A 46,233-nucleotide genomic window follows, 5' to 3' on the forward strand; every position below is an offset into this window, starting at 1 on the left:
CATCCCGCCCGCACCGCCTGCGCCCACATACTTCTGAACCTCGCGATGAGGGCGGCACTCGAGGTGGCGGACATCTTCCGCACTGCGGCCCTCAGTACCGGCAGGCCCACGCCGACGGGCTCAGTCGTGTGCAACGGCGCGCGATGAGCGCAATCGAGCTGTGCCGCACCGCGGCGCTCGGTGGCCATGTCGAGCAGTGCGATGCCTGCGGCCATCAGCGCATCGCGTTCAACTCGTGCCGGCACCGCGCTTGCCCGAAGTGCCAGTCGCTTGCCCGTGCCCAGTGGCTTGAAGACCGGCAGGCCGAACTACTTCCCGAGGTCGAATATTTCCACGTCGTCTTCACCGTCCCTGAGTCCATCGCAGCGCTCGCCTACCAGAACAAGAAGGCGCTCTACGATATCCTGTTTCGCGCCAGCGCCGAGACGCTGCGCACGATCGCCGCCGATCCGAAACACCTGGGTGCCGAGATCGGCTTCATCTCGGGGACGTGCGGATGATGCTGCAGGTTCTGCCCCCAGGTGTGCAGGACTTTGGTAGTGGAAAGTCCTCGTCGCTCCATTCCCGCCTGAGCGTCACGCGGTACAGGAAGCGCAGTGCGCCCACAGCCAGTTGCACGCTGCTCGGGGCAAGCATGCGTTCGTTGGTCAGGTAGATTTGCCAGGCGCGGATCTCTTCGGGGCCGAGGAGTTCAGGCGAGCGGCGGAAGTGTCTGGCGAAACTGGAAACCTGCTGCAGATAAGATTTCTGCGTGTTGTCTGCGAGATTCCGGATCTGCATGTCGTGCATGCATGCGTTCGCGAAGCGGTGTCATGGCGGAACTCCGGGAAGCAGTGAATGGAAAGCCCGTTGGGCCTATCCATGTTGCTCCCGGGTCTCCATACCCCTTCTTCTCGCCAGTCCCACCTTCAGGTCGCCTGCGACGTACCGCCAGGCAACAACGTTCGCCTACCTCCTACTACCGCGTCAGCGGTTTAGTACAATGACGCCTATGTCGTTCACGATATAGGCGTCATACAACCGCAATGCACTTGTTGCAGGCGGGCGTTCCGTTCAATCGCCTTGTGGCTCGGTCACGAGAGCCCGATCACGACACACCGCTACGTCGAAGCTGACCTCGCGATGAAGGAGAAAGCTCTCGGTCGACTGGAAGCGCCTGACGCCAAGATTCGCCAGTATCACGCACCGGACTCGTTGATTCGATTCTTGCGGACGCTGTAACTATGCGTAGGCTTCGCCAGCCCCAATCGCACCACTCAAGGGGCTGGCTGCCACCATGATGATCATCTGCACATAGTTGTGACCTGAGCATAGAGGTCGGCAAGAGCCACTGAGCAACCCGGGGACAACAAACGAGAAGTGCGCAAAACGGCGCTCGCACCACAGTCCGGCTAGTTCGCGCTTCTCGTCATGGCAGTCCAGCTATTTCCGATTCCAAGACCGCGAAGCGGCAACGGAATCAGAGGTTAAGTCATTGATTTTTCTGGAAACGCAGTACAGCGAATTCTGGTTCCTCACAGTTGGGGTCCGGAATTAGCTGCTGCAATCCCTGCCAACGCTTGGTCAGAACCTAACTCACGGCTTCAGAACGCAAGGCGGATGACACACGCAGGTCCGCGGGCGAGCGCACCATCCATCCACGAGACGACTCGACCTGAGGTCCTTCGACATATCGGTCCCGCCCATCTCGAGGGCAATCTGCGGGGCACTTTCGAGTTTCCCATCGCGCGCGCTTCGACTCATCTTCGCAGTGGCGTACGGTGTAGCGGTTTTTGCTTTGAAAGTGGCTCAGAGAGCCGTGCCAGAGAACTGAGAACTGATACCTCTGGGTCCGCAATAGTCACATCGGCAACATGCACCTCTGACCGCCGAGCGCTTGCCGTCATCCGCTTGTCGGCTCCGACTCGGCTTTTCGGAGGCTGACCGCCCTATGGCTCTGCCTCACGGAAGTCATACTGCCTATTGTATTGGCAACTCTCGGGTGGGGACGGCTTGCGGGAGCAAACACTAACTAAGCAGCACCAACCTATCGCCCCTCCACTATCCAGGCCCACCCTCTTCGCTCCCGATCCTTCGCCTGCCACGCGCGAATGATTTCATCGTCCTTCAACGTGAGTCCGATGTCGTCCAAGCCGTGCAACAGCCCCTCCCGACGCATCGCCGCGAGCTCGAATGGGATGGCCGAACCGTCGGGAGCGATAATCCTCAACGCCTCAAGGTCCACGCGCACAGGCGCGCCATGCGCGCATTGAGCTGCTAATGCCTCAATCTTCTCCGGCGGCAATGCGACTGGCAACAGCCCGTTCTGAAAGCAGTTGTTATAGAAGATGTCGCCATAGCTTGGCGCGATCACGCATCGCACGCCCATCCCCTTTAACGCGACTACCGCGCCTTCACGCGACGATCCACAACCAAAGTTGCGTCCGGCCAGCAGCACGGGGGCGCCACGGAACACCGGATCGTTCAGGATGCAGCTGGGGTCCTCGCTGCCGTCGGATCGATAGCGCAACGCCTCAAACGCATAGTGGCCCAGTGCACCCGGCGGTTGCTCTGTCAGACGTTCAATGCGAATGATCACATCGGTATCGACATTCGCGCGCATCAGCGGAATGGCTGCACCAATGACTGTCGTGAATGGCTGCATGGTCAGTTAAGTCTCCTTACATCGGTGATCTGGCCAGTCACGGCGGCAGCTGCCGCCATGGCGGGGCTTGCGAGGTGCGTGCGCGCCCCCGGACCTTGCCTGCCGACAAAATTGCGGTTAGACGTTGAAACCGAACGCTTGCCGGGTGGAACCTGTTCGCCATTGGCTGCAACGCACATACTGCAGCCCGGCTCGCGCCAGTGGAAACCGGCAGCTTCGAACACTGCGCGCAATCCCTCTGCCTCCGCCTCGCGCTTCACGTTCTCCGAACCCGGCACCACCCAGGCGGTGACGCCCGGAACCACACGGCGACCCCGGACAACGGCCGCCGCCGCACGCAAATCAGACAGCCGGGAATTGGCACAAGAGCCGATGAAAACCCAGTCCACCGGCGTGCCGGCAATCGGCGCGCCCGGCTCAAGGCCCATGTAGTCGAGAGCGGCAGCGACGGCGTCGCGCCGTGCGGGATCGGCTTCGTCCTCGACTCGTGGTGTCACACCGTCAACCGAAATCGCCTGCTCCGGACTGGTACCCCAAGTAATGGTTGGTACCACTGCCGACGCATCTATCCGCTCCTCGCGATCGAACACTGCGTCAGCATCGGTAGCAAGCGCCAGCCAGTCGGCTGCGGCCCGCTCGAATAGCTCGTCGGTGGGCGCGAACGGTCTGCCCCGCACCCAGTCCACGACCTTCTGGTCGGGCGCGATCAGCCCAAAGCGAGCACCCAGTTCGACGCAAAGATTGCAGACTGTCAATCGCCCTTCGATGTCGAGGGAACGGATAGCCGGGCCAGCAAATTCGATAGCGTAGCCAACGCCTGCGGCGGCGCCAAGCTTGCCGATCACATGCAGAATCAAGTCCTTGGCGGTGACCCCCGTTCCAAGTTCCCCCTCGCAGAGGATTCGCATGCGCTTGGGTTTTTGCTGACGTAGCGTCTGCGTGGCCAGAGCATGGGTGCTTTCGGAAGTGCCGACGCCGAACGCCATCGCTCCAATGCCGCCATTGGTACAAGTGTGGCTGTCACCGCAAATCACCGTCAGTCCAGGGAGTACGATACCAAGCTCGGGGCCCATCACGTGCACGATGCCCTGACCAGGCTCGCCCAGATCGAACATCCGGATGCCTGCCTTCGCCGAACCCTGGCGTAACCCCTGCCACAGGCGCCCGCCGAGCGGATATGTATTGCCGTCGCGCCCCGGGCGACTGGACACCGCGTGATCAGGCGTGGAGAACACCAGCTTCGCATCATGCAGCGGCAAACCGCGCGCGGCCACGTCGCGCAACGCTGGCGGACCGGACAGATCGTGCAGAAGATGGCGATCGATGTGTAGCAGCGCCCAGCCGTCGCCAAGATCACGCACCACGTGCGCGTCCCAAAGTTTATCGACCAGCGTGCGCGCCATCATTGTGCGTCCGCCTCTGTGGCTCTCGCGCCGGCATTGAAACGCTGGCGCAAATTGTCCCACTCCTCTGCGCCGAAGCGGCGAAATGTATGTGCCACACTGGCGCTAACGTTGGGCGCCATGTGCGTGGCCTTGAGGGAGGCAAGTGCGGCGTCACCCGCCTCGATGGCGGCCTTCAGCATCAGGCCTGGCAAGATCGCCAGCTTGTAGCCCATCTGTTCGGCTTCGCGCAAATCAAAGATCGGCGTGCGACCACCCGGTACGACGTTCAGCAGACAGGGACCGCCAACGTCTCGTGGCACCCGGGCCACCTCGTCGAGCGTCTGCGTGGCCTCGACGAATGCCATGTCGGCACCCGCTTGCAACGCGGCCTTAGCGCGCGAAATCGCCTCGTCCAGCCCAATCATAGCGCGGGCATCCGTGCGGGCGATGATGACAAAATCCGGCGTACGACGTGCCTGCACTGCGGCACGGATCTTCGACACAAACTCCTCTCGCGACACTACCTCCTTGCCATCTAGGTGGCCGCATCGCTTCGGCGCGACCTGGTCCTCGATATGAATCGCGGCCACGCCGCGCGCCTCGTACTCTTGCACTGTGCGCGTGACGTTCAACTCGTTGCCGTAACCGGTATCAGCGTCGGCGATCAGCGGGATCGAGATCGAACGCGCCATCACCGCCGCGTTGTCAACCATCTCCCCCATTGTCAGCAGGCCGAAGTCAGGAAAACCACGCGCAGCCGATGTGCCCGCGCCGGTCATGTAACAGGCGCCAAAGCCGGCCTGCTCGATCAAGCGCGCGCCAATCGCATCGTAGGCACCGGGGGCGACCAGCATGCCGGGTGCGGCAAGCCGCCGGCGCAGAGATTGAGTGGGGGTCATCATCGCTCCTCTGAAGTCATCTTCGGGACGAACGTGATGGAACATCCGAACGCCCACGACACTGTTTATGTGTTTATATTCTAAATACAACTTCGGGCGTGAGTCAAAGACCTTGTTGAACGCATCGGTTCAACAGGCCTTAAGAGATGTGTACCCTTCACCCGAAAGTAGGGGAAACGGGAGGTTAGCGGCCAGGCCCCGACCAGGGCGCCGAACCGCGACTCAAAAAGGTAGACAAACGCGGCGCTACCGCTGCCTTAGATGCGCCCCGCTGGGACGGCTCAGCGGTCGTGCACGATTCGTCCAGTCACCAGCGTGTTGACGCTCTCGCCCTGGAAGTCCATAAGAATGCGGCTGCGCTCAGGACTCAAGTAGATGCTGATATGCAGCACGGGCACATTAGCTTGATCGTGCATGAGCCGCACCAGCTTCAGCAGCGGCGCGCCTACCTCGACGCCCAAGAGCTTCGCCAGCACGGGGTCGGCTAGTTGCGCGGTAATCTCCTGGACGACGCTGCCGAACGTGACGCCCTGATTCATCAGCAATTCATACAGCGCATGCTTCTTCAGCGAAGCGGCCGACACGCCTGTGCCCATTGCTGCCGGGATCCATGCGTCAGTCAGCATCACCGGGAGTCGATCGGCGCATCGCAGCCGCAGCGCATGCACGGCGCGCTCGTCCGCGGCCAGTAGCAATTGCGCGGCGATATCAGGCGGTGCCTCGGCCTGGCTGACCTCTATCACCTTGACCTGCGTTTCCTGCGCGGCCTTGCGAAGGCTTTCGACCAAACTCAGGCTAGGCGCTTGCCGGCCAGAAACCTGCATCTTGACGAAGGTACCAAGGCCATGCCTTCGCTCGACCAAGCCTTGTGAGGCCAGATCCGTCAGGGCACGACGCACGGTGATGCGCGAGACGCCGTAGCGCTCGCAGATGGCCTCTTCCGTAGGCAGCACACCCGTCCCTGCGTAGACGCCGCGCGCGATCTCGTCGCGCAGCACGTTGAAAATCTGCCGATGGAGCGAGGTGCCGGCAGCGCGGCGCACCTGGGGGGTATTGCGAACTTTGATCGACATGGCAATAAGAAAGGCGACGTGACGAGGATAGCACAGGCCGGACGCTACAGATTTTCACGCACTTGACCACGTCGCATAGTTGTTATTATTCTATAAACACATTACAACATCAATACATCAATGTCGGCAAGCGCGGGACTTTGCGCCCGCGGAGGAGACAACATGCGACAACAATTCGGACGGCGGCTGGCATGGCCGGTTGGCACCGTACTGGGCTTCGTAGCGGTCACGGGCATGGCCGCCCCGGCCACGCAGTGGAAGCCCGAGCGGCCCGTGACGCTGGTGGTACCCTACGCCGCGGGAGGTGGAACTGACGCCACGGCGCGCGCGGTCTCCCGGCAGCTCGGCGTCATTTGGGGACAACCCGTGGTGGTCGAGAATCTGCCCGGCGCCGATGGGTTAATCGGCACGCGCAAAGTGATGGAAGCTCGCCCCGATGGCTACACGCTGCTTCTGCAGGTACCTGCTATCACAATTACCAGCCATCTTCCCGGCTTGAAGGGCATCGATCCGCTGGCGAAGCTGCAGCCGATCACCGCCATCTCGCAATCGCCGGCCGCGATCGTCGCTAGCGCCAAGCTTCCCGTGTCCACGCTGGCCGAGTTGGTGCGCTATTGCAAGGCGGCTGCGCAGCCATGCTCGCTGGGCAGCGGCGAAAGCCTTGCACGGGTATCCGGCAAGCAGCTGGCTGCCGAAGCGGGAATCTCCAACCTGATCGTTGTCAACTACCGGGGCACCGGACCAATCGTAACCGACTTAATCGCCAACAACGTCAATATGTCGTTCACCGGCATCACCGCGGCGCTACCGCATTACAAGGCCGGTACGCTAAAAATCTTGGCGACGCAAGGCCGCACCCGTGCCGCCGCGTTGCCGGACGTGCCGACCACCGCCGAAGCGGGGTTCCCGCAATTCCAGTCGGTAACGTGGTTCGGCCTGTTCGCGCCCAAGGGCACGCCGATTGCCATCGCGGAAGAATTGGTGGCCGCGCTCCGCGAAGGAATCAAGGACCCAGAGGTGCGCAGGACTATCGCCGCCGCCGGCGCAGAGCCTGTAGTCAGTTCGCCTGCCGAGTTCGCCGCCCAAGTCAAGCACGATAGGGACAGGCTGGATGAGCTGATCAGGAAGTATCCGTTGGAGTGATGCTTCACGGACTGGTGCGCTGCCTCACCCGCCTCCTCTATCGCCGCGTGGGAACGAGGAATCGAGAATTTATGCATTAACCACCATTAATTTTGTCCAAATCCCCATCGACCCCTACCATGCATCCCGACCAACTCACCATCCCATGCGTGCTGATGCGCGGCGGCACCAGCAAAGCACTGTTTTTTCATGCCAACGACCTACCCGGGCCTGGCCCGGAGCGCGACGCCCTGCTCAAGCGCGCGATGGGGACGCCAGATGTGCTGCAGATCGACGGCATGGGCGGATCCCGACTGGTGACATCCAAGGTGGCGATCATCAGCCGTTCATCCCGTCCCGATGCCGACGTCGACTACACCTTCGCCCAGGCAGACGTCGAGCGCGATCGCATCGGCTACGACGGCAACTGTGGCAACATCTCCTCCGCAGTCGGACCGTTCGCGATCGATGAAGGCCTGATCGACGCAGTCGAGCCGGTTACCACGGTGCGCATCTATAACACCAACACCGACAAGCTGCTGATTGCGAGGGTGCAGGTCGCGGGCGGCAAGGCGCGCGTGATGGGCGACTGCGCGATCGCCGGCGTGCCGGGCACGGGCGCGGAGATCCTGATGGACTACGCGGGCACGGTCGGCGCAAAGACCGGCCGGCTACTGCCTACGGGCAACGTGGTCGATCGCATGACGCTGTCGGACGGCCGCACGGTCGAGGCGACGCTCTGCGACGTCGCCAATCCCTGCGTATTCGTCGCCGCTGCCTCGCTCGGCCTCACTGGCAGCGAGTTGCCCCCGGAAATTTCGGCCAACGGCGCGCTGATCGAAACCATCGGCGAGATCCAGTCCCGTGCCGGCGAGATGCTGGGCCTGTGGCCGCGCTGGCAGGACGTGAAGCTGCCAGGCCTGCCGCTCTTCGTGATGGTGGCGCCGCCCGCCGACTTTACCGACATGGCTAACGCCGGCCAACGGGCCGAACAGATGGATCTGCGTGCGCGGCTGGTATTCCTCGGCAAATGTCATGACAGCATGGCCGGCACCGGCTCGATGTGCACGGCGGCGGCATCGCGCATCCCGAACTCTATCGTGCATCGGGCGCTCGGCGCGCAGGTTGCGGGCGGTGGCGAGTTGCGTATCGGCCATCCCCTCGGCGTGATGCCGGTCCGCGTCGAAGCGAACGTTGGCGCACGCCCCGAAGACATGTCCTTCGCCGTGCTGGGGCTGGCACGCACAGCTCGCCGCCTGATGTCCGGGGAAATCTATGTTCGGCGCGACTACTTAGCCCAGGAACGCTAACGACCCGCGGCAACACCTTGGCCTCGGCAACGCACCGGGTGCCATTTCCAGGAGACACGATGACACCCAACCCTTGGCGACGCCGCCTGCTGGCGCAACTGGCCGGCACCAGCGCGGGCCTGTTGCTTTCCCCTTACACCGCGCGAGCAAATAACACGGGTCCGATCCGTCTCGTGGTCGGCTATCCGGCCGGACAGACTGTCGACATCATTGCCCGAAATTATGCCGCAGCGCTGACGACGTTGCTCAGACAATCCGTCTATGTCGAGAACCGTCCCGGCGCAAACGGCATCATGGGCGCACAAGAAGTCAAGCGCAGCAGTCCTGACGGCCGCACTCTGCTGTTCGGCACGCTGGGCCAGCTTGCGATCAATCCTGGCCTCTACAAGAAGTTGCCATACGATCCGTTGAAGGATTTTGCGCCGGTATCCCTTGTCAGCATCGGCCCGCTGCTGTTGGTGGCCAACCCTTCGTTCCCCGCCAACAACCTGCGGGAACTGATCCGCTACGCCAAACAGCATCCCGACCAGGTCCACTATGCCTCCGGCGGCAACGGCATCACCGCTCACCTCGCGATGGAGATCCTGCAAGCGCGTGCAGGCATCCAGCTACGGCACGTGCCTTACAAGGGTTCGCCCGCCGCCTTGAATGACCTGATGGCGGGGCAGATATCTCTCGCGTTTGACGCATTGCCATCCGCTATGCCGCACGTCCAGGCGGGCAAGCTAAAGGCGCTTGGCATCAGCGGCGCGCAGCGAAGTCCGCAGTTGCCTGCGGTCGCCACACTGTCCGAGCAGGGGATGAAGGACTTCGAGATCTACTCGTGGGTTGGCATTCTGGTCCCGGCTGGCACCAAGCCCGAAGTGGTATCGGAGCTGAACGTTGCAATTCGCGGCGCGGCGTCTTCGCCGCAAATCCAGGATTCCCTGCGCGCAACCGGTTCGCAGCCCGTCCTCGAATCTCCCGCGTACTTCGCCAACTTCCTAAGCAAGGAGAGAACGCGCTGGGCACGCGCGGTGATCGATGCAGGCGCGCAAATCGATTGATCCGTCGTCTTTCGACGTACCCTTTGGTGGTCGCGCGCAACCCATATTCTCTATCGTTTTTCATTCTCATCCGGAGGCAGCATGACGCTTACCCCCAGCGAAATCGTCGCGGCTCGCGCGCATGATGGCGCGACTGCCGAGCTTGCAGCGCTTGCCGCCACGACAGCAGGCAGCGCGATTCCCGAGCCCGTGCGCGCGTGCGTGCGTGACTGTCTGGTTGATTTCGTCGGCCACACCGCATTCTCCGCGCAATTCGCTGAAAGTAGTCCCGCTTTCATCGCCGGTACACGGGACCTCGACATGCAAGGCGGCGGCTTCACCGTCGTCGGGTTAAGAGATACCTTCACGCGCCAGCAGGCCACGCTGCTCAACGGCGCATTCGCTCACACCATGGACTTCGACGACACCAACGGCGCAGGTGTGCTTCACCCCGGCGCTCCGGTGATACCAGCCGCGTTGGCCGAAGCCGAGCAACGCGACGTTGACGGCCAGGCGCTGCTCGACGCCATTGTCATTGGCTATGAAGTCGCTTGTCGGATCGGCGCCGCACTAAACACAAGCGCTTACGAACGGGGCTTTCATAATACCTCGGTGGCTGGCATCTTCGGCGCGGTGGCGGCCGCGGGCAGGCTGCGCGGCATGGATGCCGCGACCATCGAGGCAGCCTTCGGCATCGCAGGCAGCCTCGCCTCGGGTTCGATGCAATACCTCGAGAACGGCGCGTGGAACAAGCGGCTGCATCCAGGCTTCGCGGCTCACAATGCCATGCTGGCACTCAGCTATGCACATGCCGGCGTGATCGCCGCTACAGAGCCAATCGCCGGCCGCTTCGGCCTGCTGGCAGGCTACACCAACGCAGCACGGCCCGAACAGCTGATCAACGGTCTCGGTACCCAGTGGCTTGCGGGGCAAACCGCGCTGAAGCCTTACCCGTCGTGCCGACTGACCCACGCGGCCATTGACGCGGCGTTGTCGCTGCGCGAGCGCTTTGTCCGGGATGCGCTGTCCAACGCGCGCTTGTACGTGACCATCTCGCCAACGGCACACAAAATTGTTGGCGAGGCGCTGGAGGCCAAGCTCGCGCCACGAAACATCGTCGACGCGCAATTCAGTCTCTACTTCCAGGTTGCATGCGCATGGCTGGATGGCGGCATCGAATGGCAGAGTTATGAGCGCCGGCTCGGCACAACCGAAATTGCGACGATGGCGCACCGCATCTCGGTAACGGTGGACCCCGACCTGGCCCCAGGCGGCTGCCGCCTGCGCGCCGAGGCGGACGGGGGCGGCCGGCACGATATCGAAGTGCTGGTGCCGTCAGGCGAGCCCTCCACCCCTCTGTCGCAGGCTGGTGTTCGGAGCAAATTCCTGTCATTGGCGACACCCGTCTATGGCTCGACGTACGCCACCGAGATTGCCAATCGACTCCAGCGCATAGAGCGCGAAAGCTCGGCCGCCGCAGCAATTGCGTCGTTGCGCGCCCCGTCTGAATCACACTGACCGGAGACATATCGACATGAACAGAACGCTACCCCTGCTCGCATCCTTCGCGCTGATGGCCCTTCCCATGCTGTCGCACGGGAAGACCGATACCTATCCCACGCGCCCCATCCGCGTGGTAGTGCCCTTCAGCTCCGCCAGCAGCGCAGACAATCTGGCACGCGCCTTGAGCGAGAAGCTGTCCGAAAAACTGAAGCAACCGCTCGTGATCGACAACCGCGTGGGAGCCGGCGGAACGCTCGGCGTTTCGGCAGTCGCCAAGGCGCCGCCGGACGGCTATACGCTGCTATTGACCACATCTTCCCCGTTGGTAATCAGTCCGCTGATCGACCGTTCGGTGCAGTACAACGTCGAAAAAGACCTGGCTCCAGTGGCGATGCTGTCCACGGGGCCCTTGCTCCTCGTGTCCAGCCCGAACCTGCCCGCCCGCAATGTGCAGGAGCTGATCGCGCTGTTGAAGAAAGAGCCGGGCAAGTACAGCTATGCGTCCAACGGCAATGGCAGCTACTCGCACATGGCGATGGAACTGTTCGCGCGGATGGCAGGCGTTGATCTTGTCCACATTCCTTACAAAGGACCCGCGCAGGCTGAAGCGGATGTCATTGGCGGACAGGTGACGCTGATGTTTGATGCAGTGGGAACGGCCACCAGCATGATAAGAGCCGGCAGGCTGCGGTCCTACGGCACTAGCTCGGCGCAACCCGATCCGCTGACGCCAGACCAGACGCCGCTCGCCGCACAGGGCGGAGCAGCTTTGAAAGGCTTCGACGTGTTCGGCTGGTCAGGCCTGCTGGCGCCGGCCGGGACACCGCCATCTGTGATCGCGACATTGCAGACGGCAGTGGGCGAGGTATTGGCCGACGCGGCGTTCCGTCAGCTGATGGCCGGACGGAACACGACCCTGGTTAAACCGCAGGCCTCACGCGAGATGGCCAAGCAGATTCGAGGGGATCGGGCCAAGTGGGAGCAGCTGGTGAAGAGCGCGGGGATCAAACTGGAGTGATGACAGGAGCGGTGCGCGGACCTTTTCCCAACGGGGGGCTTAACGGGGAAAGGGGAAAGGGCGTCTTCCACGCCATCGGCCATCCTGTCGCCACGGCACATCGTGCGTGATCTGTCCCGCTCGCAAGGTATTGACGCTCTCGATCACACCATCCATCAGTATCCGGCTGGGCTGCGGCGATATATGAATCGTCAAATGCGGCACAGGCGCGCGCTCCACGTCATGGAGAAGCCGCCCGAGTTGCAGCCGCCGCAACCCCGCTTCGACGCCCAGCATTTCGGAAGTGTGGAATGGCCGGCACCGCAGAAATTTCCTGCACGCGTCCGAAGCGCGCGCCCTGCGTCATCAGGATCTCGTACAGCGTCTGCGTGCGTAGCCTTTCCCGCGTGATGTCCTCCGCATAGCGCTCGGGATCCAGGCATCCGAAACCATCACCAAGCGTTCGTCGGTCGAACACAGCCGCACTGCATGTAGCGCACCCTCCCTGGGCGCCCGCTGCAATTTGTAGCGATCACTGTCGGCGGCTCGGCGCCTCGCAAAGTTCCAGCACCGTGGCACGCGTGGGCTGTCTCTGCTTCGTAGCGCATCGACGAATTCGAGCGTTGCTGCCGCCGTCCGCTGCGGCGGCAGGTCCAGCCGCACTAACGTTCCCCGGCCCTGCTTCTTCTCCACCCGCCAGGGGCTTGCAGATTGCTGACCGCACGGCGAACTGTGAAGCGCGACACCTTGAAGACCACTCGAGACGTGCTTCGTTCGGCATGCTGGCATCGGCCGGATAACTGCCACGCAGGATCGGCTCGGGTAAATACCACAACCAGTTGCTGATGTAGCGCCAAACCGGACTTTACGGGCCGATCCGTCTGCGAACGCTTGATGTGTTCACGCGGAAGTCAAAAAATTTCTCGTCATGTCACTATGTCGTTATATACTTAGAACAACAAGACGGGACATCCGTGCTGATTTTACGGCCCACAATTTCTCCCCTGCACCTCCATGACAAGCAAACCTTCCCCTCGACAGACTCTGCGCCGCGTGCTGGCCGGCAATGAACTGCTAGCCGCCCCCGGAGGCTATGACGGCATCACCGCCCGCATGATCGAACAGGCCGGCTTCGATGCTCTCTACATGACCGGGGCCGGTGTCTCGGCGTCTCGCGGTTTCCCCGATTTCGGGCTGCTGACGTTGACCGAAATGGCGCAAGCCGCCGGCGTGGTGGCGCAATCGGTGTCGATCCCAGTGATTGCCGACGCGGACACCGGCTACGGCAACGAGTTGAACGTCACGCGCACCATCCGAGAGTATGAGCGAGCCGGCGTCGCCGGCCTGCACATCGAGGATCAGGTCGCGCCGAAGCGCTGCGGCCATCTGGACGGCAAGGAGATCGTGTCGCGCGAGGATTTCGAAGCAAAGATCCGTGCGGCGGTGGCCGCGCGCACGGATCCGGACTTTGTGATCATTGCTCGCACCGACGCGCGCGCGGTGGTCGGTCTGGACGAAGCCATCTCGCGCGCCAACGCGGCGCTGCGCGCAGGCGCCGACATGGCATTCGTCGAAGCTGCACAGAGCATGGAGGAGCTCGCCGAAATCCCGCGCCGCGTGAAAGGCCCGTGCCTGCTGAACATCGTGCGCGGCGGCAAGACGCCGGATCTGTCACTGGACGTTGCGCAGCAGCTCGGCTACAAGCTGGCGATCCTGCCAAGCCTGCTGATCGGCTCAGTGGTCGATGCCTGCGACCGGACGCTGCGTGGCCTGCAAGAGACCCGCAAGCCACCGGTGTCGGCCAACGCGACGCCAGTAGCCGAGCGCTTCCGCCGCTTCGGCGCCGATGAGTGGAATGCGCTGCGCACCCGCTTCCGCGCCGACACTGGGGAGGCTAAGTCGTGAGCCAGGCCACTTCCACGGCCCCAGCGACGCTGTTCGACAAGATCTGGGATGCCCATGTAATCGAGCAGCTTGGCGATGGTTGGGCGCTGCTGCATATCGATCGCCAGCTTCTGCATGATATGTCCGGGTCGCGCAGCTTCCATGAGCTGAACGAGAGGGCGCTGGAGGCCGCGCAGCCGCAACTGAGCTTCGCCACCCCTGATCACACCGTCTCCAGTGCGCCGGGGCGCACCAGTTCCACGTCGCCACTGTGCACACGGCTGGAACAGGGCGCGCGTCAGCACCGCATCAGGTTCTTCGGCCTTGGCGAGAAGGGACAGGGCATCGTCCACGTGATGGGTCCCGAGCTGGGCATTGTGCTCCCGGGCAGTACCGTCATCTGCGGCGACAGCCATACCTGCACCAACGGTGCGCTAGGTGCGGTGGCCTTCGGTGTGGGCACTTCCGAGCTGACCCATGCACTCGCCACGCAAACGCTGATGCAGCGCAAGCCGCGCAATATGCGGCTGCGCTTCACCGGCACGCTGGCACCCCGCGTATCGGCCAAAGATATGATCTTGCATGCGATCGCCACGCTGGGAGCCGCTGCAGGGACCGGTTATGCGATCGAGTATGATGGGCCGGCGGTCTCCGCACTGTCTGTTGAGGCGCGGATGACCCTTTGCAATCTGTCGATCGAGATGGGGGCGCGCGTGGGCATGGTCGCGCCGGACGAAAAGGTCTTCAGCTGGCTGGCAGGACGGCGGTTTGCCCCAGCCGGAGCGCTGTTCGGCGAGGCAGTAGCGCATTGGCGCACGCTGTGCTCCGATGACGAAGCCTGCTTCGATCGCGAAGAAACGTTCGACATTGGCAGACTCGCGCCGCAACTAACGTGGGGCACCAGCCCGGAACACTGCATTGCCGTCGATGGCAATGTGCCTCGCGATGACGAGGCGCCCGACGACGCCCGCCGCGCGGCATGGCGCGATGCACGCGCGTACATGGACCTCGCGCCCGGTGCGCGCCTCTTGGGCCAGCGCGTCGATCGCGTGTTTATCGGCTCATGCGCCAATTCCAGGCTGGAAGACCTGCGCACCGCCGCGGCGCTGCTCGGTTCGGCACGCGTGGCGCCGCACGTTGAGGCATGGGTTGTCCCGGGCTCGGAAGACGTCAGCCGCGCCGCCCGCGCCGAAGGCCTCGACAAGCGTTTCCGCGACGCCGGCTTCCTATGGCGCGAGCCCGGCTGCAGCATGTGCGTTGCCGCCAATGGCGACACCGCGGAACCGGGCCAGCGCGTGGTTTCAACGTCGAACCGCAACTTCGTCGGCCGGCAGGGCCCGGGCGTGCGCACGCATCTGGCCAGCCCCGCCACGGCCGTCGCAAGCGCCCTAGCCGGTGAGCTGGCCGATCCGCGTCAACTCTGACCACGAGCGACAGATGACACCCTTCACCGCTCTGACGGGCACAGCGATTCCGCTGATGCTCGACAATATCGACACCGATACCATCATTCGGATCGAACGACTGTCAACAGCTGGCCGCGGCCAGCTCGGCGCCTATGCGATGGAGATGCTGCGGCTGCGGGCAGATGGCAGCGAGGCGCCAGACTGCGTGCTTAACCTGCCGCCGTTCCGCGGCGCACCCATCTTGCTGGCCGGACGCAACTTCGGCTGCGGTTCCTCGCGCGAAGGCGCAGTGTGGGCGCTGGCGGACAGTGGCGTGCGCTGTGTGATCGCCGAGAGCTTCGGGGACATCTTCCACGCCAACTGCTTCCAGAATGGATTGCTGCCGATCGTGCTACCGCGCGACGCGCTGGCATCGCTTGCCCGACAGGCCGTAACAGGCACCGTCGTCGGCGTGGATCTGCATACTTGCAGGATCACGGTGTCGGAAAGCAAGCCAATACCCTTCACCATCGACGCTCACAGGCGCGCCGCGCTGCTCGCGGGCCTGGACGACTTGAGCCTGACGTTGTCCAAACGCGCCAACATTGCGGCCTGGCAGATGCTTGATCGCGCGGCACGACCCTGGATCTGGGCACCGGTGGCACTAAACGACGTGTTAGGTTGACCCGTGTCAGTCGCCCCGGCTCCTCATTCTCCCTGACACCCCACGAATGCCCGACTGACAAGGCCCGCCCGGCGTGAAGCCGCTGGCCTAACGACGGAAACACTACATGACCATGTCCGTACCACACGACGACGGTCTCGACAGCGACAAAGAACAACTCGCCATTCCGTGCACGCTGATGCGCGGCGGCACGAGCAAGGGCCTGTACTTCCGCGCCGACGACCTGCCCGCGCCTGGCCCGGCCCGCGACGCCGCACTGAAGGCGCTGATGGGCAGCGAGGATCTGTTGCAGATCGACGGACTCGGCGGCTCGCGGCTTGTGACCGCGAAGTTTGCCATTGTCGGCCGCTCGAGCCGTTCCGATGCCGACATCGACTACACCTACGGCATCGTACCGCCCGGTCGCGGCATCGTCGTCTACACCAGCAACTGCGGCAACATTTCGGCCGGCGTGGGGCCATTTGCGATCGACGTGGGGCTTGTGCCACCCCGCGGCCCCATTACCGAGGTCCGCATCTTCAACACAAACACCTCGAAGATGCTGATCGCCCATGTGCCGGTCAGCGGCCAGCGCGCCCGTGTGCAAGGCACTTTCGCGATTCCAGGCGTGCCCGGCACCGGCGCCGAGATCTTCATGGACTATCGTGCCACCACCGGGGCCAAGACCGGTCGCGTGCTGCCCACGGGCAATACCGTCGATCGCATCGCGCTGGAGGATGGCCGCGAGATCGCCGTCACGCTGGGCGACGTGGCAAATCCCTGCATGTTTGTGCGCGCCCAGGACTTGGGAAGGCGCGGCACCGAACTGCCGAACGAGATCAACGCAGACGAGTCCTTGCTCGCCATGCTGCGCGAGCTGCGAGGCAAGGCGGCGCAGCAACTTGGCTTGTGCGCCCACTGGCGAGACGCGGAGGCCGCGTCGCCCGCGCTGCCTCTGGCCGTGATGGTGGCGCCGTCCGCCGAGTACATCGACGCGCAGGGCCGCGCGGTCGACGCGGATCAGTTGGATCTGCAGGCGCGACTTATCTTCTACAACAAGTGTCACGAAAGCATGGCTGGCACCGGTTCGATGTGCACTGCAGCGATGTCTCGCATAGTCGGCACGCTAGTGCATGAGGCGGCATACAGAGGCGATCCAGGAGGCGAACACAGCGCCGCCACGTGGGCCAACGATACCCTGCGCATCGGTCATCCGCTCGGTGTGATGAAAGTGGTCGTGCGCGGCCGCCACAACGCGGGCAATGGCCCAGACCGGCTCGGCTATGAGCGCCTCGGCTTCAGCCGCACCGCACGGCGACTGATGCAAGGTATCGCTTTTGTGCCCCGCCCTGCCCTTGATATCTGATCTACCGCTGTGTCCCCCAAAAATCGTCATGACCGCCTCTGATCTCTCTGTGCCGCGCCGGCGGCTGCTGCAAGCCGCCGCCCTGTTGGCCTTTACCACCGCGCGCGGCGCCCACTCGCAGCCAGACAAGGCGGCATTCCCGCGTCGGCCAGTACGCATCGTGGTCGGCTATCCCGCTGGCCAGACAGTCAGCGGCAAGATCAAGGTGCTCGCAGTATCAAGCAAGGCGCGTTACAGGGCGCTTCCCAACGTACCCAGGGTGGCGGAACAGGGCGTGCCAGACTTTGAGGTTGCCAGCTGGAGCGCGCTAATGGCACCCGCCGGCACGCCGCCCGCGGTCGTCGAGAAGATCAACGCGGACATGATCACGGCCAGCCGGACCGAGGCGGCTATCACGGCGGTCCGTGCCGGCGGTAGTGAAACGGGAGACCTCTCGACCGTGCAATGCCGCGATTTCCTGAGACGCGAGACGGCCATGTGGGCCGAGGCGGCAAAGCGCGCGGAAGTGACTCCGGAATGATGTGGCATCTGGCACGCTGATGGCGCGCGATCCAGGGCCTAGGGAGCCGGACCTCTCCCCGACCCGCGTGCCCCCATGGCTCGCCACATTGGCGAGGAGCGATCGTCCCTGAAGTCAGATCCGAGCCTCCCTTGTCGATCATCCCCGAACATCCTTGACCAAAATCATGCAATCCAATCCCAGCGCCGCACAGCGCATCGCGGCCTTCGCCGCCTCCTTTCAGGCAAACTTCCTCGACCAGGCCGACCGCAATTTGTGCGCCCGTTCTCTGGCCGACACTTTCGCCGTCGCTGTGGCTGGCCGCAACGAGCATGCCCCGCAGGCGGCGTTGCGCTATCTCGAGAATGCTCAGCTGTTGCTGGCGTCGGGCACCCGCGCCACCAGTGCCACGCTATGGGGCCGCACGGAACGCGCCTCGCCCGAGATCGCGGCGTGGTGGAACGGTATCGCTGGCCACGTGCTCGACTACGACGACGTGACCGTGCCGATGCGCGGTCATCCCAGCGTGGTGCTGTGGCCGGCGCTTCTGGCTCTGGCAGAAGCGCGCGCGTTGCCGCCCGCGCGGCTCGCACCAGCCTTCGCAGTCGGGATGGAGGTAATCTGCAAGTTGTCGCGCGGCATGGCGCTGAACCACTACGCGGCCGGCTGGCACGCCACTGCCAGCATCGGCGCGATCGGCACCACGGTGGCCTGCGCGTACCTGCTCGGGCTCGCGCCGGCGCGCATCGTGCATGCGATCGGACTGGCGGTCGCGCAGACGGCCGGATCACGCGAGAACGTCGGCACAGAGGCGAAATCGTTCCAGGCCGGCCATGCCAATGCCGTGGCGGTGCGCGCGGCCTGCCTCGCCGAGTCCGGCTTCGAAGCCGGCGCACATGCCCTCGACGGCCCGCATGGCTTCGTGCGGCTATACGCGGGCGGAGATGTCGGCGAAGGCAACATCGCCGAGTGGCTGGCATCGCTTGGCCAGGCTCCGCTCGAAATGCGCCGCAGCGGCCTCGACGTCAAGCAGTACCCCATGTGCTATGCCACGCACCGGGCGCTGGACGCCGTGTTGGCACTGCGCCGGGCAAACGGTCTGCGTCTGGAGGACGTGGTACGTGTCAACGTACTGACAAGCCACGGCGCACTGGTGCCGCTGGTCCATCCCCGACCGCGCACCGGGCTCGAAGGGAAATTCAGCATGGCCTATGCAATGGCGGCTGCGCTACAGGACGGTGCCGTGCGCCTGACCAGCTTCCTCGACAGCTCGGTGCAGCGCCCGGAGATTCAAGCGTTCCTGCCTCGGGTACATGCCACAGAGGCCGCTGGTCCCAGCGCTCCGCGCTGGGCAGAAGTCACGCTCCAGATGCATGACGGCCGCCATCTCAATGCGCACGTGCAGACCTTGCACGGCTCTACGCAGCAGCCGCTGACCGACGCCGAGCTTATCGCCAAGCTCGACGACTGCCTGCGCTGGGGCAACCAAGCCAACGACTGCACCAACACTCCTCGAGGCGCCGAGTTACTCGCTACATGCCTGCAGCTATCCGACGCGCCAGCGAGAGAGCTGGTGGCGCGCCTGCAACGGGCGATCCAATAACCGGCTTGCACACCAGGCGGAACAGATTTCATAAACCATTCAAGCGGAGACCGTATGACCCACCCCATTCAACATTGCCCCCGCGTAGCGCATGCGCCTTATCCCATCCAATCCAAGCGCCGCCGCCGGCTCCATGTCGCCGCCCTGGGCGCCGTCGCAATGACGCTGCTGTGCGGCTGGATGCCTGCCCAAGCAACATGGCCAGAGCGGCCGATCAAACTCGTCACGGGCTTTACGGCAGGGGGCGGCGCTGATGGCGTTGCGCGCGCAGTCGCTGAAGCCATGACGAAAATGCTGGGCCAGCCAGTCGTCGTCGAGAACCGCCCGGGTGCAGGCACTACGGTCGCCGCCGGGGTGACTGCCCGGGCCCCTGCCGACGGTTACACGCTAATGCTGCTGACCACCACCAATACGATCTCTCCTGCGATGTATAAGAAGCTGTCGTATCGGGCTGACAAGGACTTCACCTTAATCGGTTCGGTTGCACGCGGCCCGATGCTAATCGGTGTGTCAAAGGCGTCTGGCATCCAATCCCTGCAGCAGCTGATCGCGCTTGCGCGAAAGGATCCCGGCAAGCTGAACTATGGCGCTGGCGGCGTGGGCACAACCCCCCATCTTGCCGCGCTCGTGCTGCAACGCGAAGCGGGCATCAATCTGACGCACATTCCTTACAAGGGCGGCAGCGAAACGGGGGCGGCGCTGATCGGCGGCCAGATCGAGGTGCAATTTGGCACGCCGCCCGCGATGGCGCCGCTTGCCTCGCGCACCAATGTGCTCGCCGTGACCACCGCGCAGCGGACAGCGCTGATGCCGAACGTCCCGGCGGTCGCGGAGACCGTGAAAGGCTATGACGTGGCCAGCTGGTATGGCATCGGCGGCCCCGCGGGATTGCCTGCCGAAGTGGTAACGAAGATCTCGGGCGCATTGCGGGCGGTACTGAGGGACGAACAGCTGCGCAAGCAACTGGCGACGCTAGGCCTGGAGCCGTATTCGACCAGCCCGGTCGAAACGCAACACTTGTACATGAGCGAGCTGCGGCGTTGGAGTGACATCATTCACAAGGAAAAACTGCGCGCAGAAGACTAACCGGAGGCACTTGACATCCAAGCGACACACCATGCGAGGTTCATGGACAGTGACGGCATCGCGCGTGCTTCACTCTCCATGCCAGACAAGTATCTGGAGGCCTAGCATGGGCTCGCTGCTGCAGACAAGAGTCGCAACCCCGTACAACGGCTCAATTCTGCTGCCACGACGAACGGGACAAGCCGTTCGAGGACCCCGTGAAGGCTAGTCATCCGATCTATACCGATTGAGGCTGCCGCTCCCACATGGCGGTGCTGCGTCACCCGCAAATGCCACACCGCTACGCGCTCCCCGGATGTCGGACCCCCCCAAGGTCCGTACCTTTCCACGCCGCGTGTCCCAGCACCGTCCGGTGAGCCAGCAACGCCGGTGGATGGCTTCGATGGCAGTAGGCTGTGATGGCCATCGCAGGCATGCGCCGCCCGTCTTATCCGTTTGGTAGCGCCGCGACCGACAAAAATTCTGGTTTACCCCCCGTTCACCAAGGACGCCCTTGTTGGTATATTGTTATACACACATACACTGATGAACACTTACGCGCTACGCCGCTCTTGACTCAGGTTTCTTCTTCTTTCTCGTTATTGGGGATCACACCATGACAGCAGCATCGATTACGCCTTCCCCCGACTACATCCGCGGCAGCCGTGCTGCCTGGACCGTAAGCGACATCACCGCTGACACAAGCTGGATCTATCCATTATCTGAGGCTGAAGGTCAGGAACTCCTGGCGGCCACGCGTGCCGGTTTCCAGCCCGGGAAATCGTTGTTCGACTATCGCAAAACCGATTTCCCGCTGGATCGTGTGCTGGCTCCGCTGGCTGCGGCATTCCACGAGGTGCGCGACGGCCGTGGTATGGCGCTCATCAAGAATCTGCCGCGCGAGGGCGTGTCGCCAGAGGACTTCGAGATGATGAGCTGGGTCATCGGCCTGCATTTCGGTGTGGCACGACCGCAGGACCGGGCCAGCAGGTATCTGAACAAGGTCAAGGATGTGGGTGGCGCCTATCGCAGCCCGATGGGGCGCGGCTACTCATCCAACGCGGAACTGGACTTCCACGTCGATGGCTCGGATATCGTACTGCTGAGCTGCTACAACCAGGCCCCCGTGGGCGGGATGAGCATGTGCACAAGTTCTGTCCGGGCCTATGAGCTGGTCCAGCAAGAGCGTCCCGACCTCGCTCAGCAATTGCTGACCAGATTCCCGTTCAGTCGCAACGGCGAGCAGTGCGAAGGCGAGCCCGCATGGGTTAACGCGCCGATCTACGGCTTCGAGGACGGGCGAGTGTTCTGTGTCTGGAACCGCAATCGCGTGGAAAACGCTCAGAAACTCGGCGGCGTGCCAGAGCTGACTGGAAAGCAGCGGGAAGCGATCGGTTATCTCGATGCCGTGGTGCGACGCCCGGACCTGATGTACTGCATGCACCTGGAAGCCGGCGATCTGCAGTTGCTAAGCAACCAGACCGTACTGCATTCGCGCACTCACTTCGAGGACCATCCAGACGAAGACCAAAAGCGCACGCTGTTCAGGCTGTGGCTAGCGATGCCGGATTCGCTGCGACTGCCCGCCGGCTGGGAGTGTTACAGCGGCACGCGGGAGCCCGGCACCGTGCGCGGCGGGACCAAGGGCCACCATTACGACGAACACTGCCTACGCTTCGATACCGAACAAGGGCTGGCGATGGGCATGCGGCTCGCCTGAGCCTAGACAACTTCCGACAATTTCCAACACAGGAGACACTCCGATGGTCCGCAAGCCCCCGACGTCCGCAACCGTGGCGTTCCTCACAGCCGTCACATTCGCCCTGCCTGCCAGTTCAATTGCGGCGGCACCAGCCGCAGCATTTCAACCCAACAAACCTGTCACGCTAATCACGGTGCCGGCGGCGGCACTGATGCCGTGGGCCGCCTGTTCGCCCAGAAGCTTGGTGAGCTCTGGAACCAGCCGGTGGTAGTCGAAAATCGCGCAGGCGCCAATGGCGTGATCGGCTCCGCGTTCGTCGCCAAGGCGGCGCCCGATGGCTACACGCTGCTGCTGTCGGTGGCATCAATCGCCATCAATCCGTACATGATGCCGAAGCTTCCGTATGACACGGCCACAGCGTTTACGCCGATTACGTCTCTGGCCTTGCCGGTTGTGGTGATGGTGGCTTCGCCGAAAATAGAGGCGAAGGACGTGCCGACCTTCGTCGGCGCGGCACGCCAACAGCCGGGAAAGTTCACCTTCGCCAGCACGGAGACCAGTACCCAGTTGTACGGCGAGCGCCTGAAGGAGGGGCAGCATTTCGCCATGGTCCACGTACCCTACAAGGGCTCTACGCAATGGATGACGGACCTGATGGCGGGCAACGTGGATACAGGCTTCTCCAGCGTGACATCGGCGCTTCCGTTCCTGAAGGATGGCAAACTCAAGGTGCTTGGCGTCGCATCGGCGCGGCGCAGCCGACTGCTGCCCGATGTACCGACCTTCAGCGAACAAGGCATCGCCGACATGGAATCGCGCAGCTGGTACGGGCTATTCGGACCTGGCAATATGCCACCCGCCACCGTCCAGGCCATTCACCAAGACGTGAAACGCGTGTTGGCGAGCGCGGACGTCATCGAAAAGCTGCAGTTCCTCGGCGCGGAACCGGGAGGCGAAGTGCCAGCGCAATTCGCAAAGCGCTTTCAGGCAGACCTGGCCGAGTACGGCGTGCTGATTAAGCGGCTAAATCTGAAGGGGCAATAACGGCAAACATCATCACATCGGAGTAGCGCGTCGCGCATGGCAAAATGGGGGACGCTTTTCTTGTTTCCTATTCTTCATGACCTCATCCAGTATTTCCCTGAAGGCGCAAGGCACACTGTTGCATCGCCAGCTTTATCTGACCTTGAAGCAGCAGATCACCACGGGGCACTTCCGTGAAGGCGACCGCCTGCCGACCCAGGAAGCATTAAGTGCGCAATTCAGCGTGTCGCGCATTACAGTGCGCCGCGCCTTGGCCGAGCTGCAGGCAGAAGGACTGGTGCAGAACGAGCAAGGCGTCGGCGCATTTGTGCATGCACAGGTACGGAGGACTCCCACCAGCGTGTCCCTGACATATCTCGAAGGGCTTGCACTTGCCGTCAGCGAGACCCAAGTCACCGTGCTAAAGGTCGAGATGGCACGACCGCCGCTGGTGGTAGCATCGATGCTAGAACTGGACGACAACGATTTCGCCCTGCATGTGGTGCGAATCCGCACTCGCGAAGGCACGCCGCTGATGCATCTCGATGCCTGGATGCCGCCCCGATTCCAGCCGCGCGTATCCGCCGCCGAATTGGAGCGGCGGCCGTTGTACCAGTTGCAGATCCGGGATGATATCGAACTAGGCGAGGTAATCCAGGAAGTCACAGCGGAAATGGCCGATCCCCCTGTGGCAGGCCATCTGAAGGTGGAGGTCAATTCGCCAATCCTGCGCATGACGCGACTCGTGCATGACAGCCGGCAGCGGCCAATCCAGTACCTGCTGATCCGATCGTCGCCCCAACGCACCCGGATGGTAATGTCGATTCCGGGCAGCCAGTTGAATACGATTGGGGCGGGGCATCTGGTGCATGACGTGGGTTAAGCAAAATCTCGATGTCAAAGCGCCACTCACCGCTGAGAGCTTGCTTCGCATATCCCATCTCGATATCGCGGCATATTATTGATCGGACATTCATGAACTTTAATCAGGCCGCATACTTCACCGAATGATGCTGAAAGTAACTTCGAATGCGTTCAGGCTGTTTCTGCACACTGCGCAGATAGCTCGACGCAGCCTTGACGAGTTGCAGCTTGGTACGCTCCCGAGGTCACGGCCTGCTTGATATCAGCGTTGGCCATCTCGTCGGGATTGATTTCCGGGCTGTAGCTGGGCAGGTAAAACACCTCGATTCGCTTCGACATGCCGGGCGAGCTATCCGAGGAGGTATTCGAACGGGAAGTTACCGCATTACTGTGAAATGTTGGTCTGCCAACGGATGGCGAAAACTTCATCAGAACACTATCGGACACACTGAGCACGGCACTCGACGCGGTAGATGTCAACTTCCCCGACGGCATCGAATTCGGAGAACACGGGCTGATCCTTCGCTGGCCCGGCGAGGCACCCGACCCGCCCAACATGATGCTGATCGACCAGGCTATCACCGCATCGATGCCGCAGAGCAGCATTCTTGACGTGCTGACCGAAATGGAGCAATGGCTCAATCTGCACAGACCGTTCGGTCCCATTGTCCAGCATCGATCCAGGATCGATGACCCTCGCAAGCGAGTTATCTGCACGCTGTTCTGCGACGGCTGGAATCTGGGACCGAGCCAGACGGCTCGGTCCGTCAAGGGGTTGAGCCGCAAGCAAATTTGCCTTGCTGAACCTGCATCACATCACGGAAGAGCGGCTCGACAAGGCCATTGTGAAGGTCATCAACGCATAAAATCAGTTCGCGCTACCGGAGTACTGGAAAGCGACAAACGCGCGTCCGCGGATTGGGAAATCGCCTGCGACGAAGGCTCAGGGGGTAAATAACAGAATGACATACGCCTCGATTAAGATTTTCCGTGTGGTTGATCATCAAAAACTCCATTACCCTCAGCTTTAGGGAGTAGACCGACATAGTTTGCGCGTGCCCGGATATGAGGACCTTGGTGATATTGCTCACTAGCATGTGCAATCCAACCTACCATCCGACCCAATCCCACAATTGCCAACTCGTTGCCGTGCATCTCGAACTTCCTACCCAAGAAGGCCGCCAGGAGAACAAAGGCTGGTGGTTGGTCTGTCAAGTCGCGGACCAGATCAATCACTGCCGTAAGTCGCCGGAAGTCCGCGTCATGTGCGAAGACATCCATCATGTGCTTCATCAAGTGAGCTGCGCGAGGGTCCTCGACACCATGAACGTTTCGATCGAATCCTGCGATGGCCTCGCCCTCTCGAAAGCGCGCGAGTACCGGCTCGCAGGGGTCCTTCGCACCGGCAATCTCGCTGAGAAGTCGCACGGCCTGCTCTACGCGCCCAGCACTAATCCGTCGCCCCCTCGACGCTAACAGCCCGCACACCGCTGCTGCGTAAGGTGTAATTCCGGTGTTTGCCGTCGTGCGCACCGCGTACGTCATAGGGGTAAATTCGTGGTCCACGGAAAGCACGAGCATTCGTCGCACCATATCTTCGTACTTTGGTGCTATGCGCAGCCCTTTGGTCAGGTGCTGATGTAGTGGCCCGGCGACAGGTTCGCTTTGGGTGAGCACTGCGGCGTATGACCGTAGCGTGTCCGCGCCAGTGCGAGCGTAACCCGTTTTGCTTAGGTCGTACGCATGCGGATGCATCTGCTCAAGGATCGGGAACAACGCAAGTGCCTGAGCCATTGGTCCTAAGTGCTGTAAATCAGCGATCACTCTCCGCGCGACCTCGGGAAAGGGGAGTGCTCTTCTGTCAAAAGCGCCGGGTGTCTCCCACATCCATTCAGCAACCTCCTCAAGGGTTGCATGATCTGCCAAATCGGTTGCCGGACGACCTCGATAGTAGAGACCTTTCTCCGTGAGCAGCGTGATTGAGGTGCTAATTGCCGGCCAATGAGGCGTTGGAGACTGTGAGGCGGTGCCGCGCTCCGCGAGAAGCCGCTCAATGTCTGCAGCCCAATATCGTCGGCTGCGAGAGCCGTCCACCTTCGACGACCGAATTCCCTTCCTACCGACGTAGGCGTAAAGCGTCGCCACGCTGATGTTGAGCAGCGCCGCTGCCTCCTCCGCACTGAGGTATAGGGCGTCGTTAGTTACGGCATGTTCCGCTTTCATATTGACTCGACTCGTACAGATTTACACAGCTCAGCCCCGAGTATACAGTCAACACCATCGCCCCGGTAGTACATATGTGGATACATGTATCCATATATCCGACGGCGAGCCGTCGGCACCAATGTGGTCGATAGGAGGCCTCACTCCCGCGCGCGCACTACGGGAGCAGCCACATGCACATCGCACTGCATCCGGACGCTGCGATGCAAAAAACTACAGAGGAGATGAGTTATGAAGAAGGGACTTGCCATCGCGGCAGGATGCATGGCATTCGCGAACGAAGCTGCGCTAGCGCAGGACGGCATAACGCTATATGGCGTTGTGGACACGAACATTGAGTACGTAAGCAACGTCTCGCAACTTGACTCGACTCAGAGAGGCTTCCCTGGTCCAGGAAAGAGTCGATTTGGACTGACTTCTGGCGGACTTTCTGGGTCTCGTTGGGGAATTCGCGGGACTGAGGACCTTGGCAAAGGACTCAAAGCTATCTTTGCGCTAGAGAGCGGCTTTGAGGCAGACACAGGGAAGATGGCTCAATCTGGCCGTCTGTTTGGGCGCCAAGCTTACGTTGGGCTTCATCAGAAAGGCTTGGGTCAATTGACATTTGGACGGCAGTACAGCGCCATGTTCGACACATTCTCCAATTTCTCCCCCGCCGGGTACACGAATCAATATGAGCCGATTGCGTCCATGGTCGGACTGGATCTTCGGTCAGACAACACAGTGAAATACAAGGGAGAGTTCGGTCCCGTCACCGCTATCGCAAACTGGTCCTTCGGAAATGGCGTTGCAAGCAGTGGGGAGGTGGCCGGTCAATTCCGGCGAGACAGCGGCTATGGGTTCGGCGCCTCGTATCTCGGTGGGAAAGTTGGTCTCGCTATGGCGTTTGAACAATTCAATCCGACCCTGGCTGCCGGGGCCGCACCAGCGAGATTCCAGAAGGCAGGAGCGGCGGCTACTTACAACTTCGAAAATATTAAATTGACGGGCGGGTACCGTTGGGGCTTGAACAAATCAGGGAGCGATGCCACGCTGGCGCGAGATAACCTCTATTGGGTCGGTGCAAACTATTCTCTAGCCGCGCTTAGGCTAACGCTCGCGTACTACTACGATGATCTGAAGAATCTGAACGGCGTTGACGTAAAAAACCCATGGCAGGTTTCATTTATCGCCGACTATAACCTGTCGAAGCGAACCGACGTCTACTTGTCTTTGGCCTACGTAAAGAACTCGGGCCTAAATTTCGACAATACAGCTGTCTTTTACTCAGGCGGAAATCCTCTCGGGGCGGACAAGCAAAGCATGCTAGGAGCTGCCGTCGGCATCCGACACAGATTCTAAGGGCATAGGACAGTCACCCAAGTTCGTTGATGTCCCTCGGTAGAAGCCGGTCCCACCAAGCAGACGCCGGAACCAGGAATGGCGCGCAGCCACTTCCAGGGAGTAATGGGGGACATCTCCAGCCTAACGAAAGACGACGCTACCATTTCAAGTTAATCCGAAGGACTGTGACTACACAACTCTCGATTTTGGAAGCCGAATCTTAAAGGGATTTGCACAGTGAGCAGCAGTCAAAACGGTCTAAGCATCAAAAATTCGTCAACCAAAGGTGACGCGTTTAGCGCATGCAGCCGGCCTAAATTTTCTACTTCGGCAGCACTATTAACATCGTTGGCAGTCTTTTCTCAGGAAGTCGTTTGGAACTTCTATGAGGCCCAGGTTCCACCGGCCCTACGGCATTACACCAACAGTGCCGCCCTGATCGGCTTACTTATGGGTATGGACAATCTACTCGGGCTGTTTATTCAACCATGGATGGCGCACAGATCCGATAACACCAATAATCGCTTTGGTCGAAGAGTTCCGTATCTATTGATTGGTGTTCCGATAGCAGCTACTTTTTATATCCTTATTCCCTGGGCGGAAAGTCTACCAGCCCTCATTGCATCGATGCTCTGCTTTGCCTTAGTAGCAAACTCATTTAAATCAATCACCGAAGCATTGGTGGCAGATTTTCAGTCAGCTGAAAACCGAGGAAAAGCGAACGCGATGGCGAAATTAGCCGCAGCTCTGACGATATCAGTTGGTTCTGGTATTAGTTATTTCGTCATAGATAAGAGCACCAAGGTTGCATTCGCCATACCTGCTTTTCTACTTGTTATTGGCATGGCGATAGCATGTTGGGGCTTGGACGAACGAAAGCTCCATTCCGTAACCTCCGAAAAGGGCCGCGCACAACAAAGCCAAAGCTTTCGAAATCTAATTATGGATATTCTGCGCTCGAGCAATCGGAGCAGAGCCTCTATGCTTCTCGCCGTCTTCGCGACAGCGGGGGCTTGGTCCGCAATGCGGTCGCAGCTAAGTCCTTACGCAATTGAGATCCTTGGTTTGACGCGCGGCCAAGCTGGCTCGCTTTCAATGCCGGCTGGAATAGCATTTATCCTTGCGGTGTTTCCACTTGCAATACTATCTGATCGGTCGAGCCGCCTCAGTATATGCAAAATCGGCGGGCTTGTGTTTTCTGTCGGCTGCTTTGTGGCATTCATATCAACTAGCGTTCAAGCTACCATCATTGCATTGGTGATTGCCTCGCTTGGGTATGCCGCATTTGCAATAAATGGTGTCGTCATTATGTGGAACTTGGCCCCCAACAGTAAATGTACTGGAGCATACACGGGACTTTACACAATGGCCTTCGCTTGTGGTGCGACCATTGTTCCGGCACTGATCGGGCTACTGGTCGACGCGACCGGCTGGCGTTATTTGATGCTATATGCAGGCATTGCTGGATTAGTTGCTTTTTTGCTCTTTTCGCGAATCCGAAATTAATACTCAATTAATCTATCATAAGCTCCATTTATCGTGGTCTTCAAGTGTGATCACTATATAAAGGCTTGTGCGCGCTATTGTTGAATGATGGCTATGATAAAGAGGCCGCATGGGTGTTAATCGTCGAAATGATTCCCGTCTTACGAGAAATCGCATTCTCGAATTCTCACTGCGCCAGCTCAATGAACTCGGGGCGCCCAGCGTAACCACGACTTCAATATCGGAAGGAATGGGAATCAGCCCTGGGCTACTGTATTATCACTTTCGCAATAAGTACGACATTATTAACTCACTGTTTGAAAGCTTCGAGCAAGAGATGGATCGCCTTTTGAAGTGTCCGCAAGGCCATGCCGTCACATTAAAATGGAGCTGGATCCACATACAGTATTTGTCAGAGTTTATGTGGAGTTATCGATTCTTATATTTGGACATCAACGACCTTTTATTACATAGCCGAACGCTGGAAGTCAAATTTAAGCGCATTGTCGAAAGGAAAAAGGACTTTGCGCTAGAAATTTGTGGGCAACTTTTAGAATTCGGCGAAATGGAGGCCACGCCGGAGCAACTGGATGTCATGTGTACTAGCATCGTAGTTGTGATCACCTACTGGCTGTCTTTCCAGTTCCTGCAGCACGCTCGCCATTACAACGACGCAGAGCGAATTCGCGCTCACCTGCACGGGAGTAGCTACCATATCATTTCGATTCTCGCGCCTCATCTACGGGGCGGTGCGCGTGAAGCCTATAACCAATTGATCTGCGAGTACGAGGTCAGCACCCAAGGAAGGCCATTTGAAACAGGTGATGGCCATCGGCCCCTCTCGATTGATGACGCGGCCATCGCACTGAACGATGGAGGAGACTTGGCGTCAATCCACGCGGCGATAAGGCACGGTCGAACACGTGCGGTCGAACACGTCATGGTGGATCAGAGAGACGTACAAAAGTGAACCACTGAACGCGACGACTTCGTGACGACCGTGGCTCGAAGAGAAAAGAGGGCGTGGGCTGTCGCTAAGAATATTGGTGACGAAGCCCTGCCCTCGCAGCTGCCAGCCAATTGTGAAAGGGCGACCCGATGGTCATCGCCCCAACCGCCGGCAGCCGACACTACGCGGGACATATCATCTTCACCAGAGTGGGCTTCCTTATTTGCCGCAAAGTCATCCTGGACGCACCCCAAAGAGGTCTAAACCGTTGCGACGGGCGTCACCGGTGATCCAGCTGCGCCTGGCAGGCGCAACGGGGGCGCCGTCAATAGAAACCGACTGCGGTTGTGTTCGCGCAACCATCGGTTTAACGGCGACAGAAGCCATTGTTCACCCAGCGGCACGCCCAGTTTAAAAAGACAGTGTTCATGCAAAGTGCTGGGGGCGCCTGGGACCGGAGGAAGGATCTCAACGGCACGATTGTCAGAGATAAGTGCAACAACCCCAGAATCCGTGATCCACTGCAACAAACGGGCGTCCGCGCCATCGAGTCCAGCGCAACTGTTGTGCATGCGCCAAGGGTCGGGCTGTTTATTCATTTCGAGCAGAATCTCGTCGAAGCCGGTCCACAGACACAGCATGTCGCCCGATTCCACACAAACGCCGTCCTCGTCCAGGATGCGCATGAGGGCGTCGTAGCCTACACGTTGGTGTTCCCGACCAAAATGCCGAAACAGGTCCACCATAACTCCGCGACCTTGGACGCACGTAGCGGCCATCGTGTCGATGCCAAGCGGCCCTGCAGTCACACCCTCGAATTGCTCCCAGTCCTGTGCGCCAAGACGCGGCGGTGGCGTTACGACGTCCACACCGCCGCGCCATCCGTTGTAGTAAACGATTTCTGCGACACCGTCGCCGTCCGCATCGAATTCGGTACCCACATGCGCAAGGCTATCCCATTGTGTCGAATACTGGGTCGATAAAAGGACGGCGTCGTCGCAGACCACCGAGCGAATCCTGCCATCAGGCGATCGCCTAACGTGGTTATGAAAACACTGTCCGCCATGCACTGCGCCGAATAGCCGCGGCGGATGACGTCTCGGATTACCCACCGTTCCCCCCGGGAAGTCGAGAGGCAGGCTCAGGCAGAACGTGATGCCCTCGCGTGCTTCCGCTAATCCCTGTTTAACCTTGTCAGGAGTGAGAAGGTTCAGTCGCCCGATCTTGTCGCTGTCGCCGAACTCGCCCCAGTTGGATCCTTCTGGTCGGTGCACCCATCGTTTTCCCAATTTTCGCTCCTTGGTCGACAAGCCAAAGCTGCTCGCCGTCGCAAAGAATAGAGACCTCCAGGTCTATCCGTCAATGTCGACTGTTGTGGTCGACATATTTCATCAAGGCGGGAGGATGCCGTTGTAGTTCACCTTCCAGCGCACCAATGGCATCTCGTTTTGCTGCTCCCATGCGTGTGCGATCCAGCCAGCGATTCTTGCCAGGCGTACCAAGTTGGCATCCGGCTCTGCGCCGATGCGACGGTTCACAAACGCAGCCAGGAACGCGAAGTCCGGTTGCTGGCCGGTCAGTTCACTGGCCAAATCAATGGCCCGCTCAAATCGCGCGAAATGGCGATCGGCGGCAAGTAGCGTGCGCAGGGAGGACAAGAGTGCTGCGGATCGCGGGTCAGGCACGGCGAAAGGGGAAAATCCAAAACCTGGTACATCCTCGCTCCCTCGCACTCGGGTCTTTACTGGCTCGGTCGGATCCGAAGCGTTCTCGATCTCTGCCATGAAGCGGGCAAACGAACTGACGCGAACCGCCGGCAGACGTTTTCCCATGACCGCTGAGAGGCCCGCTATCACACAGCGGTACGGTGTCGCGCCGGTGCTCGCAGCAGCGCGCGCGACATAGGTCGCGGGGTGAAGGGCCTGATCGGCAGAAAGCACGAGTACGCGCCGCACTGCATCCTCGAGTTTCGGCCCACACTTGGTGGTCTGGCCGATATAGCGGTGCAGAGGCCCTTTCGCCGGTGTGGCCTGGCGCAACATCCAAGCGGCGAACCAGCGCATCACGTCCGCACCCGAGCGCAAAAAGCCTTGCTTACTGAGGTCGTGCGCGCGCGGGTTGCTTGCCTCGATGGCGGGCAGCAGCATCATGGCACGGTCCAGCGCACTGTAGCTCGCACAGGCTTTGAGCAGCACATCGAGGTTCGCCGGGGTTGTGATCGGCATCAAGCCATCGAAAGGGTCGAAGTCGCCGGCATCCCACAAGAGGCGAGCGACTTCCTCCAAGGTCGCATGTTCAGCCAAATGAATCGCGCTGGTACCACGATAGAAGGAGCCTTTCTCCGTCATCAATGTGATCGCCGAGGTCCCTGTGAGCCCCGGTGCGGCTTCTCGTGACGAGGCCGGTGCTATGCCCGTTTTGATCTGTTCGATGTCCGAGCGGAGATATCGGCTGACCCGGCTGCCGCGCGTCTTGTGCGTGCGGATGTTCTTGCGGCTGACGTACGTGTATAGAGTGGACACGCTCACGTTCAACATTCCTGCTGCTTCTTGCGCTGTCACGTAGATGCCGTCGCTGGAACCCAGCGGTGCGGTCGTATCGATGGACACGATAGATCTCCTAATATGTCGACGATTATAGTCGAGATTGACCGATAAAATCGGGCCGTCTACATTTCGGATCAAGGAGCAATTCTCAGACCGATGGAGACGACGTGAACGAATGCAGATTTATTGCCGCGAGCGGGATGCTAGGCATTGGTGTGCCGGAAGACAGCCTGCGCAAGGCCTTGGAGATCAAGCCACATTTCGTGGCTGCCGATGCGGGTACCACGGATGCGGGTCCCTTCGCACTTGGCAAAGGGGTGTGTGCCTTTCCACGCGAGGCCATCTTGCGCGACATGACCATCCTGCTGCGCAACACGGTGCCGGCGAAGATCCCTCTGTTGATTGGCTCGGTAGGCACAGGCGGCGCCGATGTGCACGTGGACTGGTTCATGGAAATCGTCCGCGAAGTAGCCACTGCCGAAGGGCTGCAGCTCAGGGTGGCGGAGATTCGCTCGGAGCAGTCAAAGGACTTCCTTCGACAAAAATTCAGGGAGGGCCGCATTCGCGCTCTCGATCCGGCACCGCACTTCGACGAAAGCACGATAGAGCGCAGCGTGCGCATCGTCGGCATGATGGGTGTCGAGCCGTTGCAAGCGGCGCTCGAGACAGGCGTCGACCTAGTGGTTGCTGGGCGCTGCAGCGATCCGGCGCTTTTTGCAGCCATGCCCATCATGATGGGACTGCCCCACGGATTGGCATGGCATGCGGGCAAGGTCGTCGAATGCGGTGCATCGGTCTGTGAGAAACCGAGCCACGGAATGATCGTTGGCTATGTGCGCCCCGACGAGGTGGTGATCCAGCCAATCGGACCGGGGCTGCGCTGCACCCCGCAGACGGTAGCGGCACACAGCCTCTACGAGAATGCCGATCCCTTCTTTTTTACTGAAGCCTCGGGCGTATTGGATATCAGCGGTACCACATACGAGCAGATGGAAGACGACATCAGCGTCCGGATGCGAGGCAGTCGATTCCGAGCCGCCGATCAGATCACCATCAAGCTTGAGGGTGCCGAATTGGTTGGCTACCAAAGCATCTTGATTGGCGGCATTCGCGACCCGTTCATTCTCGGCGAATTCGATGCATGGCTCGGCAGGGTGCAGCTGCGTGTACGTGAATCGGTAGAGAAGGTCTTCGGACGCTCGCTGGAGGCATTGAATGCAAGGATTGACTACCACGCCTACGGACGCAACGGCGTGATGGGAAACCTAGAGGCCGACCTCGCTCACGTACCACACGAAGTGGGGCTTGTCGTCGAGGCGACTGCGAGCGACCAAAAGACTGCAACCGCATTGGTGCAATTGACCCGGCAGCCGCTACTCCATCAGCCCACAACCAAATGGAAGGGCTCGATTACTGGCTTTGCATGCCTGCACAACCCATCGCACATCGAGCGCGGCCCAGTCTATACATTCAACGTTAATCATGTCGTCTTGCCGGAATCCCCGGTCTCGATGTTCCGTACCACCTTCACCAACATCGAAGGAGCTGCGCATGCAACTGTCTGATCTGACGGCCATGGTCCGCAGCAAGAATGCCGGTCCCTTTGTGCTGACGTTCGACATCCTGTTTAGCGACGAAGAGAGTTACCTGCGCGTCAAGCGCTCAGGCGCTCTAAACGTTGAGATGTTTGCAAAGCTTTATCACACCGCACCATCGAAGGTGCGCTTCTTCGAATGCGACAAGGCGCTGGCCCTCAAGTTCAGCATTCCACATCCCACGACGCAGGGCGCGCTCGGCAGCGCGGATCTGCACGGAGGCCAGCAGTTCATTCCGTTGCTCGCTATTCAGATTCCTTGAAGAAATGCGGCTATGTACCGCTTCAATGGAGACAACTCATGCGCATTTTTTTCCAAGCGGCTCGGGCCATCGGACTGACTGTCTGCCTGGCGGCCGGAACTTCCGCCGCGATCTCTCAGACGCGGAATGACGACGCCGCCAATTGGCCCCGTCGCGTCGTCAAGCTGGTTGTTCCGACTGCGCCAGGCCAAGCTTCGGACGTGCTCGCGCGTCTGCTGGCGGACTATCTGTCGAAGGCTTTCGGTCAGCCCTTCATTGTGGACAACCGCAACGGGGGCGGTGGTTTCATCGGCCTTTCGATCGCGGCCAAGTCGCCGCCAGACGGTTATACGCTCGTTATCGCCTCCAGCGGACCGCTTACCGTGTCACCGGCGGTGCTTTCCAAGGTGCCGATGGACACAGTCAAGGATCTCGAGCCCATCGCCAATATTGCGCTGACTCCTCAAGTCATTCTGGTGGCGAGCAAGGGACCATACAAATCGCTATCGGACCTGATCGGCGCTGCAAAGAAAAAGGATCTCGCCTTCGCGATTCCGCCGCTCGGATCGACGAGTCATTTGGCCTATGCGGCATTCGCGAGATCGACCAACACGAATTTCAACCTCGTGCCATTCAAGGGGAATGTCGATAGCGCTACGCAAGTCATTGGCGGCGATGTGGCAGCCATGTACGACACCGTGCCTGGCGCATTGAACTTGCTCAAGGCAGGGAAGTTGCGTCCACTGGCTGTCGCAGCCTCGCAGCGCTCCCCGTTCCTTCCAGACACGCCTACGCTGGGTGAACTGGGCATTCAGAACTCCGAGGCGGTGGGCTGGATTGGCCTAGCTGCCCCGGTGAAGACACCACCTGAGATCCTGGAGAAGCTTGCTTCGCAGGTGCAGCGCTTTCTGGCGGATCCTGCGGTCCGCGCGAGCATGAAGGCCCAAGGGTTCGCGCCCGTGGACAGTGCCACACGCGAATCGTTTAAGACCACCATTCGTTCCGACCTTGCGCACTGGTCAAAGGTGGCGAAGGAGGCGAACATCCATGTCGACTGACTACATGAATCGAGAAAGGGACGCTGCTGTCGGTCGATGGATGATATCGCGCCGCAGTATTATTACCCAAAGCGCGCTGCTGGGGCTTAGCTTGATGCTTCCGGCTTACAGCAAGGCTGCGGGTGAGCCCTTTGCATCGAAGCCTTTTCAGGTCATCGTGCCGTATCCACCCGGCGGTTCAAACGATAGCTTGGCACGCCTGATCGCTCTTCAATTGGCGCGTAAGTTTCAGCAACCTGTACTCGTTGACAACAGGCCCGGCGCCGGAGGAGGTATTGGAATCAGGGTACTCGCCAAATCTGTGGCCGACGGCCATACGCTTGGTCTAGTTTCGTCATCGTTCGTCACGTCGGCTGCTGTAAGCGCCAAGCTGCCCTTCGATGCGATCAAGGATTTCGAGCCCGTCGCAAGGATTACATCGAGTGCACTGCTGGTTCTCGTGTCACCGCATCTGGGCGTGCGAGATCTGCAGGGTTTCATCGCCCTCGCACGGCAGCGGCCAGGAATGCTCAGCTACGGGTCGTCTGGTGTTGGTAGTCTCAATCACTTCGCAGCGGAGTTGGTCATGGACGCTGCAGGCGTTCGGCTCGTGCACGTACCGTACCGCGGCATGGCTCCGGCAATGGCGGACCTGGCCGGTGGCCACCTGGACTTGGTGATAACCAGTGAGTCCTCCGCGCGCGCTTTTCTCAACAAGCGCAACGTTGTTGCAATTGCAACGACGTCGGCACAGCGGCTTCCCCACCTGAGCACTGTGCCCACTTGTCGAGAATCCGGCCTTTCAGAAATTGTGATTGACGCGTGGGCGGGCTTTCTTGCGCCAGCCGGGACGCCGGCGGACAAGCTGACGCTCTTGAACGGTGCGATCAACGAAGCCATGACCAGCCCGGAACTATCCAAGGCTTTAAAGCTCGAGGGGGCGTCAGCCTTTGAGCCGCTGACTGCAACTGAATTCAAGTCATTGGTACAAAGTGACATAGCGCGCTGGCGCAAAATCGCGAGGGCAAAAAGAATCGAGGCTGACTGATGCTCCGCCTCCACCGGCGCCAGCGCGGATGTCCGGTATAGCCTTTATGAGAGCCTACGCGTGTAGTGAAGATGATGGGAGGAGCGAAAACGTGAGTTGTGAACCTGCGGTGCCTCCCCATCTCGATTCTGTACCCGCGGCTGACCGCCTTCCATCTAAAGCAAATGGACGATTCTTTATTGACCACCGAACAACAATGTCTCTGTGCACACTGTGCCTGTCTCAACTTGACCGCCCCGGCTATTTTCCGCCGCATTCTAAATTGGTGAAATCCGAGACGCAGCGTACTAAAGGCGGTGCAAATGCCTTTGCGTATTACTGCAAGCAATGCGGAGAGACGCTGCTGCTAACAGCGGCCGACTGCGAGGCGCCAGACCGCTGGACTCGCCTGGCTGCGGCCGATTAAATATGTCCGCCACGTTGCTGGGGAGGCCCAAGAGCGCCTGGGTGCCCAGCCCAGCTAACTCCCGCATTGACGCGCTGTGGTTGGCCGTCGATTCCTCGACATACGTGCCGGAAGCGAGCGGCTGCTGGCTCGCGTGGTGCAAGTCTTCGGCGCAGCCCAGTGTCGTCACGCCTACCTGTTCGCGAACGCCCGCTACACACGCGTCAAACTGCTGATGTATGATGGCTTTGGCGTGTTGTGCGCCGCGCGCCGTCTTAACCAGGGCGCTTTGCCTAGCCTGCCGGTACCACCGGCGCACAACCGACGCCGGCGCAGTTCGACGCCCCAGTGCTCGGCCTGCCCTGGCAGAGCCTCGAAGACCTGCGCGCACTTACGCGGCCCCCCATCGGTAGGTGGCAACCCGCGCTGCCCTTGATAACTCTGGAACCACTTGGCAAACAATCGAAGAACGCTAGCATCTTGTGGCGAAGGCCTGCCGATCTAGGTGGCAAGAGTTTTCTTAAGTCTGTGAATGCACAACTCTACTCCGTGGTGACAAACGACTGTTGGAGGATTGACAGAGCCTCTGTTTTGCCGTCACGAAGCAGTTCGCGTTGTGTGACCCCGCATTGCAGGGCTGATGAGAGTACCTCAAAAATCGATCTCGCCCCTACCGAACGGCCACTACTGGGCCACGCCGCATGCGCCGTTTCCAACTGGACAGTTCGAACGGCCAGGACGGAGTTTTCCTCGGCGCGCATTGCGTCAGCGACGGCAAACGGGTCACGTCCTATAAGGACGGTGAAAAAGTATGGGCCTGCAACGCCGTGTATACCGCTGCCCATTTCGACTTTGCCTCCATTCCGAGCGACTGCACGTGGATACCCGACTGAGGTGCCGACGCGCCACCGCTACCACGACGCATTGCGCTTTCAGCAGTTTCAGTTCTGGCGATGACACGATAAGCAGAACGTTATCGTGCTTATCGCCGCGTCCCGGCACGCCGGCCTCGCAATCCCCCTGCTCCGCTCGCTTCAACGAGTCGCTTACTACCTCAAACGGACGGATTCGCAACGGCATTAGCCGGCCATTCTCAGTCGATCATCGCTTGCTTTCCGAGTGACCATAGGTGCTCTGCAGATTCAACCGGTCACTGACACTGCAGTAACTTCGTGCCACGCGCCTAGAGTTTCGCTGTTCGTCTTCGGAGAAGCATGTCAAAGAGAAACTGGGCGGCCGGCGCCAACGGGCGTCCTCGTCGCGAGATCAATCCCAACGTTCGAGTTATCACTGGCTCAGTCAGTGGAATCGCAAGCAGACCACTGCTGGACTTCGGCGGCAAAGCCATTCGAGGCACAACACCGATTCCCAGGTCGGCCTGGACCAGACTTACCAAGGCGGGAACATGGTTTACCTCGCAATACCATCGCGGTCTTACCGGCAGCCGCGCAAGCGCCTGGTCGATCAGGAAGCGGTTGCCGCTGCCTTGCGCTAGCGTAATGTAGTCAAAACCTTCAAGGTCTGTCCATTTGACGCTTCTTCGCGTCGCCAACGGATGCCCCTTGCGACAGGCGACAACGAACGCCTCTTCAATCAAGGGGCAGAAATCGATGTCAGGCTCCTGCGTCCCGATATAGGTCAGGCCGAAATCCGCATCGCCGCGCGTGACCGCGAGAAGGACATCCCCGGAAGACTCGTCAATGATGCGGAGCCGTATCCCCGGATAGCGCTCGTGATACGGCCCCACGACAGAGGGCAGGAAATGCCCGACCGCAGACGGTACGCATGCAAGCGTCACCTCACCCGACAGCCGTTCGGCAACGGTCTGGATGCCGAGCATGGCCTCTTCCAGCTCGTTGATGACGTTTCGCGCCTTGTGCACAAATATGCGGCCCAGGGTAGTCAATTCGACTTTCCGGGTGGTCCGCGTGAACAGCGCGACGCCAAGCGCTTCTTCCAGTTTATCGACGCGACGCGACAGTGCCGACTGCGACAGGAACATCGCATCGGATGCCGCCTTGAAGCTGCCCAGATCGGCTACGGCCAGGAACGCACGCAAGTCCGCCAAATCGAAATTCATGTGTCTGACGCAAGAATACTTGTGATATTTGCACTTTACACTGGAATCTGGTCAGCGTGATCATTCGCACCATGGATGGAACGAAACACTGTCCTGACCAAGCAGGAGACCCAATGCCCAACAAAATACGAGAGCCTTTACGGCACATGTCGCGCCGTACCGCCCTTGCCGCCCTCGCGATCCCGCTAGCCACCGCCCTGATCCCCGCACAGGCGCAGACCTGGACACCCGCCAGGCCGATCCGGCTGATTGTCCCGTACGGGCCCGGCGGAAGCTCGGATGCCATTGCCCGCGTCATCGCGGCAGAGATGTCAAAAAATCTGGGCCAACAGATCGTGGTGGACAACAAGGGCGGCGGCCAGGGTGTCATCGCCATGCAGGAGACCGCACGCGCCGCACCTGACGGATACACACTGGTTCTCGGCCACGTTGGCACGCTTGCCGTCAATCCCGCCATGATGCGCAAGCTTCCCTACGATCCTCTGAAGGACTTCACGCCGGTGACTTTGCTGGCAAAAGTGCCGATGGTGTTCGCGGTGGGGCCTACCGTTCATAGCGATTCCATCAAGGCATTCGTCGCCCAGGCCAAGGCAAAGCCTGGTGCCATGACCTATGGATCGGCGGGCAATGGAAGCGCTGGTAATGTAGCCTTCGAGATGCTCAAACAGACCGCGCATATCGATCTTGTGCACGTGCCATACAAGGGCACCGGCGCCCAGATTTCCGACTTGCTCGCCGGAAACATCGACGCCGCATCGGCGGGCCTGGCGGGGATCCTGCAACACGCCAAGGCGGGCAAGCTGCGCATCCTCGCGGTTGGATCGTCACAGCGCCTCGCGCCGATTCCCAACGTTCCCACCATTGCCGAGGAAGGCTATCCGGGATTTGAAAGCTCACAATGGTTTGGGCTGATGGCGCCAGCGCGCACGCCCACGCCGGTGGTCAGCCGCCTGCATGCCGAGGCAGTCAAGGCCCTGGCCACCCCGCTGGTGCGACAACGACTTGCCGAGGACGCAAGCACGCCTGTCGGTGCGGGCAGCGCCGAATTTGCGTCATTCATTCGTACCGAGCAACAACGCTGGGGCACCGTCATCCGCAGCGCGGGAATCCAGGCAAACTAAGTCTTACGAGAATATCCAGCATGCAACAAGATCGCATCACAGTCTCCGAAGCCGAACTCCGCCAACTCGGAGTGCGCGCGTTCCAGGGCCTGGGCCTGACCGAAGGGGACGCCATCGATGTCATTGACATCCTGGTACTCGCAGACCTCTTCGGGCTCAGCACCCATGGACTGTCTCGCATTGAATCCTATGGCGAACGGCTCCAGTCCGGCGGTATCTCGGCACGCCCCACCATTACAGTCGAGCGCGCCGCGCCGGCGTTGGTGAAGGTTGATGGTGGCAACGCAGTCGGCCCGCTCGCTGGCATGAAGGCGCTGCGCGCCGCCATGGAAGTCGCCGAAGAATTCGGCATCGGCATGGCCTTCGTCCGGGGCAGCAATCATTTCGGGCCGGTTTCACCATACAGCTACATTGCGGCGGAAGCAGGATTCGCCAGCATGATTGGCAGCAACGCCACGACGACCATCGCGCCATGGGGTGGAAGCGACGCACGCCTGGGCAACAGCCCGCTGGGCTTCGGCGTACCGGGGCATGACAGCCGCCACTTCCTACTGGACATGGCCATGAGCGTGGCCGCGCGCGCCAAGATTCGCAATGCGCTCAAGGCAGGACAATCCATTCCGGATTCATGGGCCACCGACGCGCAAGGACGACCGACCACCGATCCCAAGGCTGCCCTCGATGGCTTCCTGCTGCCGATTGGCGGGCACAAGGGCTATGGGCTGGCACTGATGGTCGATCTCTTCGCCGGACTGCTCTCGGATGCGGCGTACCTGACTCACGTCAAGTCGTGGGTCGATGCACCCGACCAGCCCCAGAACCTGGGCCATTTCTTTATTCTAGTTGACACCCGGCGACTGGGATCGGCGCAATGGCTGGCTGCGCGCATGCAAGACTTTGCGGCGATCCTCCACAGTAGCGCACCTGCCGAGCATGGCAAGCCCGTCATTGTTCCCGGAGAGATCGAACTCGACAAGCTGGCGCGTCAGCGCGAAAAGGGCATTGCCATGGATCCAGCGGTGAAGGCGCTACTGGATCGACATGCCAACGCGAAGACGAACTGAGATTGCACACGCCGAAAGCACCATGACAAATCAATATGCAAGGCTCGCAGCGGAGCTTGCGCCGACGGGAATCCTTCGCGCAGCCATCAACGTTGGCAACCCTATCCTGGCAAACCTCGATGCCGACGGGAATCCATTCGGCGTTTCAGCAGACCTGGCCGGCGAGTTCGCCCATCGGCTTGGCGTCCCCCTTAAACTAGTCGTCTTCGACACCGCGGGGAAGTCGGTCGAGGCCGTCACGGCCGAACAGGCTGACTTCGGCTTCTTTGCCCTCGACCCAGTCCGGGGGGCCGGCATCGCATTCACCGAACCCTACGTACTGATCGAAGGCGCGTATTTGGTGAAGGAGCAATCTACCGTCAAGGCCAACGAAGAGGTCGACCTTGCCGGACGCCGTGTCGTGGTAGGAAAAGGGAGCGCCTATGACCTTTATCTCACTCGTACGCTGCAACATGCACACATCGTGCGCGCCCCGACGTCCCCTGCCGTTGTGAAAACATTCCTGGAACAGGGCGCGGACGTGGCTGCAGGGGTGCGACAGCAATTGGAAGCAGATGCCAAGCGCACTGCGGGCCTGAGGTTGCTGCCGGGCCGGTTTATGGTCATACAGCAAGCCATGGGCCTCCCCAAAGCCCGCAGCGCTGAAGCCGTGGAATTGCTACGGCAGTTCGTCGAGGAGATGAAGGCCTCCTGCTTCGTTTCGGACGCTCTCAGGCGTCACGGAATCGAGGGCGCGTCCGTCGCGCCCACGAAATCATAGCGAGGGCTAGAATTGACCACGCTCCCGCCCGGCGAAGGCCGTAGGTAACGTCACTCGTGGGGGCTGGAGCTTGGCGTACGCGGACGTCAGTGAGATGCCTTCCGGCCAAGCTGCAAAGTGATTCAACCGGCTGTGCAGTTTCCTAAGTTGAGGAGTTGCGGACCGAGGCAATTCGCCTCGAGCCACGACAGGAGCACAGCCATGTCAGTCGCGACGCAAGTACTGAAGCAGACCCAAGCCTCCGCTGAAATTGCCAACCATGCGAAGTCGGAGTTCCTGTCGAACATGAGCCATCCTTGCGCAATCCGCTGAACGCCATCCTCGGCTTCGCGTAACTGATGGCCTCCGAGGCTCCGCCCCCAACTGCGTCGCGGCAGGCCAGCATCGACCAGATCCTGAAAGGGGGCTGGCATCCGCGGGAGCTCATCAACGAGGTACTTGACCTGGCCAGGATAGAAGCCGGTCAAGCGTCGCTGGAGCTTTCCGACGCGGGCATTCCGTGCGGCTATTGAAGATGCGGCAGAGCGCTGCGCGGCTGCCGGGCTTTTCACCCTTATTTGAGCAAGTTGGTTGGGTCTGCAAAGAAATGCTGAAATGCTGCCCCAGCGGGCTTTGAGGATGATTGCCGCCGCGTCTTAAGCGGCGGCCTTGGTGTGGAGCCTTCAGTTAGGCAACGCCTGGCTTCAAGTGGGACATACTGCTAAGGGATGGCGAAGCGCAACGGCAGTAGCCAACTAGATCGCGCATTGAGCGGCGCGGGGCCTGACCCTACGTATTAGGGCGTGTTCACACTAGTTGCTCCGTCCTTTTTTCTTGCGTTCCGTTGTCGTCACTGGACGAATCGCATGATCTGACTTATATAGGGCTTGTATCGTTTCGAGCATCGCCTCCTGAAACCTGGCGATGCCGAGAGTGATAGGTCGGTCCATCCGACGTACGAGATATCGTGAGATCACCAAGCCTTGGACCGAGCCGCCTGAAAAATCACCGCGCTTGATGTCGGCGGCAATACCCGAATAGGGAGAGATGTGTGCTCCGACCCCGCGTCGAACAAGATCCTTGGTGACCTGAAGCGCGTCAGCCTCCGCCACAATGTGCAGTGGGATGCCCTGACCCAAAGCAACGCTTTCGATGTACTGCCGCACCAATTGGGTCCGTCCGGGCTGAATGAGCGGCTGCTTTGCCAGCATCTTAAGCGTATAAGTTCTGGGAGAATTCAGTATTCTTCCGCTTGGTGGCTGGAGAACCCACAATTCTTCCGCGCATAGGGGGACGCTGACCAGGGGCGGGTCGGCCTCTATCATTAAAACTGCGAGATCCAGCCGATCCGCGAGTAGATGATCGCGCAACTCATTGCTTAAACCCTCGCGCAGCTCGAACGTTACCTCTGGGTACTTGCGCTGGAACGCATCCACCGCCATGCCGATCACGAATCCGCCAAGAGATGGCGGAAAACCGATCCTCAACGTCCCAGCGACCCTTCCGCTCGATTCGGCAACTTCGACCGTGACGTCCCGGACAACGCGGAAGATTGATTCCGCCCCGGCGAGGAGCTTCACACCCGCCTCGGTAGGCTCAGCGCCTCGGCTATGACGGAACAGCAGTTGAACACCCAGTTCCTCCTCCAGAAGGAGAACCTGCCGCGTCAACGCAGGTTGCGTGATATGCAGCGCTTCAGACGCTTTCGTAAAGCTCTTCAGTTGTGCGACCTGCGCGAAGTACCTAAGTTGGACCAAGTCCATCGAGCTTTTCCCCCTATAAGATAATTCTATATTAGGCAAAGAAATTTGGCATTTGTCGAGGCAGGGACAGTCGTCCAAAATCTCCATCACACACAGGAGACTTCACGATGATCACACTGACGAGCGCATTCCGCGCGCTGGTCTCTGTCGCGATGCTGGCGCTTACAGGGACCGTATCCGCGCAGACGTATCCATCCAGACCCATCCAACTGATCGTGCCCTTCTCGGCAGGTGGCCCCACCGATGTTTACGCCCGGCTGATCGGTAAGTCGCTTGGAGACGCGCTGGGGCAGCCCGTCATCGTAGATAACCGACCCGGAGCAACCGGCCTCATCGGCAGTAAAGCAGTGAAGGACGCGCTGCCGGACGGCTACACGCTGCTGTACACCTCGAACAGCGCTCACATCATTGGCCCGCTGTTGAGGAAACCACAATCGTTCGACCCGGTGGCGGACTTCACTCCGATCACTGAGCCGCTCCGTTATCCGATGTACCTGCTGACATCAACAAAGCTCCCGGCGAAAAGCTTTAAAGAATTTGTCGCGTTGGCGAAAACGCGGCCAGGCAAACTATCCTATGCAAGCGTGGGTGCCGGTAGCGGCAATCACCTTGCCTGCGAACTCATGAACCAAGCGGCAGGGATCCAAGCGCTGCACGTCCCCTACAAAGGCGCTGCCCAGACAGTGACCGCGCTCATGTCAGGCGAGGTCGACTTCATGTGTGACTCTGTCGGCAACTCGCAACCCATGGTTAGGGCTGGCAAGATGAATGGTCTGGCGCTGACTTCGGCGAAGCGACTGCCGGCCGTGCCCACCATCCCAACCATGACCGAACAAGGCGTCCCCGTCGAAGCGTATATCTGGCACGGATTCTTTGGCCCGAAAAATCTGCCTGCGGATGTGCGCAACAAGCTCACTGTTGCCATAAGGAGCGTGATGAACAGCCCGGAGTTGAACGCTCGAATGCACACGGAAGGATACGAACGGATCAACCAGGCGCCAGAACAGTTTGCGAAGGACATTGCTGCCGAAAAAGCAATCTGGGCAAAGCTCATCGCCGAGAAGAACATCACTACGGACTGACTCGGCCTGCCGCGCGCCTCCCCATCCCGCCCTGACGCTCTGTGCGTCCCAGCAACCTATCGCGAGTCGCCCTGACGTGGGGCACGTCATCAGTGGACCTGCTGTCTTGCTATGACAGTTCAAAATAGAGGAGTTCAACAGTGTTTCAGTACTTCGGCGACAACTACACATGGAATATGGCCGTCAATCTGGCTCTTGGCATGGGAGCGCAGATCGGCGAAATCGAAGATTCGTCCGGGCCAGTTAAAGAGGCATCGCTTCGGAAGGATTCTAAGGCCGCGGAGATACTCTTTACAGCGTGGAGTGGTTTGGCCGATCGACTGGCAGCCTTGGCGCGACAGGATCTCAAGCACGGCCGACGTTTGAGCGCCGGTCACAAGTTCAAGCGAGCGGCGATCTACTACGTGCAGGCCGAGCGCATGCAATCCCCTCATTTCGCAGATCGCAAGAAGGCATTCGAAAGCATGCTCGCATGTTTTCGACAGTACGTCGAGCTGACTGAGCAACCCGTTGAATTCGTTGAGGTTCCGTATCAAAGCTCGACATTGCCTGCTCTCTACGTACCTGCTGTCGGCGTCGAAAGTGGTGGCGCGCCCTGCATGGTGCATTTCGACGGACTGGACGTCACGAAGGAAATCCTTTACTTGCTAGGGATGGGATCGGCGTTGCGCGAACGGGGGGTATCTGTGCTGCTAGTGGACAACCCAGGCGTCGGTGAGGCACTTCGATCAAAGGGGCTGACAAATTTTCCCGAGGCGGAAGTGCCTGCCGCCGCCTGCATCGACTATCTCGAAGGACGCGACGACGTTGACGCGTCGCGCATTGGCATCATGGCGCTATCGCTGGGTGGATTTCATGCGCCCCGTGCAGCCGCATTCGAGCGTCGTTTCCGGTGCTGCGTTGCGTGGGGCGCAAACTATGACTGGGGAGCGACCCAGCGCTACCGCTATGAGAGCGGTGATCAGCGTCTCCCGGTTCCTCACTACTGGGATCACGTGATGTGGGTATTCGGCGAGAGCAGTATCGAGGGAATGTTGGCCACCGCTGATCGCATGACCTTAGCAGGCGTGCTCCACAGAATTCGCTGTCCGATTTTGGTCACCCACGGCGAAAACGACCGTCAAATTACGCTTGCCCAGGCAGAACGTCTCGTGGCTGAATGCGTCAACAGCTCCAAGGCTGAACTATTTGTGCACAAGCTCGAGGATGGCGGCGCTGAGCATTGCAGCGTCGACAACATCCATATTGGCGTCGACACGATCGCCGACTGGGTTCAAGAAACCATGGCAGAACTCAAACATGGAATGCACCAATCCAATAACGAAGAACGGTCGGATTAACGCTGACGGCTCTCGGAGCACGATAGGCGTGCGTTCTCATCCCACCCGGTAAAAATCCACCGACTGCCCCGCATTGACCGCCCGCCGCAGCCAGTCGGGCATGTCGCCGGTCCCGTCCCAACTCTGCCCCGCAGCGTTGCGGTAACCGGCCACCGGCGGGGGCGCGGGTGGGGGCGGTGGCGGCGGCGGGTCGAAGCAC

40 protein-coding genes and 5 pseudogenes are annotated in these 46,233 nt (G+C 60.5%); 33 read left to right on the forward strand and 12 right to left on the reverse strand.

The window, feature by feature from the left end:
• Positions 1–45 precede the first annotated feature (45 nt).
• Positions 46–485 (forward strand): annotated as a pseudogene (locus AC3WRR_RS31030) (IS91 family transposase); the annotation flags it as partial.
• On the opposite strand, the gene AC3WRR_RS31035 reads toward AC3WRR_RS31030, so the two are convergent.
• Positions 478–789, reverse strand: a complete 312-nt coding sequence (locus tag AC3WRR_RS31035) for a site-specific integrase (protein WP_492298992.1) — start codon at positions 787–789, stop codon at positions 478–480. The pseudogene AC3WRR_RS31030 and the gene AC3WRR_RS31035 sit on opposite strands and share 8 nt — an antisense overlap.
• A 221-nt stretch (positions 790–1,010) precedes the next feature.
• On the opposite strand from AC3WRR_RS31035, the pseudogene AC3WRR_RS31040 reads away from it, so the two are divergent.
• Positions 1,011–1,221 (forward strand): annotated as a pseudogene (locus AC3WRR_RS31040) (integrase); the annotation flags it as partial.
• Between the two features lie 805 nt (positions 1,222–2,026).
• On the opposite strand, the gene leuD (AC3WRR_RS31045) reads toward AC3WRR_RS31040, so the two are convergent.
• The 4 genes from leuD (AC3WRR_RS31045) to AC3WRR_RS31060 form a co-directional block, all read right to left on the reverse strand.
• Entirely contained in the window at positions 2,027–2,644 is a 618-nt protein-coding gene (gene leuD / locus AC3WRR_RS31045; protein WP_492298993.1) for a 3-isopropylmalate dehydratase small subunit, read from the reverse strand.
• A gap of 2 nt (positions 2,645–2,646) precedes the next feature.
• Positions 2,647–4,050, reverse strand: coding sequence for a 3-isopropylmalate dehydratase large subunit (gene leuC, locus AC3WRR_RS31050; protein WP_492298995.1), 1,404 nt, complete (start codon positions 4,048–4,050; stop codon positions 2,647–2,649).
• The gene (locus AC3WRR_RS31055) at positions 4,047–4,931 is read right to left on the reverse strand and encodes an isocitrate lyase/PEP mutase family protein (RefSeq protein ID WP_492298997.1); all 885 of its coding nucleotides are present in this window, start codon (positions 4,929–4,931) and stop codon (positions 4,047–4,049) included. The genes leuC and AC3WRR_RS31055 overlap by 4 nt, the downstream gene beginning before the upstream one ends.
• Before the next feature lie 278 nt (positions 4,932–5,209).
• Complete coding sequence (locus tag AC3WRR_RS31060) at positions 5,210–6,001, reverse strand: GntR family transcriptional regulator (RefSeq protein WP_183300317.1); 792 nt, start codon at positions 5,999–6,001, stop codon at positions 5,210–5,212.
• Positions 6,002–6,163: 162 nt separating this feature from the next.
• On the opposite strand from AC3WRR_RS31060, the gene AC3WRR_RS31065 reads away from it, so the two are divergent.
• From AC3WRR_RS31065 to AC3WRR_RS31135, 15 genes are all read left to right on the forward strand, one after another.
• Entirely contained in the window at positions 6,164–7,144 is a 981-nt protein-coding gene (locus AC3WRR_RS31065) for a Bug family tripartite tricarboxylate transporter substrate binding protein (RefSeq protein WP_492299000.1), read from the forward strand.
• 119 nt (positions 7,145–7,263) lie between these two features.
• Positions 7,264–8,433, forward strand: coding sequence for a 2-methylaconitate cis-trans isomerase PrpF family protein (locus AC3WRR_RS31070; RefSeq protein ID WP_492299001.1), 1,170 nt, complete (start codon positions 7,264–7,266; stop codon positions 8,431–8,433).
• A 59-nt stretch (positions 8,434–8,492) separates the two neighbouring features.
• A complete protein-coding gene (locus AC3WRR_RS31075; protein ID WP_492299003.1) occupies positions 8,493–9,479 on the forward strand; it encodes a Bug family tripartite tricarboxylate transporter substrate binding protein in 987 nt (328 codons plus the stop codon).
• An 81-nt stretch (positions 9,480–9,560) separates the two neighbouring features.
• Positions 9,561–10,976 carry an MmgE/PrpD family protein gene (locus tag AC3WRR_RS31080; protein ID WP_492299005.1) on the forward strand — a complete coding sequence of 472 codons (1,416 nt, stop codon included), beginning with the start codon at positions 9,561–9,563 and terminating at the stop codon, positions 10,974–10,976.
• 16 nt (positions 10,977–10,992) lie between these two features.
• A complete protein-coding gene (locus AC3WRR_RS31085) occupies positions 10,993–11,979 on the forward strand; it encodes a Bug family tripartite tricarboxylate transporter substrate binding protein (protein WP_492299007.1) in 987 nt (328 codons plus the stop codon).
• 1,032 nt (positions 11,980–13,011) lie between these two features.
• Positions 13,012–13,863, forward strand: coding sequence for an isocitrate lyase/PEP mutase family protein (locus AC3WRR_RS31090; protein WP_492299009.1), 852 nt, complete (start codon positions 13,012–13,014; stop codon positions 13,861–13,863).
• Complete coding sequence (locus tag AC3WRR_RS31095; RefSeq protein WP_492299011.1) at positions 13,860–15,266, forward strand: 3-isopropylmalate dehydratase large subunit; 1,407 nt, start codon at positions 13,860–13,862, stop codon at positions 15,264–15,266. The genes AC3WRR_RS31090 and AC3WRR_RS31095 overlap by 4 nt, the downstream gene beginning before the upstream one ends.
• 13 nt (positions 15,267–15,279) lie before the next feature.
• A complete protein-coding gene (gene leuD, locus AC3WRR_RS31100) occupies positions 15,280–15,912 on the forward strand; it encodes a 3-isopropylmalate dehydratase small subunit (RefSeq protein WP_183300309.1) in 633 nt (210 codons plus the stop codon).
• A 106-nt stretch (positions 15,913–16,018) separates the two neighbouring features.
• The gene (locus tag AC3WRR_RS31105; RefSeq protein WP_492299014.1) at positions 16,019–17,257 is read left to right on the forward strand and encodes a 2-methylaconitate cis-trans isomerase PrpF family protein; all 1,239 of its coding nucleotides are present in this window, start codon (positions 16,019–16,021) and stop codon (positions 17,255–17,257) included.
• Positions 17,258–17,285: 28 nt separating this feature from the next.
• Positions 17,286–17,777, forward strand: coding sequence for a Bug family tripartite tricarboxylate transporter substrate binding protein (locus AC3WRR_RS31110; RefSeq protein ID WP_492299016.1), 492 nt, complete (start codon positions 17,286–17,288; stop codon positions 17,775–17,777).
• 154 nt (positions 17,778–17,931) lie between these two features.
• Entirely contained in the window at positions 17,932–19,359 is a 1,428-nt protein-coding gene (locus AC3WRR_RS31115) for an MmgE/PrpD family protein (protein WP_492299017.1), read from the forward strand.
• 54 nt (positions 19,360–19,413) lie between these two features.
• Positions 19,414–20,445 carry a Bug family tripartite tricarboxylate transporter substrate binding protein gene (locus AC3WRR_RS31120; protein WP_183300308.1) on the forward strand — a complete coding sequence of 344 codons (1,032 nt, stop codon included), beginning with the start codon at positions 19,414–19,416 and terminating at the stop codon, positions 20,443–20,445.
• A 595-nt stretch (positions 20,446–21,040) separates the two neighbouring features.
• Positions 21,041–22,144 carry a TauD/TfdA family dioxygenase gene (locus AC3WRR_RS31125; protein WP_492299019.1) on the forward strand — a complete coding sequence of 368 codons (1,104 nt, stop codon included), beginning with the start codon at positions 21,041–21,043 and terminating at the stop codon, positions 22,142–22,144.
• A gap of 198 nt (positions 22,145–22,342) precedes the next feature.
• Complete coding sequence (locus tag AC3WRR_RS31130; RefSeq protein WP_492299021.1) at positions 22,343–23,170, forward strand: tripartite tricarboxylate transporter substrate-binding protein; 828 nt, start codon at positions 22,343–22,345, stop codon at positions 23,168–23,170.
• Between the two features lie 76 nt (positions 23,171–23,246).
• Positions 23,247–24,032 (forward strand): GntR family transcriptional regulator, encoded by a 786-nt coding sequence (locus tag AC3WRR_RS31135; RefSeq protein WP_492299023.1) that lies wholly within the window; start codon positions 23,247–23,249, stop codon positions 24,030–24,032.
• 103 nt (positions 24,033–24,135) lie between these two features.
• Here the strand turns inward: AC3WRR_RS31135 and AC3WRR_RS31140 are convergent.
• A pseudogene (locus AC3WRR_RS31140) lies at positions 24,136–24,340 on the reverse strand (IS630 family transposase); the annotation flags it as partial.
• A gap of 229 nt (positions 24,341–24,569) precedes the next feature.
• On the opposite strand from AC3WRR_RS31140, the gene AC3WRR_RS31145 reads away from it, so the two are divergent.
• Positions 24,570–24,971, forward strand: a complete 402-nt coding sequence (locus tag AC3WRR_RS31145; protein ID WP_492299025.1) for a Tn3 family transposase — start codon at positions 24,570–24,572, stop codon at positions 24,969–24,971.
• Positions 24,972–24,991: 20 nt separating this feature from the next.
• Here the strand turns inward: AC3WRR_RS31145 and AC3WRR_RS31150 are convergent, their stop codons facing one another.
• Entirely contained in the window at positions 24,992–26,236 is a 1,245-nt protein-coding gene (locus AC3WRR_RS31150; RefSeq protein ID WP_492299027.1) for a citrate synthase, read from the reverse strand.
• A gap of 231 nt (positions 26,237–26,467) precedes the next feature.
• Here AC3WRR_RS31150 and AC3WRR_RS31155 point away from each other — a divergent pair, with 231 nt between their 5' ends.
• The 3 genes and pseudogenes from AC3WRR_RS31155 to AC3WRR_RS31165 form a co-directional block, all read left to right on the forward strand.
• Positions 26,468–27,577 (forward strand): porin, encoded by a 1,110-nt coding sequence (locus AC3WRR_RS31155; protein ID WP_492299029.1) that lies wholly within the window; start codon positions 26,468–26,470, stop codon positions 27,575–27,577.
• 219 nt (positions 27,578–27,796) lie between these two features.
• The gene (locus AC3WRR_RS31160; RefSeq protein WP_492299031.1) at positions 27,797–29,065 is read left to right on the forward strand and encodes an MFS transporter; all 1,269 of its coding nucleotides are present in this window, start codon (positions 27,797–27,799) and stop codon (positions 29,063–29,065) included.
• Between the two features lie 109 nt (positions 29,066–29,174).
• Positions 29,175–29,831 (forward strand): annotated as a pseudogene (locus tag AC3WRR_RS31165) (TetR/AcrR family transcriptional regulator); the annotation flags it as partial.
• Between the two features lie 422 nt (positions 29,832–30,253).
• On the opposite strand, the gene AC3WRR_RS31170 reads toward AC3WRR_RS31165, so the two are convergent.
• Together AC3WRR_RS31170 and AC3WRR_RS31175 are read right to left on the reverse strand one after the other, a co-directional pair.
• Positions 30,254–31,303 carry a cyclase family protein gene (locus AC3WRR_RS31170; protein ID WP_492299033.1) on the reverse strand — a complete coding sequence of 350 codons (1,050 nt, stop codon included), beginning with the start codon at positions 31,301–31,303 and terminating at the stop codon, positions 30,254–30,256.
• 81 nt (positions 31,304–31,384) lie between these two features.
• Positions 31,385–32,602, reverse strand: a complete 1,218-nt coding sequence (locus AC3WRR_RS31175) for a citrate synthase family protein (RefSeq protein ID WP_492299035.1) — start codon at positions 32,600–32,602, stop codon at positions 31,385–31,387.
• Between the two features lie 104 nt (positions 32,603–32,706).
• Between AC3WRR_RS31175 and AC3WRR_RS31180 the strand changes: the two genes are divergently transcribed.
• From AC3WRR_RS31180 to AC3WRR_RS31205, 6 genes are all read left to right on the forward strand, one after another.
• Positions 32,707–34,104 carry an acyclic terpene utilization AtuA family protein gene (locus AC3WRR_RS31180; RefSeq protein ID WP_492299037.1) on the forward strand — a complete coding sequence of 466 codons (1,398 nt, stop codon included), beginning with the start codon at positions 32,707–32,709 and terminating at the stop codon, positions 34,102–34,104.
• Positions 34,091–34,396, forward strand: coding sequence for a DUF4387 domain-containing protein (locus tag AC3WRR_RS31185; RefSeq protein WP_492299039.1), 306 nt, complete (start codon positions 34,091–34,093; stop codon positions 34,394–34,396). The genes AC3WRR_RS31180 and AC3WRR_RS31185 overlap by 14 nt, the downstream gene beginning before the upstream one ends.
• A 38-nt stretch (positions 34,397–34,434) precedes the next feature.
• Positions 34,435–35,433, forward strand: coding sequence for a Bug family tripartite tricarboxylate transporter substrate binding protein (locus AC3WRR_RS31190; RefSeq protein WP_492299041.1), 999 nt, complete (start codon positions 34,435–34,437; stop codon positions 35,431–35,433).
• Positions 35,423–36,460 (forward strand): Bug family tripartite tricarboxylate transporter substrate binding protein, encoded by a 1,038-nt coding sequence (locus tag AC3WRR_RS31195; RefSeq protein ID WP_492299043.1) that lies wholly within the window; start codon positions 35,423–35,425, stop codon positions 36,458–36,460. Before AC3WRR_RS31190 ends, AC3WRR_RS31195 begins: the two co-directional genes overlap by 11 nt.
• Before the next feature lie 482 nt (positions 36,461–36,942).
• Entirely contained in the window at positions 36,943–37,281 is a 339-nt protein-coding gene (gene tnpB, locus AC3WRR_RS31200; RefSeq protein WP_492299045.1) for an IS66 family insertion sequence element accessory protein TnpB, read from the forward strand.
• A gap of 265 nt (positions 37,282–37,546) precedes the next feature.
• Positions 37,547–37,738 carry a hypothetical protein gene (locus tag AC3WRR_RS31205; RefSeq protein ID WP_492299047.1) on the forward strand — a complete coding sequence of 64 codons (192 nt, stop codon included), beginning with the start codon at positions 37,547–37,549 and terminating at the stop codon, positions 37,736–37,738.
• Positions 37,739–38,028: 290 nt separating this feature from the next.
• Here the strand turns inward: AC3WRR_RS31205 and AC3WRR_RS31210 are convergent, their stop codons facing one another.
• Positions 38,029–38,925, reverse strand: a complete 897-nt coding sequence (locus AC3WRR_RS31210) for a LysR family transcriptional regulator (RefSeq protein WP_492299049.1) — start codon at positions 38,923–38,925, stop codon at positions 38,029–38,031.
• Positions 38,926–39,038: 113 nt separating this feature from the next.
• On the opposite strand from AC3WRR_RS31210, the gene AC3WRR_RS31215 reads away from it, so the two are divergent.
• The 4 genes and pseudogenes from AC3WRR_RS31215 to AC3WRR_RS31230 all read left to right on the forward strand — a co-directional run.
• A complete protein-coding gene (locus AC3WRR_RS31215) occupies positions 39,039–40,046 on the forward strand; it encodes a Bug family tripartite tricarboxylate transporter substrate binding protein (protein ID WP_492299051.1) in 1,008 nt (335 codons plus the stop codon).
• A gap of 20 nt (positions 40,047–40,066) precedes the next feature.
• Positions 40,067–41,110, forward strand: coding sequence for an Ldh family oxidoreductase (locus tag AC3WRR_RS31220; protein WP_492299053.1), 1,044 nt, complete (start codon positions 40,067–40,069; stop codon positions 41,108–41,110).
• A gap of 22 nt (positions 41,111–41,132) precedes the next feature.
• A complete protein-coding gene (locus AC3WRR_RS31225; RefSeq protein ID WP_492299054.1) occupies positions 41,133–41,870 on the forward strand; it encodes an ABC transporter substrate-binding protein in 738 nt (245 codons plus the stop codon).
• A gap of 222 nt (positions 41,871–42,092) precedes the next feature.
• Positions 42,093–42,346: pseudogene (locus AC3WRR_RS31230) on the forward strand (sensor histidine kinase); the annotation flags it as partial.
• A 315-nt stretch (positions 42,347–42,661) separates the two neighbouring features.
• Here AC3WRR_RS31230 and AC3WRR_RS31235 read toward each other — a convergent pair.
• The gene (locus AC3WRR_RS31235; protein ID WP_492299057.1) at positions 42,662–43,612 is read right to left on the reverse strand and encodes a LysR family transcriptional regulator; all 951 of its coding nucleotides are present in this window, start codon (positions 43,610–43,612) and stop codon (positions 42,662–42,664) included.
• 107 nt (positions 43,613–43,719) lie between these two features.
• Here AC3WRR_RS31235 and AC3WRR_RS31240 point away from each other — a divergent pair, with 107 nt between their 5' ends.
• Both AC3WRR_RS31240 and AC3WRR_RS31245 read left to right on the forward strand, forming a co-directional pair.
• Entirely contained in the window at positions 43,720–44,694 is a 975-nt protein-coding gene (locus tag AC3WRR_RS31240) for a Bug family tripartite tricarboxylate transporter substrate binding protein (RefSeq protein ID WP_492299059.1), read from the forward strand.
• A gap of 140 nt (positions 44,695–44,834) precedes the next feature.
• Positions 44,835–46,034, forward strand: a complete 1,200-nt coding sequence (locus tag AC3WRR_RS31245; RefSeq protein ID WP_492299060.1) for an alpha/beta hydrolase family protein — start codon at positions 44,835–44,837, stop codon at positions 46,032–46,034.
• Between the two features lie 36 nt (positions 46,035–46,070).
• Here AC3WRR_RS31245 and AC3WRR_RS31250 read toward each other — a convergent pair.
• Positions 46,071–46,233: H-NS family nucleoid-associated regulatory protein (locus AC3WRR_RS31250; RefSeq protein WP_492299062.1), on the reverse strand; the 163-nt coding region annotated here is incomplete at its 5' end.

The organism is Cupriavidus sp. FW305-3-2-15-C-LB2, assembly GCF_058787575.1.

What these genes read in the sequence shown, in the direction of transcription:
- AC3WRR_RS31035 (WP_492298992.1), bottom strand. Translation starts at nt 789, where the DNA reads ATGCACGACATGCAGATCCGGAATCTCGCAGACAACACGCAGAAATCT.
- leuD (WP_492298993.1), bottom strand. Translation starts at nt 2,644, where the DNA reads ATGCAGCCATTCACGACAGTCATTGGTGCAGCCATTCCGCTGATGCGC.
- leuC (WP_492298995.1), bottom strand. Translation starts at nt 4,050, where the DNA reads ATGATGGCGCGCACGCTGGTCGATAAACTTTGGGACGCGCACGTGGTG.
- AC3WRR_RS31055 (WP_492298997.1), bottom strand. Translation starts at nt 4,931, where the DNA reads ATGATGACCCCCACTCAATCTCTGCGCCGGCGGCTTGCCGCACCCGGC.
- AC3WRR_RS31060 (WP_183300317.1), bottom strand. Translation starts at nt 6,001, where the DNA reads ATGTCGATCAAAGTTCGCAATACCCCCCAGGTGCGCCGCGCTGCCGGC.
- AC3WRR_RS31065 (WP_492299000.1), top strand. Translation starts at nt 6,164, where the DNA reads ATGCGACAACAATTCGGACGGCGGCTGGCATGGCCGGTTGGCACCGTA.
- AC3WRR_RS31070 (WP_492299001.1), top strand. Translation starts at nt 7,264, where the DNA reads ATGCATCCCGACCAACTCACCATCCCATGCGTGCTGATGCGCGGCGGC.
- AC3WRR_RS31075 (WP_492299003.1), top strand. Translation starts at nt 8,493, where the DNA reads ATGACACCCAACCCTTGGCGACGCCGCCTGCTGGCGCAACTGGCCGGC.
- AC3WRR_RS31080 (WP_492299005.1), top strand. Translation starts at nt 9,561, where the DNA reads ATGACGCTTACCCCCAGCGAAATCGTCGCGGCTCGCGCGCATGATGGC.
- AC3WRR_RS31085 (WP_492299007.1), top strand. Translation starts at nt 10,993, where the DNA reads ATGAACAGAACGCTACCCCTGCTCGCATCCTTCGCGCTGATGGCCCTT.
- leuD (WP_183300309.1), top strand. Translation starts at nt 15,280, where the DNA reads ATGACACCCTTCACCGCTCTGACGGGCACAGCGATTCCGCTGATGCTC.
- AC3WRR_RS31105 (WP_492299014.1), top strand. Translation starts at nt 16,019, where the DNA reads ATGACCATGTCCGTACCACACGACGACGGTCTCGACAGCGACAAAGAA.
- AC3WRR_RS31110 (WP_492299016.1), top strand. Translation starts at nt 17,286, where the DNA reads ATGACCGCCTCTGATCTCTCTGTGCCGCGCCGGCGGCTGCTGCAAGCC.
- AC3WRR_RS31120 (WP_183300308.1), top strand. Translation starts at nt 19,414, where the DNA reads ATGACCCACCCCATTCAACATTGCCCCCGCGTAGCGCATGCGCCTTAT.
- AC3WRR_RS31125 (WP_492299019.1), top strand. Translation starts at nt 21,041, where the DNA reads ATGACAGCAGCATCGATTACGCCTTCCCCCGACTACATCCGCGGCAGC.
- AC3WRR_RS31135 (WP_492299023.1), top strand. Translation starts at nt 23,247, where the DNA reads ATGACCTCATCCAGTATTTCCCTGAAGGCGCAAGGCACACTGTTGCAT.
- AC3WRR_RS31145 (WP_492299025.1), top strand. Translation starts at nt 24,570, where the DNA reads ATGATGCTGATCGACCAGGCTATCACCGCATCGATGCCGCAGAGCAGC.
- AC3WRR_RS31150 (WP_492299027.1), bottom strand. Translation starts at nt 26,236, where the DNA reads ATGAAAGCGGAACATGCCGTAACTAACGACGCCCTATACCTCAGTGCG.
- AC3WRR_RS31155 (WP_492299029.1), top strand. Translation starts at nt 26,468, where the DNA reads ATGAAGAAGGGACTTGCCATCGCGGCAGGATGCATGGCATTCGCGAAC.
- AC3WRR_RS31185 (WP_492299039.1), top strand. Translation starts at nt 34,091, where the DNA reads ATGCAACTGTCTGATCTGACGGCCATGGTCCGCAGCAAGAATGCCGGT.
- AC3WRR_RS31190 (WP_492299041.1), top strand. Translation starts at nt 34,435, where the DNA reads ATGCGCATTTTTTTCCAAGCGGCTCGGGCCATCGGACTGACTGTCTGC.
- AC3WRR_RS31195 (WP_492299043.1), top strand. Translation starts at nt 35,423, where the DNA reads ATGTCGACTGACTACATGAATCGAGAAAGGGACGCTGCTGTCGGTCGA.
- AC3WRR_RS31205 (WP_492299047.1), top strand. Translation starts at nt 37,547, where the DNA reads ATGCGCCGTTTCCAACTGGACAGTTCGAACGGCCAGGACGGAGTTTTC.
- AC3WRR_RS31210 (WP_492299049.1), bottom strand. Translation starts at nt 38,925, where the DNA reads ATGAATTTCGATTTGGCGGACTTGCGTGCGTTCCTGGCCGTAGCCGAT.
- AC3WRR_RS31215 (WP_492299051.1), top strand. Translation starts at nt 39,039, where the DNA reads ATGCCCAACAAAATACGAGAGCCTTTACGGCACATGTCGCGCCGTACC.
- AC3WRR_RS31220 (WP_492299053.1), top strand. Translation starts at nt 40,067, where the DNA reads ATGCAACAAGATCGCATCACAGTCTCCGAAGCCGAACTCCGCCAACTC.
- AC3WRR_RS31225 (WP_492299054.1), top strand. Translation starts at nt 41,133, where the DNA reads ATGACAAATCAATATGCAAGGCTCGCAGCGGAGCTTGCGCCGACGGGA.
- AC3WRR_RS31235 (WP_492299057.1), bottom strand. Translation starts at nt 43,612, where the DNA reads ATGGACTTGGTCCAACTTAGGTACTTCGCGCAGGTCGCACAACTGAAG.
- AC3WRR_RS31240 (WP_492299059.1), top strand. Translation starts at nt 43,720, where the DNA reads ATGATCACACTGACGAGCGCATTCCGCGCGCTGGTCTCTGTCGCGATG.